66 protein-coding genes, 2 tRNA genes and 1 riboswitch (2 of these 69 cut by a window edge) are annotated in these 53,467 nt (G+C 56.0%); of the genes, 33 read left to right on the top strand and 35 right to left on the bottom strand.

All coding sequences use genetic code 11. The annotated features are described in order from the left end of the window. Positions 1-85, top strand: the 3' end of a protein-coding gene (locus ACR0CW_RS13705) for a fatty acid desaturase (protein WP_480788199.1). 950 nt of this gene lie to the left of the window's left edge; only the last 85 of its 1,035 coding nucleotides appear in the window; its start codon lies off the left edge, out of view; its stop codon occupies positions 83-85. 258 nt (positions 86-343) lie between these two features. On the opposite strand, the gene ACR0CW_RS13700 is transcribed toward ACR0CW_RS13705, so the two are convergent. Beyond that, entirely contained in the window at positions 344-1,684 is a 1,341-nt protein-coding gene (locus ACR0CW_RS13700; RefSeq protein ID WP_480788198.1) for a phytanoyl-CoA dioxygenase family protein, read from the bottom strand. 431 nt (positions 1,685-2,115) lie between these two features. Between ACR0CW_RS13700 and rplB the strand changes: the two genes are divergently transcribed. The 8 genes from rplB to ACR0CW_RS13660 all read left to right on the top strand — a co-directional run bounded on the left by rplB (position 2,116) and on the right by ACR0CW_RS13660 (position 6,079). Continuing rightward, positions 2,116-2,958: a 50S ribosomal protein L2 gene (rplB, locus tag ACR0CW_RS13695; RefSeq protein ID WP_008757664.1), complete on the top strand. Its 843-nt coding sequence runs from the start codon at positions 2,116-2,118 to the stop codon at positions 2,956-2,958. 3 nt (positions 2,959-2,961) lie between these two features. Next, positions 2,962-3,240 (top strand): 30S ribosomal protein S19, encoded by a 279-nt coding sequence (rpsS, locus tag ACR0CW_RS13690; RefSeq protein ID WP_005980699.1) that lies wholly within the window; start codon positions 2,962-2,964, stop codon positions 3,238-3,240. Positions 3,241-3,243: 3 nt separating this feature from the next. Then, complete coding sequence (rplV, locus tag ACR0CW_RS13685; protein WP_155148675.1) at positions 3,244-3,624, top strand: 50S ribosomal protein L22; 381 nt, start codon at positions 3,244-3,246, stop codon at positions 3,622-3,624. Beyond that, the gene (rpsC, locus tag ACR0CW_RS13680; RefSeq protein ID WP_039523351.1) at positions 3,624-4,334 is read left to right on the top strand and encodes a 30S ribosomal protein S3; all 711 of its coding nucleotides are present in this window, start codon (positions 3,624-3,626) and stop codon (positions 4,332-4,334) included. The genes rplV and rpsC overlap by 1 nt, the downstream gene beginning before the upstream one ends. Positions 4,335-4,346: 12 nt before the next feature. Beyond that, the gene (gene rplP / locus ACR0CW_RS13675) at positions 4,347-4,760 is read left to right on the top strand and encodes a 50S ribosomal protein L16 (RefSeq protein ID WP_058283513.1); all 414 of its coding nucleotides are present in this window, start codon (positions 4,347-4,349) and stop codon (positions 4,758-4,760) included. A gap of 208 nt (positions 4,761-4,968) precedes the next feature. Beyond that, on the top strand, positions 4,969-5,184 hold the full coding sequence (locus ACR0CW_RS13670; protein WP_480788197.1) for a hypothetical protein: 216 nt from the start codon (positions 4,969-4,971) through the stop codon (positions 5,182-5,184). A 9-nt stretch (positions 5,185-5,193) separates the two neighbouring features. Continuing rightward, complete coding sequence (locus ACR0CW_RS13665) at positions 5,194-5,415, top strand: NADPH-dependent FMN reductase family protein (protein WP_480788196.1); 222 nt, start codon at positions 5,194-5,196, stop codon at positions 5,413-5,415. A 43-nt stretch (positions 5,416-5,458) separates the two neighbouring features. Further along, positions 5,459-6,079: a 2OG-Fe(II) oxygenase family protein gene (locus ACR0CW_RS13660; protein WP_480742352.1), complete on the top strand. Its 621-nt coding sequence runs from the start codon at positions 5,459-5,461 to the stop codon at positions 6,077-6,079. 104 nt (positions 6,080-6,183) lie between these two features. Here the strand turns inward: ACR0CW_RS13660 and ACR0CW_RS13655 are convergent, their stop codons facing one another. Next, a complete protein-coding gene (locus ACR0CW_RS13655) occupies positions 6,184-7,017 on the bottom strand; it encodes a LytTR family DNA-binding domain-containing protein (protein ID WP_480788195.1) in 834 nt (277 codons plus the stop codon). Between the two features lie 354 nt (positions 7,018-7,371). Between ACR0CW_RS13655 and rpmC the strand changes: the two genes are divergently transcribed. From rpmC to ACR0CW_RS13590, 13 genes are all read left to right on the top strand, one after another. Then, entirely contained in the window at positions 7,372-7,578 is a 207-nt protein-coding gene (rpmC, locus tag ACR0CW_RS13650) for a 50S ribosomal protein L29 (RefSeq protein ID WP_010437082.1), read from the top strand. 4 nt (positions 7,579-7,582) lie between these two features. Continuing rightward, positions 7,583-7,813 carry a 30S ribosomal protein S17 gene (gene rpsQ, locus ACR0CW_RS13645; protein ID WP_068340771.1) on the top strand — a complete coding sequence of 77 codons (231 nt, stop codon included), beginning with the start codon at positions 7,583-7,585 and terminating at the stop codon, positions 7,811-7,813. A gap of 76 nt (positions 7,814-7,889) precedes the next feature. After that, on the top strand, positions 7,890-8,258 hold the full coding sequence (gene rplN / locus ACR0CW_RS13640) for a 50S ribosomal protein L14 (protein WP_155148681.1): 369 nt from the start codon (positions 7,890-7,892) through the stop codon (positions 8,256-8,258). 2 nt (positions 8,259-8,260) lie between these two features. Continuing rightward, positions 8,261-8,572: a 50S ribosomal protein L24 gene (rplX, locus tag ACR0CW_RS13635; protein ID WP_155148683.1), complete on the top strand. Its 312-nt coding sequence runs from the start codon at positions 8,261-8,263 to the stop codon at positions 8,570-8,572. After that, complete coding sequence (rplE, locus tag ACR0CW_RS13630) at positions 8,565-9,125, top strand: 50S ribosomal protein L5 (protein WP_155148685.1); 561 nt, start codon at positions 8,565-8,567, stop codon at positions 9,123-9,125. Before rplX ends, rplE begins: the two co-directional genes overlap by 8 nt. Before the next feature lie 19 nt (positions 9,126-9,144). Then, positions 9,145-9,450 carry a 30S ribosomal protein S14 gene (gene rpsN, locus ACR0CW_RS13625; RefSeq protein ID WP_068340744.1) on the top strand — a complete coding sequence of 102 codons (306 nt, stop codon included), beginning with the start codon at positions 9,145-9,147 and terminating at the stop codon, positions 9,448-9,450. A 13-nt stretch (positions 9,451-9,463) separates the two neighbouring features. Next, positions 9,464-9,856, top strand: coding sequence for a 30S ribosomal protein S8 (gene rpsH, locus ACR0CW_RS13620; protein WP_155148687.1), 393 nt, complete (start codon positions 9,464-9,466; stop codon positions 9,854-9,856). An 11-nt stretch (positions 9,857-9,867) separates the two neighbouring features. After that, entirely contained in the window at positions 9,868-10,401 is a 534-nt protein-coding gene (rplF, locus tag ACR0CW_RS13615) for a 50S ribosomal protein L6 (protein ID WP_155148689.1), read from the top strand. Between the two features lie 11 nt (positions 10,402-10,412). Then, positions 10,413-10,772 (top strand): 50S ribosomal protein L18, encoded by a 360-nt coding sequence (rplR, locus tag ACR0CW_RS13610; RefSeq protein ID WP_010437103.1) that lies wholly within the window; start codon positions 10,413-10,415, stop codon positions 10,770-10,772. A gap of 116 nt (positions 10,773-10,888) precedes the next feature. Next, the gene (rpsE, locus tag ACR0CW_RS13605) at positions 10,889-11,458 is read left to right on the top strand and encodes a 30S ribosomal protein S5 (RefSeq protein ID WP_155148691.1); all 570 of its coding nucleotides are present in this window, start codon (positions 10,889-10,891) and stop codon (positions 11,456-11,458) included. A gap of 12 nt (positions 11,459-11,470) precedes the next feature. After that, positions 11,471-11,659, top strand: a complete 189-nt coding sequence (gene rpmD / locus ACR0CW_RS13600) for a 50S ribosomal protein L30 (RefSeq protein WP_008757946.1) — start codon at positions 11,471-11,473, stop codon at positions 11,657-11,659. A gap of 323 nt (positions 11,660-11,982) precedes the next feature. Further along, positions 11,983-12,471, top strand: coding sequence for a CBS domain-containing protein (locus ACR0CW_RS13595; protein ID WP_170334366.1), 489 nt, complete (start codon positions 11,983-11,985; stop codon positions 12,469-12,471). A 24-nt stretch (positions 12,472-12,495) separates the two neighbouring features. Continuing rightward, positions 12,496-13,860 carry an ArsB/NhaD family transporter gene (locus tag ACR0CW_RS13590; RefSeq protein WP_155148694.1) on the top strand — a complete coding sequence of 455 codons (1,365 nt, stop codon included), beginning with the start codon at positions 12,496-12,498 and terminating at the stop codon, positions 13,858-13,860. Positions 13,861-14,035: 175 nt separating this feature from the next. On the opposite strand, the gene ACR0CW_RS13585 is transcribed toward ACR0CW_RS13590, so the two are convergent. The 4 genes from ACR0CW_RS13585 to ACR0CW_RS13570 all read right to left on the bottom strand — a co-directional run bounded on the left by ACR0CW_RS13585 (position 14,036) and on the right by ACR0CW_RS13570 (position 17,885). After that, complete coding sequence (locus tag ACR0CW_RS13585) at positions 14,036-14,728, bottom strand: thiamine ABC transporter ATP-binding protein (RefSeq protein ID WP_480788194.1); 693 nt, start codon at positions 14,726-14,728, stop codon at positions 14,036-14,038. Further along, positions 14,715-16,262 (bottom strand): thiamine/thiamine pyrophosphate ABC transporter permease ThiP, encoded by a 1,548-nt coding sequence (locus ACR0CW_RS13580; RefSeq protein WP_480788193.1) that lies wholly within the window; start codon positions 16,260-16,262, stop codon positions 14,715-14,717. The genes ACR0CW_RS13585 and ACR0CW_RS13580 overlap by 14 nt, the downstream gene beginning before the upstream one ends. Further along, positions 16,238-17,218, bottom strand: a complete 981-nt coding sequence (gene thiB / locus ACR0CW_RS13575) for a thiamine ABC transporter substrate binding subunit (protein WP_480788192.1) — start codon at positions 17,216-17,218, stop codon at positions 16,238-16,240. The genes ACR0CW_RS13580 and thiB overlap by 25 nt, the downstream gene beginning before the upstream one ends. Before the next feature lie 32 nt (positions 17,219-17,250). After that, positions 17,251-17,357, bottom strand: a riboswitch (TPP riboswitch). 150 nt (positions 17,358-17,507) lie between these two features. Then, on the bottom strand, positions 17,508-17,885 hold the full coding sequence (locus tag ACR0CW_RS13570) for a VOC family protein (protein ID WP_155148701.1): 378 nt from the start codon (positions 17,883-17,885) through the stop codon (positions 17,508-17,510). Between the two features lie 39 nt (positions 17,886-17,924). Here ACR0CW_RS13570 and ACR0CW_RS13565 point away from each other — a divergent pair, with 39 nt between their 5' ends. After that, the gene (locus ACR0CW_RS13565) at positions 17,925-18,509 is read left to right on the top strand and encodes a winged helix-turn-helix transcriptional regulator (protein WP_480788191.1); all 585 of its coding nucleotides are present in this window, start codon (positions 17,925-17,927) and stop codon (positions 18,507-18,509) included. Here the strand turns inward: ACR0CW_RS13565 and ACR0CW_RS13560 are convergent. The 16 genes from ACR0CW_RS13560 to ACR0CW_RS13485 all read right to left on the bottom strand — a co-directional run bounded on the left by ACR0CW_RS13560 (position 18,486) and on the right by ACR0CW_RS13485 (position 29,654). After that, on the bottom strand, positions 18,486-19,142 hold the full coding sequence (locus ACR0CW_RS13560) for a glutathione S-transferase (protein WP_480788190.1): 657 nt from the start codon (positions 19,140-19,142) through the stop codon (positions 18,486-18,488). The genes ACR0CW_RS13565 and ACR0CW_RS13560 overlap by 24 nt on opposite strands. A 78-nt stretch (positions 19,143-19,220) precedes the next feature. Further along, positions 19,221-19,685, bottom strand: a complete 465-nt coding sequence (gene queF, locus ACR0CW_RS13555; RefSeq protein ID WP_480788189.1) for a preQ(1) synthase — start codon at positions 19,683-19,685, stop codon at positions 19,221-19,223. A gap of 15 nt (positions 19,686-19,700) precedes the next feature. Continuing rightward, the gene (gene queE, locus ACR0CW_RS13550; protein ID WP_480742347.1) at positions 19,701-20,402 is read right to left on the bottom strand and encodes a 7-carboxy-7-deazaguanine synthase QueE; all 702 of its coding nucleotides are present in this window, start codon (positions 20,400-20,402) and stop codon (positions 19,701-19,703) included. Then, positions 20,399-20,752: a 6-carboxytetrahydropterin synthase QueD gene (gene queD, locus ACR0CW_RS13545; RefSeq protein WP_480742346.1), complete on the bottom strand. Its 354-nt coding sequence runs from the start codon at positions 20,750-20,752 to the stop codon at positions 20,399-20,401. Before queD ends, queE begins: the two co-directional genes overlap by 4 nt. After that, on the bottom strand, positions 20,752-21,450 hold the full coding sequence (gene queC / locus ACR0CW_RS13540) for a 7-cyano-7-deazaguanine synthase QueC (RefSeq protein ID WP_480742345.1): 699 nt from the start codon (positions 21,448-21,450) through the stop codon (positions 20,752-20,754). The genes queD and queC overlap by 1 nt, the downstream gene beginning before the upstream one ends. A gap of 202 nt (positions 21,451-21,652) precedes the next feature. Beyond that, a complete protein-coding gene (locus ACR0CW_RS13535) occupies positions 21,653-22,435 on the bottom strand; it encodes a heme ABC transporter ATP-binding protein (RefSeq protein ID WP_480788188.1) in 783 nt (260 codons plus the stop codon). Positions 22,436-22,437: 2 nt separating this feature from the next. Further along, the gene (locus ACR0CW_RS13530; protein ID WP_480788187.1) at positions 22,438-23,514 is read right to left on the bottom strand and encodes a FecCD family ABC transporter permease; all 1,077 of its coding nucleotides are present in this window, start codon (positions 23,512-23,514) and stop codon (positions 22,438-22,440) included. Then, the gene (locus tag ACR0CW_RS13525; protein WP_480788186.1) at positions 23,511-24,389 is read right to left on the bottom strand and encodes a heme/hemin ABC transporter substrate-binding protein; all 879 of its coding nucleotides are present in this window, start codon (positions 24,387-24,389) and stop codon (positions 23,511-23,513) included. The genes ACR0CW_RS13530 and ACR0CW_RS13525 overlap by 4 nt, the downstream gene beginning before the upstream one ends. Then, the gene (locus ACR0CW_RS13520; protein WP_480788207.1) at positions 24,386-25,444 is read right to left on the bottom strand and encodes a hemin-degrading factor; all 1,059 of its coding nucleotides are present in this window, start codon (positions 25,442-25,444) and stop codon (positions 24,386-24,388) included. The genes ACR0CW_RS13525 and ACR0CW_RS13520 overlap by 4 nt, the downstream gene beginning before the upstream one ends. A 219-nt stretch (positions 25,445-25,663) precedes the next feature. Continuing rightward, the gene (locus ACR0CW_RS13515) at positions 25,664-25,978 is read right to left on the bottom strand and encodes a DUF202 domain-containing protein (protein ID WP_480788185.1); all 315 of its coding nucleotides are present in this window, start codon (positions 25,976-25,978) and stop codon (positions 25,664-25,666) included. A gap of 63 nt (positions 25,979-26,041) precedes the next feature. Continuing rightward, positions 26,042-26,560, bottom strand: coding sequence for an N-acetyltransferase family protein (locus tag ACR0CW_RS13510; RefSeq protein ID WP_480788184.1), 519 nt, complete (start codon positions 26,558-26,560; stop codon positions 26,042-26,044). Next, positions 26,557-27,111 carry a helix-turn-helix transcriptional regulator gene (locus ACR0CW_RS13505; RefSeq protein WP_155148728.1) on the bottom strand — a complete coding sequence of 185 codons (555 nt, stop codon included), beginning with the start codon at positions 27,109-27,111 and terminating at the stop codon, positions 26,557-26,559. Before ACR0CW_RS13505 ends, ACR0CW_RS13510 begins: the two co-directional genes overlap by 4 nt. A 118-nt stretch (positions 27,112-27,229) precedes the next feature. Then, positions 27,230-28,246, bottom strand: coding sequence for a Fe(3+) ABC transporter substrate-binding protein (locus ACR0CW_RS13500; protein WP_155148730.1), 1,017 nt, complete (start codon positions 28,244-28,246; stop codon positions 27,230-27,232). 165 nt (positions 28,247-28,411) lie between these two features. Continuing rightward, entirely contained in the window at positions 28,412-29,113 is a 702-nt protein-coding gene (locus ACR0CW_RS13495; RefSeq protein ID WP_480788183.1) for a hypothetical protein, read from the bottom strand. A 249-nt stretch (positions 29,114-29,362) separates the two neighbouring features. Then, complete coding sequence (gene ykgO / locus ACR0CW_RS13490; protein WP_005648635.1) at positions 29,363-29,488, bottom strand: type B 50S ribosomal protein L36; 126 nt, start codon at positions 29,486-29,488, stop codon at positions 29,363-29,365. 91 nt (positions 29,489-29,579) lie between these two features. Continuing rightward, positions 29,580-29,654, bottom strand: a tRNA-Val gene (locus ACR0CW_RS13485). A gap of 148 nt (positions 29,655-29,802) precedes the next feature. Here ACR0CW_RS13485 and ACR0CW_RS13480 point away from each other — a divergent pair. Then, complete coding sequence (locus ACR0CW_RS13480; protein ID WP_480742337.1) at positions 29,803-30,663, top strand: N-formylglutamate amidohydrolase; 861 nt, start codon at positions 29,803-29,805, stop codon at positions 30,661-30,663. A 3-nt stretch (positions 30,664-30,666) separates the two neighbouring features. On the opposite strand, the gene ACR0CW_RS13475 is transcribed toward ACR0CW_RS13480, so the two are convergent. Both ACR0CW_RS13475 and pyrF read right to left on the bottom strand, forming a co-directional pair. Next, positions 30,667-31,920, bottom strand: coding sequence for a DNA polymerase IV (locus tag ACR0CW_RS13475; RefSeq protein ID WP_480742336.1), 1,254 nt, complete (start codon positions 31,918-31,920; stop codon positions 30,667-30,669). Positions 31,921-32,292: 372 nt separating this feature from the next. Further along, positions 32,293-32,997 carry an orotidine-5'-phosphate decarboxylase gene (gene pyrF, locus ACR0CW_RS13470; protein WP_480788182.1) on the bottom strand — a complete coding sequence of 235 codons (705 nt, stop codon included), beginning with the start codon at positions 32,995-32,997 and terminating at the stop codon, positions 32,293-32,295. A 140-nt stretch (positions 32,998-33,137) separates the two neighbouring features. Between pyrF and ACR0CW_RS13465 the strand changes: the two genes are divergently transcribed. The 4 genes from ACR0CW_RS13465 to ACR0CW_RS13450 all read left to right on the top strand — a co-directional run bounded on the left by ACR0CW_RS13465 (position 33,138) and on the right by ACR0CW_RS13450 (position 39,015). Then, entirely contained in the window at positions 33,138-33,464 is a 327-nt protein-coding gene (locus ACR0CW_RS13465; RefSeq protein ID WP_480742334.1) for a hypothetical protein, read from the top strand. Between the two features lie 128 nt (positions 33,465-33,592). After that, positions 33,593-36,211 carry an ATP-dependent chaperone ClpB gene (gene clpB / locus ACR0CW_RS13460; RefSeq protein ID WP_480742333.1) on the top strand — a complete coding sequence of 873 codons (2,619 nt, stop codon included), beginning with the start codon at positions 33,593-33,595 and terminating at the stop codon, positions 36,209-36,211. Between the two features lie 294 nt (positions 36,212-36,505). After that, positions 36,506-37,906 carry a DUF4856 domain-containing protein gene (locus tag ACR0CW_RS13455; RefSeq protein ID WP_480788181.1) on the top strand — a complete coding sequence of 467 codons (1,401 nt, stop codon included), beginning with the start codon at positions 36,506-36,508 and terminating at the stop codon, positions 37,904-37,906. 143 nt (positions 37,907-38,049) lie between these two features. Continuing rightward, entirely contained in the window at positions 38,050-39,015 is a 966-nt protein-coding gene (locus ACR0CW_RS13450) for a sterol desaturase family protein (RefSeq protein WP_480788180.1), read from the top strand. 122 nt (positions 39,016-39,137) lie between these two features. Here ACR0CW_RS13450 and ACR0CW_RS13445 read toward each other — a convergent pair. From ACR0CW_RS13445 to ACR0CW_RS13410, 8 genes are all read right to left on the bottom strand, one after another. Then, positions 39,138-39,214 (bottom strand) — tRNA-Met (locus ACR0CW_RS13445). A gap of 87 nt (positions 39,215-39,301) precedes the next feature. Next, positions 39,302-40,273 carry an alpha/beta fold hydrolase gene (locus ACR0CW_RS13440; RefSeq protein WP_480788179.1) on the bottom strand — a complete coding sequence of 324 codons (972 nt, stop codon included), beginning with the start codon at positions 40,271-40,273 and terminating at the stop codon, positions 39,302-39,304. A 1-nt stretch (position 40,274) separates the two neighbouring features. Further along, entirely contained in the window at positions 40,275-41,747 is a 1,473-nt protein-coding gene (locus tag ACR0CW_RS13435; protein ID WP_480788178.1) for a flavin-containing monooxygenase, read from the bottom strand. Positions 41,748-41,833: 86 nt separating this feature from the next. Then, positions 41,834-42,637 (bottom strand): PaaX family transcriptional regulator C-terminal domain-containing protein, encoded by an 804-nt coding sequence (locus ACR0CW_RS13430; RefSeq protein WP_480788177.1) that lies wholly within the window; start codon positions 42,635-42,637, stop codon positions 41,834-41,836. Between the two features lie 66 nt (positions 42,638-42,703). Beyond that, positions 42,704-44,734 (bottom strand): phenylacetic acid degradation bifunctional protein PaaZ, encoded by a 2,031-nt coding sequence (gene paaZ, locus ACR0CW_RS13425; RefSeq protein WP_480788176.1) that lies wholly within the window; start codon positions 44,732-44,734, stop codon positions 42,704-42,706. A gap of 87 nt (positions 44,735-44,821) precedes the next feature. Then, positions 44,822-46,174: a TRAP transporter large permease gene (locus ACR0CW_RS13420; protein ID WP_155148746.1), complete on the bottom strand. Its 1,353-nt coding sequence runs from the start codon at positions 46,172-46,174 to the stop codon at positions 44,822-44,824. Continuing rightward, entirely contained in the window at positions 46,171-46,677 is a 507-nt protein-coding gene (locus tag ACR0CW_RS13415) for a TRAP transporter small permease (protein WP_170334307.1), read from the bottom strand. The genes ACR0CW_RS13420 and ACR0CW_RS13415 overlap by 4 nt, the downstream gene beginning before the upstream one ends. A gap of 61 nt (positions 46,678-46,738) precedes the next feature. Next, positions 46,739-47,758, bottom strand: a complete 1,020-nt coding sequence (locus tag ACR0CW_RS13410; RefSeq protein ID WP_155148750.1) for a TRAP transporter substrate-binding protein — start codon at positions 47,756-47,758, stop codon at positions 46,739-46,741. Positions 47,759-47,925: 167 nt separating this feature from the next. Here ACR0CW_RS13410 and paaG point away from each other — a divergent pair, with 167 nt between their 5' ends. The 5 genes from paaG (at position 47,926) to ACR0CW_RS13385 (ending at position 51,365) form a co-directional block, all read left to right on the top strand. After that, a complete protein-coding gene (gene paaG, locus ACR0CW_RS13405) occupies positions 47,926-48,711 on the top strand; it encodes a 2-(1,2-epoxy-1,2-dihydrophenyl)acetyl-CoA isomerase PaaG (RefSeq protein ID WP_480788175.1) in 786 nt (261 codons plus the stop codon). A 1-nt stretch (position 48,712) separates the two neighbouring features. After that, on the top strand, positions 48,713-49,141 hold the full coding sequence (gene paaI / locus ACR0CW_RS13400; RefSeq protein WP_480788174.1) for a hydroxyphenylacetyl-CoA thioesterase PaaI: 429 nt from the start codon (positions 48,713-48,715) through the stop codon (positions 49,139-49,141). 15 nt (positions 49,142-49,156) lie between these two features. Next, positions 49,157-50,467: a phenylacetate--CoA ligase PaaK gene (gene paaK / locus ACR0CW_RS13395; protein ID WP_480788173.1), complete on the top strand. Its 1,311-nt coding sequence runs from the start codon at positions 49,157-49,159 to the stop codon at positions 50,465-50,467. 3 nt (positions 50,468-50,470) lie between these two features. Further along, positions 50,471-51,067: a TetR/AcrR family transcriptional regulator gene (locus ACR0CW_RS13390; RefSeq protein WP_155148766.1), complete on the top strand. Its 597-nt coding sequence runs from the start codon at positions 50,471-50,473 to the stop codon at positions 51,065-51,067. Between the two features lie 82 nt (positions 51,068-51,149). After that, complete coding sequence (locus ACR0CW_RS13385) at positions 51,150-51,365, top strand: hypothetical protein (RefSeq protein ID WP_155148768.1); 216 nt, start codon at positions 51,150-51,152, stop codon at positions 51,363-51,365. Positions 51,366-51,369: 4 nt separating this feature from the next. On the opposite strand, the gene ACR0CW_RS13380 is transcribed toward ACR0CW_RS13385, so the two are convergent. The 3 genes in view from ACR0CW_RS13380 to paaD are tightly spaced (at most 13 nt apart) and all read right to left on the bottom strand, a layout consistent with a single transcriptional unit that may run on beyond the window. After that, entirely contained in the window at positions 51,370-52,128 is a 759-nt protein-coding gene (locus ACR0CW_RS13380; protein ID WP_480788172.1) for a Phenylacetic acid catabolic protein, read from the bottom strand. A gap of 13 nt (positions 52,129-52,141) precedes the next feature. Then, positions 52,142-53,215 (bottom strand): 2Fe-2S iron-sulfur cluster-binding protein, encoded by a 1,074-nt coding sequence (locus ACR0CW_RS13375; protein ID WP_480788171.1) that lies wholly within the window; start codon positions 53,213-53,215, stop codon positions 52,142-52,144. Positions 53,216-53,225: 10 nt separating this feature from the next. Continuing rightward, positions 53,226-53,467, bottom strand: the 3' portion of a protein-coding gene (paaD, locus tag ACR0CW_RS13370; protein ID WP_155149166.1) for a 1,2-phenylacetyl-CoA epoxidase subunit PaaD. 220 nt of this gene lie beyond the right edge of the window; only the last 242 of its 462 coding nucleotides appear in the window; its start codon lies off the right edge, out of view; the stop codon is at positions 53,226-53,228.

Here is a 53,467-nt window from a genome sequence, read left to right as displayed (position 1 = left end):
CCTCGCCAACGCGCGGTTGCACCTGTGGGACGAAAAACACCGCCGCCTGTTGTCCTTCACTGAAGCCCGCTCGCTTTATGGGTGAGCAGTAAATTCCGCGATCAGTCTGGCCGTCGGAAAGACACCAAATATCTTATGTGTCCTTGGGAGTGGGTAACACCGTCGACGGGTTCGCCGATCCCTGATCGGAGCCGTATTTGAAGTGGGCTAAAGGCCCGCGCGAGAGCGAGGGCCTTTCCTTATATTCTCGAAAGGGTGATGCGGTATTGCAGAATTTGTAAAACCGAGTTCCGCCCTAAAAAGGCGATGAACGCAGGAGCACAACCCTTACCACGAGCACTGCCTAATGGTCTTCCAGGTGAAGTTCGGGTTCAGCGACAGTTCCTGGAATACCCAGTGAATCGTAATAAACGACGACATTCTCGGAGAAGCTATGTATCACAATTGCTCGCCGCTCTAGCTCTTGTGTTTTGCGAGGGCTACCAGCGTGGAGAAGATTCTCGTGCCAAAATAGAACGGTTCCTTTTTTTGGTCGATAGATTTCGGGCTGGTACCTGTCAGCGATTTCCGCCCACTTCCCCCCAACCTTTTTACTAAAATCGTCCCAGTCACCATCGGTGACTTTTTTACAATCCGTATCAGCCAAATAAACCCGGTCTTCACGGTGTGACCCGGGGTAGACAACCAATTCACCGCTGCCGGGTTGGATGTCCTGAAGGGCAATCCAGATTCCACACATATAGCCAGCGGGGAACGGAGTCAGGTGGATGGTATCCTGATGTGCGTCTTGCTGACTCCCAAACACGAAAGTGAGGGTCTGCGAAGGTCGCGCATCTCCTTCTAGGATGAGGCTTGCAATTTCCTGTAGCTTTTCGTGATGGAAAAGCCTGCGAACCCCGGCTTTCTTGAAATGCAGATGTTCAATCCTTTGGCTGGAGCCGTATTCGTATCCGTCAACCTTTTCGGCGATCGCCTCATCTATCTCCGCATTAATCTGATCGAGAAGATCAGGCTCGATAAGATCCTCGAAAATCACGAACCCGTTATCGACGAAGCCCTCTAGCTTTTTCTGATAGTTGGCGTCGATCTCACCTGCGTTATGCCATTCCTTGACAATCTCCTTGGCGTTCTCCTGATCGAACCAGCCTCGTTGAGAGGTTTCTTTGTAAGGATAGTATGAGCTGTCACACAAGCCGAAGAAGGCTACAGGCACATCGAATTTCTGCATTTCCGAGGTAACCGCGTCAATCAGATCATTTTGCTTTAGCGGGTTTGTAAAGCTGATTTGAGCAGAGCCGAGTTCATTCACTCCATCATAAACGCGAAACTCGAGTAAGTTCTCGCCGCGGTCAACCAGATGCATGTGTGCACCGGCCGTAATAACTTCATTCGCGTCGGCGATATCTGTTTCAGCAAGCAAATTTTCTTTGTTGTCGTAGATTGCGCACTGTTTGGCGCGCTCTCGGAATTCTTCAGCAATTCGAACGTTAAAAACAGCAATATTGCCTGCGTTTTTTAAGTCGTTGACAAGATCAACAAATAGAACTGGTGCATTTGCGTCGGCCTCGACAGCTGGTGCCGACTGCAAGTTCTGATTTACATGGTCCGTGGAGGGATTTTGAATGGCCCTATCGGCAGAAGAGTCATTGCTGCCACCCAGGAATTGAAACAATCGTCGTAGCACGTCAAGATCCTATATCTTATGGCTTTTCTGTGTGGATTACTCTCAGAATCCAACCATTGCGTCAAGGCGCTTGCCCGGACCTGGGATGTTGATTTCTACAGCGGAAAGAGCACTCAAATCATCGTTTGCTGTTGAACGCCGCGAACGAAAATCTGAATGACCCAGTCAATATGGCTGACTTTTTTGACTGGTGGCCTCTTGTTCTTTCCTTTCTTCTCTTTTTACGGCAAACAACGCAAGTCGCGCGCGAAGATGGACTTGACCGTGTTTCATGCATCCTCTAAACGAACGCATCTCTCGGCCTCGGATTCGTTCCGGGGCTTCTGATATTTGTAACCGGGGACCTTCGGGGCCCTATACCCTTGGCACCTACGGGGGCCTATCACATAGCAGGGAAACCCCCTGCACTTGCTAAACGGAAGACAGAAAGCATGGCACTCAAGTCGTACAAGCCGACGACGCCGGGCCAGCGCGGGCTGGTGCTGATCGACCGTTCGGAGCTTTGGAAAGGACGTCCGGTCAAGTCTCTCACTGAGGGTTTGACCAAATCGGGCGGCCGGAACAACACCGGACGGATCACTTCACGCCGCCGCGGCGGTGGCGCAAAGCGTCTCTACCGGATCGTTGACTTCAAACGGAATAAATTTGATGTCGCGGCAACCGTCGAGCGGATCGAATATGACCCGAACCGGACCGCATTCATCGCACTGGTAAAATACGAAGACGGCGAGCAGGCATATATCCTGGCTCCGCAGCGTCTGGCTGTTGGTGACAAAGTCGTGGCATCCGCCAAGGCTGACATCAAGCCGGGCAACGCAATGCCGTTCTCGGGCATGCCAATCGGTACCATCGTCCACAACATCGAGATGAAGCCTGGCAAAGGCGGTCAGATCGCACGTGCGGCCGGTACTTACGCTCAGTTCGTTGGTCGCGATGGCGGCTACGCTCAGATCCGTCTGAGCTCGGGCGAGCTTCGCATGGTCCGTCAGGAATGCATGGCCACCGTTGGTGCCGTGTCCAACCCCGACAACTCGAACCAAAACCTCGGTAAAGCCGGTCGTATGCGCCACAAGGGCGTTCGTCCGTCGGTTCGTGGTGTTGCAATGAACCCGATCGATCACCCGCACGGTGGTGGTGAAGGTCGTACCTCGGGTGGCCGTACGCCGGTTACACCGTGGGGTAAGGACACCAAGGGTAAGCGTACCCGCAACAAGAACAAAGCGTCCCAGAAGCTGATCATCCGCTCGCGGCACGCCAAGAAGAAGGGACGTTAATCTATGTCTCGCTCTGTTTGGAAGGGTCCTTTCGTCGATGCTTACGTGCTGAAAAAAGCCGAAGCAGCGCGCGAGTCGGGCCGCAACGAAGTCATCAAAATCTGGTCGCGTCGTTCCACCATTCTGCCCCAGTTCGTGGGTCTGACCTTTGGTGTGTACAACGGCCAGAAGCACATTCCCGTCAACGTCTCGGAAGACATGATTGGTCAGAAGTTCGGTGAATACTCACCGACCCGTACCTATTATGGCCACGCCGCAGACAAAAAAGCGAAGCGGAAGTAAGTCATGGGCAAGGAAAAGAACCCCCGCCGCGTGGCTGAAAACGAAGCAATGGCGAAAACTCGCATGCTTCGCACCAGCCCGCAGAAACTGAACCTGGTTGCGCAAATGATCCGCGGCAAGAAAGTTGAGAAGGCTCTGACCGACCTGACTTTCTCGAACAAGCGTGTCGCGCAGGACGTCAAGAAGTGCCTGCAGTCTGCAATCGCCAACGCCGAGAACAACCACAACCTGGACGTCGACGAACTGATCGTCGCCGAAGCATGGGTTGGCAAGAACCTGGTCATGAAGCGTGGTCGTCCGCGTGCGCGTGGTCGGTTCGGTGCAATCATGAAGCCGTTCTCGGAGATCACCATCAAGGTGCGTCAAGTTGAGGAGCAAGCCTAATGGGACATAAAGTCAATCCGATCGGCATGCGCCTTCAGGTCAACCGCACCTGGGACAGCCGCTGGTACGCAGACACCAAAGACTATGGTGACCTGCTGCTGGAAGACCTCAAAATCCGTGAGTTCATCCAGAAAGAGTGCAAGCAGGCCGGTGTTGCCCGTGTGATCATCGAACGTCCGCACAAGAAGTGCCGCGTTACGATCCACACTGCACGTCCGGGTGTCATCATCGGCAAGAAAGGTGCAGACATCGAGGTTCTGCGCAAAAAGCTTGCTCGCATGACCGACAGCGAACTGCACCTGAACATCGTCGAAGTGCGTAAGCCCGAGCTTGACGCGCAGCTGGTTGCCGAGTCCATCGCTCAGCAGCTGGAACGTCGTGTTTCGTTCCGTCGCGCGATGAAGCGCTCGGTTCAGAACGCCATGCGCATGGGCGCCCTGGGTATCCGGGTGAACGTCGCTGGTCGTCTGGGCGGTGCCGAAATCGCACGGACCGAGTGGTATCGCGAAGGCCGCGTGCCTCTGCACACCCTGCGTGCCGACATCGATTACGCACATGCCGAAGCGATGACTCCTTATGGGATCATCGGGATCAAGGTCTGGATCTTCAAAGGTGAGATCATGGAGCACGATCCGCAGGCACGTGACCGTAAAGCACAGGAACTCCAGGACGGCCCTGCACCTCGTGGTGCTGGTGGCGGTCGTCGCTAAGGAGGGAAAGATATGCTTCAACCAAAGCGTACTAAATTCCGCAAGATGCACAAAGGCCGGATCAAGGGTCTCGCCAAGGGCGGCTCTGATCTGAACTTTGGCACCTACGGCCTGAAAGCTCTTGAGCCTGAGCGTGTTACTGCACGCCAGATCGAAGCTGCACGTCGTGCCATGACGCGTCACATGAAGCGTCAGGGTCGTGTCTGGATCCGCATCTTCCCCGACACTCCGGTCACGGCTAAGCCGATCGAAGTTCGTATGGGTAAAGGTAAAGGTTCGGTCGACCGCTGGGCATGCAAAGTCAAGCCTGGCCGCGTGATGTTCGAGATCGACGGCGTCAATGACGATATCGCCCGCGAGGCCCTGCGCCTGGCTGCGATGAAGCTGCCGATCAAGACTCGCGTCGTGGTTCGCGAAGACTGGTAAGCGATCCGGGGGCAACCCCGTTCGCTAAAGATTAGCCCCCGTCGGGAAACCGGCGGGGGCTTTCTGATTTGAACTTGAAGAAACCCGGTTCGCGATTAATGTCTCGGGTACCGAGTCGAGCCGGGATTGCGGAACCGCCTAAAGGTGGCCGAAGCCATGTCCGACGTTTCGCAGGCAAAACGAAAATGCGCGAAGTCGGGGCTAACAAATGTATCTCCATTTTCTTCACGGCACGGAAACCGGCACTTCGGAGCTTCTGTGCGATGATTTGCAATCCGCTTTGTCAGGCGAGGTCGACAGCTTTGACGATATCGAGCCTGCAGATATGCGTTCGGATCGGCTCTATGTTCTGGTCCTGTCGACATTCGGGTCAGGCGAACTGCCATTCACGGCGCAGGGCTTCTTCGAAAAGCTCAAGAAATAGAGCCCGGATTTGAGCCACGTGCGGTTCTCGGTGTTTGGGTTGGGCGATACTACCTTTGACATGACCTTCAATCACGGATCTGAGCAGATGAAGAACCGGATGCTGGCCTGCAATGCCCAAATGGTAGGAGAGCGGTGCTTGTTCGACTCGTCGTCGAATGACAAAGCTGAGGAAGTCGCATTTGCCTGGTTGAAAGGTATTTTGGCAGGCCAAGAGATGCCTCAGGTCTAGGTCACCTCTCGAACTTGGTGGCGGGCTGGTTTATAGGCGTGTCATGCCACAGATTGAATCACTCTTCGTTACCCGTCTTTATCGCGCAGCCCTCTCTGAGTTCGATCCCAAAATCGACGCGGAGGAACTGGAAAGCTCATGCCTTGTCATCGCTGAAGATGATGAGGCAGGCCAGGGATGGTGTGAAGAGAACGGCTATCCCGGCTATACAAGCTACGCCTCACTGACCGATCTGCCCTGGCGGTTTCCAATCTTCGCCGATCTGGTCTCGGCGCTGGATCAGCATGTAGCGACCTTTGCCAAAGATCTGGAGTTCGATCTGGGCGAAGGTGAGTTAAAGCTCGAGGACCTGTGGATCAACATTTTGCCCGAGGGTGGGATGCATTCCAGCCATCTACACCCGCACAGCGTGATTTCGGGGACGACCTATGTTGCAATGCCCGAAGGTGCTAGCGCACTGAAGCTGGAAGATCCACGCTCGGGACGCATGATGGCCGCACCGACGCGCCTCAAGGATGGGCGACGAGACCTCCAGCCGTTCATCTATATGAAGCCCAAGGTTGGCGATGTTCTGCTTTGGGAAAGCTGGCTTCGCCACGAAGTGCCTATGAACATGGCGGAAGAGGAGCGGATAAGTGTGAGTTTCAACTATCGTTGGGACTAAGCAGTTTGCAGCCGCCAAAAGCAGGCGGCCGCCTTGTTCGTGTTGATTGACGGCCCGGGTCAGATTCAGTGATAAATTAGGCTCCGAACTTTTGGCAGAAAGCCCTAATGCGCCTTTCCCGCTGAACGAAACCATTCCCGCACCGCAGGCAAGCGGCCTCGTGAGACCGGAATGTCGTCACCGGATCGTGTTTTAACGACGTTTCCACGAAGTTCCTCCGCTTCTTGGGTGGAAACCCAGAACGAGCGGTGTGTTTGTACGCCGTGGCTTTCGTTGACCTGCATGACGAAGTCCTTCATGCGGGCGCGGTATTGTGATGTCTTCCCGTTCGTTCTGACGATAAGATAGTGCTCGGCGCTCTGCACAGTCAGTATACTGTCCAGCGGCAATGAACGGCCGTTGAGAATGACGAACTCCGGTTCATCCTCCGGCACGGTTTCCGCCAAGTCTTCGTCGTTGCGCTGCAGTGGAAGTAGCCAAAGCAGTCCCACTGTTTCTATTATGTGTCCGATCAACAGGTTGCGCAGATAGTCTGTCCAGACAAGTGGTTCACCCCGCTTAGGTACGAGGTCCCCAAAAACCATTGGGAAGCACGTTGCGAAAACGGACAGGCCAACAATAAGGGGGCCGGTTGCAACAATAAGTGGTAGTGGTATCTGCAGACTTCGCCGCCACAGTCTGTCCACAGCTGAGGCCCAATGCGGAATGATAATCAGATAGAGTAATACGGAGACGCCCCAGTAGAACAGCCGCGACGAGTATTCCGGAAGGGACGGAAACAGTGTCGGATTCGCAAGGGCGATAATGATCAGGCTAACAACAAGAAAAGCTTTAACTCTTCTGCCCCGAACAAGGTCACGTAATTCACGTTGCGTGAAACGCACCACCTGTCCGTTCGTTAACAATATCTGATATTCACGACTATCGGCTTCTTGCATGGGTCACTACGCGGTACTGATTTAATTGTTATTGAGTTCCCTACTGATGCAAGCTGGCAATTTCGACCATAGCTAATGCGAAAGGGGGGGTGCGGGAACGGACTCGCAGATAGTGACAAGTGAACTGAACCAAAACCCTCCGTCGAATTGCCGACGGGGGGAATTTTTCGCCAAGATTGGCAAAGATGAAAATCTAAGAACTTTCCCTTGCCACCCACCCCCTAAACCCTTATACGGCGGCATCCTGCGTTCCCCCGGCTGAGTCGGGGGATTCGTATGTCTATCATTCATCCACCAGGTCAAAGGTGACCCGTGTACGGGGCCTTCTGGTGTTTTGAGCAAAGGAAAAAGGCGATGAACGCCCAAGAACTGCGTGACAAGACCCCGGACCAGCTCCGCGAGGAACTGGCCAACCTGAAGAAAGAAAGCTTTAACCTGCGCTTTCAACAGGCAACCGGTCAGCTGGAAAACACAGCCGGCATTAAAGCGGCCCGCCGCAATGCTGCCCGTGTCAAAACCATTCTGAACGAAAAGGCCGCTGCTGCGGCATCCGAGGAGTAATCAGATGCCCAAGCGTATCCTGCAAGGCACCGTGACCAGCGACGCCAACGAACAGACCGTAACCGTATCCGTCGAGCGCCGCTTTACTCATCCGGTTCTGAAGAAAACCATCCGAAAGTCCAAGAAATACCGGGCTCACGATGAAAAGAACGCCTTCAAGGTCGGTGACACCGTACGCATCATCGAATGCGCGCCGAAATCGAAGACGAAACGTTGGGAAGTTCTGGAAGCGTAAGCCTCCGGGATTTTCCCATTTGTCGAAACCCTGGGGGATCTAACGAGACCAGCCCCCACAGGTCGGGAGAAACCACATGATCCAGATGCAGACCAATCTGGATGTCGCTGACAACTCCGGCGCACGCCGAGTTCAGTGCATCAAGGTCCTGGGTGGTTCCAAGCGTAAATACGCCTCCGTTGGCGACATCATTGTCGTCTCGGTGAAGGAAGCCATCCCGCGCGGCCGCGTGAAGAAAGGTGACGTCCGCAAGGCCGTCGTCGTACGCACCGCCAAAGAAGTCCGCCGCGCGGACGGTACCGCGATCCGCTTTGATCGCAACGCCGCCGTCATCCTGAACAACAACAACGAGCCGGTCGGTACCCGTATCTTTGGCCCGGTTGTTCGCGAACTGCGCAGCAAGAACTTCATGAAAATCATCTCGCTTGCTCCGGAGGTGCTGTAATCATGGCTGCTAAACTCCGCAAAGGCGACAAGGTCGTCGTGCTGGCCGGTAAGGACAAGGGCAAAGAGGGAACTATCTCCTCGGTTGACCCGAAAGCCGGTAAAGCTGTTGTAGACGGCATCAACATCGCCATCCGTCACACCCGCCAGACCCAGAACTCGCAAGGTGGTCGCCTGCCTCAGGCAAACCCGATCGAGCTGTCGAACCTGGCTCTGCTGGACAAGAACGGCAAAGCAACCCGCGTTGGTTTCCGCATGGAAGGTGACAAGAAGGTCCGCTTCGCCAAGACCACGGGAGACGTGATCGATGCTTGATTCCGCAAACTACACCCCGCGTCTGAAAGCTCAGTACGTTGAAACCATCCGTGCCGCTCTGAAAGAAGAGTTCGGCTACAAGAACGACATGCAGCTGCCCAAGCTGGAAAAAATCGTTCTGAACATCGGTTGTGGTGCTGAGGCCGTCAAAGACTCGAAGAAGGCGAAAGCTGCCGTCGAGGATCTGACCGCGATTGCTGGTCAAAAGGCAGTTTCAACCAAGGCGAAGAAGTCGATCGCGGGTTTCCGCGTCCGTGAAGACATGCCGCTGGGTGCGAAAGTAACCCTGCGCGGTGACCGGATGTACGAATTCCTGGATCGTCTGATCACCATCGCGATGCCGCGTATTCGTGACTTCCGCGGTGTGAAGCCTTCTTTTGATGGTCGTGGCAACTTTGCCATGGGCATGAAAGAGCACATCGTGTTCCCGGAAATCGACTTCGACAAGGTCGACGAGGTCTGGGGTCTGGATATCGTAATCACCACCACAGCGAAAACCGACGCTGAAGGTAAGGCACTGTTGAAAGCGTTCAACATGCCCTTCAACGCCTAAGCGCCGGGAGGATTGAGACATGGCTAAAAAAGCAATGATCGAACGCGAGAAGAAGCGCGAACGCCTGGTGGCCAAATATGCCGCAAAGCGTGCCGAGCTGAAAGAAATCGCGAATGACGAGAGCCGCCCGATGGAAGAGCGCTTCAAAGCGCGTCTGAAACTGGCGAAACTGCCGCGCAACAGCTCGGCTACCCGTCTGCACAACCGTTGTCAGCTGACCGGTCGTCCTCACGCTTACTACCGTAAGCTGAAGGTCAGCCGTATCGCGCTGCGCGAGCTGGGTTCTGCTGGTCAGATCCCCGGCATGGTGAAATCGAGCTGGTAAGGGAGACATAGATATGAATGATCCTATCGGCGATATGCTCACCCGTATCCGCAACGCGCAAATGCGCGGCAAGTCCACCGTTTCCACTCCGGCTTCCAAGCTGCGCGGTTGGGTTCTGGACGTGCTGGCGGACGAAGGTTACATCCGTGGCTACGAAAACACGACCGGTGAAAACGGTCATCCGGCCATCGAAATCAGCCTGAAGTACTACGAAGGCACCCCTGTTATTCGCGAACTGAAGCGGGTCTCGAAGCCCGGTCGTCGCGTATACATGGGCGTCAATGACATCCCGCAGGTCCGTCAGGGTCTGGGTGTGTCGATTGTCAGCACTCCGAAAGGTGTGATGTCGGACGCAAACGCTCGCTCCAACAATGTTGGTGGCGAAGTGCTCTGCACCGTCTTCTAAGGAGGTCTGCAATGTCTCGTATTGGTAAAAAACCGGTCGAGCTGCCCAGCGGCGTTACCGCCTCTGTGTCTGGCCAGACCATCGAAGTCAAAGGTCCGAAAGGCACCCGCAGCTTCACCGCCACCGACGACGTGACGCTGTCGGTTGAAGACAATGTGGTCAAGATCGACCCCCGTGGCATGTCCAAGCGTGCCCGCCAGCAGTGGGGCATGAGCCGCACCATGGTTGCCAACCTGGTAACCGGTGTAACTCAGGGCTTCAAAAAAGAGCTGGAGATCCAGGGTGTTGGTTACCGGGCTCAGATGCAGGGCAACACCCTGAAGCTGAACCTGGGTTACAGCCACGATGTTGATTTCACTGCTCCGGAAGGTGTCACCATCACCGCACCGAAGCAGACCGAAATCGTTGTGGAAGGTATCGACCAGCAGCTGGTGGGCGAAACCGCGGCCAAAATCCGCGAGTGGCGCCGTCCCGAGCCTTACAAAGGCAAGGGCATCCGCTACAAGGGCGAGTTCATCTTCCGCAAGGAAGGCAAGAAGAAGTAAGGACGCAGACAATGGCAAACAGCAAAAGAACCCTGTTTCTGAAGCGCCGCCTGCGCGTTCGGAACAAACTTCGCAAGGTCAACGCGGGTCGTCCGCGTCTGTCCGTACACCGTTCGAACAAGAACATCTCTGTTCAGCTGATCGACGACGTACGTGGCGTGACCCTGGCATCTGCCTCGACCCTGGAAAAAGACCTGGGTGTTGTTGGCAAGAACAACGTCGAAGCGGCCACAAAAGTGGGCGCGGCCATCGCCGAGCGTGCCAAGAAGGCAGGCGTCGAAGAGGCCTATTTCGATCGTGGTGGCTTCCTGTTCCACGGCAAGGTGAAGGCAGTTGCCGACGCCGCGCGTGAAGGTGGTCTGAAGATCTAAGACCTGCGGGCGGGTTTCGATCCGCCCCGATGATCCGGGGGCCTCGGCAACAGTCGGGGCTCACTTGGATTGAAGAAAACGGCGCCGAGAGCGCCACATGAGAAAAGGGATGCCAAATGGCAGAACGTGAAAACCGTCGGGGCCGTGGCCGCGACCGTGAAGAAGCACCGGAATTTGCAGATCGCCTGGTCGCAATCAACCGCGTGTCGAAAACCGTAAAAGGTGGTAAGCGCTTTGGCTTCGCCGCTCTGGTGGTTGTCGGCGATCAGAAAGGCCGCGTCGGCTTTGGCAAAGGTAAAGCGAAAGAAGTACCTGAAGCCATCCGCAAGGCGACTGAACAAGCCAAGCGTCAGATGATCCGCGTGCAACTGCGCGAAGGTCGTACCCTGCACCACGACATCGAGGGCCGTCACGGCGCTGGTAAAGTGGTTATGCGCACCGCACCTGAAGGTACTGGTATCATCGCCGGTGGTCCGATGCGTGCCGTGTTCGAAATGCTGGGCGTCAAGGACGTTGTGTCCAAGTCGCTGGGCTCGCAGAACCCGTACAACATGATCCGCGCTACCATCAACGGCCTGCAAAAAGAGCAGAGCCCGCGTTCGGTTGCCGCACGTCGTGGCAAAAAGGTTGCCGACATCCTGCCCAAGCGGGACGAAGCACCGGCTGCTGCTGAAGCAGAAGCGTAAGGAGAGCGAACCATGGCAAAAACCATCGTCGTCAAGCAGATCGGTTCTCCGATCCGTCGCCCCGCTGAACAGCGCGCAACCCTGATCGGTCTGGGCCTGAACAAGATGCACAAGACCCGTGAGCTGGAAGATACCCCTTCGGTTCGTGGCATGGTCAACAAGATCCCGCATCTGGTTGAGATCATCGAAGAGCGCGGCTAAGCCCGATATCTTCGAAGTTCATAGAAACGCCCTCGATCATTCGGGGGCGTTTTTTCGTGTCTACGGATCCTGGTTAGGCAGAGGCCGCAGATTGGAGAGAAACCTGCTGAATGTGTTGTGATTGTCGACCAAAGCAACAGAAAAACCGACACGCCGACAAACAATTTCGCAAAAAGGCTGGCCAATCCTGCGTGGCAGTGAAAAGACACCACCGTCAGAAAAAATTCGATTCGGCTTTGCTGGTTTGCCTCGCAAACGCGAAGTCAGATGAGGCCACCCAATTGGCAGATCGCCGGGCAGCCATACGAAGACAGAGGATACCCATGGGCCTGACCTGCTATGACGTAATGGTGCCGACTGAAGTTCAGCGAACCATCCATCCGGATGAAAGCATTGCCACCGCCTTTAATATTATCAGAGACAGCCGTGCGCGGTTTTTGCCGGTGGTAGAAGATGATGGCACATATGTCGGTGTATTCACAGCACCGACACTTCTAAAGCTGATCCTGCCCAAAGCAGCAACAATCGGTCTGAACGATGATGCGTCGCGGGTGCCAATCGAGTCTCTAAGCTTCATGAACCTCACACGGGATGACTTCGATCAGCAGCTGGAGCGGTTGAAGACAGAAAAGGTGCGCGACAACATGTCGAGACCGACCAACATCCCAGTGGCTGCACCGGACACGCCGGTGATGGAAGGCATTTTTCTGATCTACAAATTCAAGCGGCACGTGATCCTTGTCGAGCCTGAAACAAAGCGTTTTGTGGGCACGGTGAGTGCAAACTCACTTCTGGATCGCGCACTAAGCTAACCACCAACGAACCGGACAAAAATCTTGGCTGAGCATTCTACGTCACACGGAGAGGCTGCGTTCTCCGTTCCACAACTATTGGGCATTGATCCCCTTTGGGTCGCGACCGGTATCCTGATCCTGGTCTACGCCGTACTGATAACCGAAAAAGTGAACCGAGCCATTCTGGCAATGCTTGGCGCATCGCTGATGGTACTGTTCGGGATCATCAATCAGGAACAGGCGGTGGCCGGGGTCGACTCCAATACACTGGCCCTTCTGATTGGCATGATGGTCATTGTGGGTATCACCAGCAAATGCGGACTGTTTCAGTTCGTGGCGATCAAGGCCGCAAAGTCGGTCAAGGCCAATCCTACCGGTATTCTGATCATGTTGACGCTGATCACGGCCGTGTTTTCAGCATTGCTGGATAACGTGACAACCGTCTTGCTTATTGCCCCGATTACCTTGCTGATCACCGAAGCTTTGGAAACGCGCGTCTTCCCGTTTTTTATTGCTGAAATTCTGGCTTCGAATGTCGGGGGCACAGCAACCCTGATCGGTGACCCGCCGAATATTATCATCGGCTCCGCCGCAGGTCTCAGCTTCAATGAGTTTGTTGTGAATCTGGCACCGATTTCGGCGATCTGTCTGGTGGTCCTCACGGGAATTATCTACCTGATGAATCGCAAAGAGCTTGCCAGCATTCCGAAGTCTGCCAGCGAGCGGATTATGGGCTTCAATGAATCCGAAGCGATCACGGATGTAGGTCTGATGATCAAATCGCTGTCTGTTCTGGCGCTGGTGTTGCTCGGTTTCACGTTGGGGCATGGGTATGGTATTCAACCTGGTACCTCCGCATTGGCCGGTGCGGGCTTGTTGATGCTACTGGCCTATGGTCACCAGCACGGCGAAGAGCAGTCGGAATCCGTGCACCATATCTTTGGCGAAGTTGAATGGGTCACGATCTTCTTCTTCGGTGGTCTCTTTGTCATCGTTGCCGGTGTTGAGCATGTAGGTCTGCTGGCTTTCTTCGGTGAGAAGGTGCTGGAGTTGACACAGGGCGATATGATGTGGACCGCGTTCTTCATCTTCTGGGCCTCAGGTATCCTGTCGGCGATCCTCGACAACATTCCCTTCGTGGCGACCATGATTCCGCTGATCGAGTCCACAGCCGACACGTTTGGTGGAGAAGATGCGATTGAACCGCTGTGGTGGTCATTGGCGCTTGGGGCTTGTCTGGGTGGCAACGGTACCTTGCTGGGCGCGAGCGCGAACCTGACGGTCGCAGCTTTTGCCGAGAAAGCAAAGCAGCCCATCGGCTTTATCGCGTTCGCTAAAATTGCATTCCCGATCATGATCCTGACCCTGATGATCGCGAACGTATACATCTGGTTGCGCTACTTCTGACGCATTGCGTTAGATGCGAAACGGCCTTTCATTGTCAGGGGCATGTGAACCTTTGGTTTCATGCCCCTGACGGGCCTTATCTATCTCTACGTACTATGAGAGTGCACGATGCAGCACAGAATGCCCTGACAATGTGCAGGCCTAACATCTGGCAAATCGCCTTGTGCCGAAGCGACTATCCCAGGTAGTTGCGCAGGCTGGGTGGTGGGTTGTCGAGCAACTCTGTCGTTTCAACCGGCGAATGGGCCTGACCTTCGGCAACGAGTATTGTCTGATCGGTAATGCGGCGCGCGTCCTGCGGATCGTGACTGATCATCAACAGAGTTGTGCCAGTCCCCTCAATCAAATCAGCAACTAAATCCAGCATTTCGGCTTTCAAAGCAGGGCCAAGTGCAGCGAACGGTTCATCCAGCAATAGCACCTGACGTCGTTGAACGAGCACTCGGGCCAAAGCCACCCGACTTTGCTGCCCGCCAGATAGCTCAGCGGGTTTGCGAGTGCCCATTCCCGCCAGACTCACACGTGCCAGGGCGGTTTGGACCTCACCTTGTTCGTCAGGGCTTAGTCGTCCATTTGGGCGCACGCCCAAAGCGATATTCTGCTCAGCGGTCAAATGAGGGAACAGGTTGCCGTCCTGAAACAGCATGGCCAGGGGACGCTTGCCCGGTGGCAGGTCTGTTATCTCGGTACCCTGCCAGAATATTTGACCCTGAGTTAGGGAACGAAAACCGGCAATGGTTTCCAGCAATGTCGATTTACCTGCACCTGATGGGCCAATGATTGCAACGCTCGCCCCGGGTTCGATGCCAAGATCGGCGTGCAGGGTGAAATTACCATTTTCAATGACGCAATCACTAAGCTTCAGCATGCCAGCGTCCTCCGCGATCCAATATCCAGAACGCCGACATGGACAACAGCAGCAAAAGCAGCGCCCCTCCGGCGGCGGCTTGCATTTGATAAGCTCCCATCAGGCGGTAAATCTGTAAAGGCAGCGTTGCTATCTGGGCGTCTGCGAACAGTGCGATCACCCCGAGATCTCCCATCGAAAGGGCTGCGGCCAGCCCGGCTGCAAAACCGATCTGCGCGCGCATTCGAGGAAGCAGAATGCGGACAAAGAAGGTCATGTTGGTCATGTCGAGGGAAAGCGCCAGTCGGCCGTGTCGCGACACCACATCGCGCGCGGCCGGGACAAGAATGCGCAATGCGAAGGGCAGAGCCATAACTGCGTTGACCAGCGCCGTCACCGGAAGCGCAAGCGCTGTCGGGTTGGCCACAGGCCTGACAAGGATGAACAGTCCAGTACCAATCACCAGCGGTGATGCGGCCAGCCCGAGGATGCCGCTGAGCTCAACAATGCCATAGCGCCCGGTCGCGACAGCGGTGGCCATGGGCAGCGCCAGCAGCAGCAAGATTACAGTGCTCGCGGCCGCCACCATGACCGAGGTCAATGCGGCGCGGAACACCAAAGCTGGCGTTTCGAAGAGACCAGCAAATCCTGAAATCACAACAGATGCCAAAGGAAGCAGCAGGAACGCGGCCGCTGCAATGATCCATAAGGCATCGGCAATGGGCGCGCCGCCATCCCACCGGCGGATGGGGCGATCCAGCCCGGTGCCGAAGCCGTCTCCGCGAGAAAACCTTAGGGCGGCCAAAGCTGCAGCGGCAGTCAGGGCCAGTTGTAGCGCCGACAACAGTGCAGCACGGCCGAGGTCAAAGTCATAGGTAAAGGCCTGATAGATCGCGAGTTCGATTGTGGTCGCACGGGGCCCGCCACCCAGAGTCAGCGCAACAGCAAAACTGGTCAGGCAAATGGCGAAGATTACCGCAAGCACGCCCGGTAAAATCCGTCTTAGCATCGGCAACTCGATCAACCGGAACATGGCCATTCCGTTGCAGCCTAACTGAGCAGCGAGGCGAAATCGCTCGGCCGGAATTTCTTGCCATCCCTGCAGGATGAGGCGCGTGGCAAGGGGCAAATTGAAGAATACATGGGCCAATACCACACCATGCAGACCGTAGATGCGAATGGGTGCGAAGCCAAAATAGCCCAATATATCAGAGATCCAGCCGGCCCGACCAAAGACCTGCAGCAATCCGATTATCGCAACGATAACGGGAAGAATGAACGGCGCGCCAAGCAGCGCAATCAGCGCGCGACGCCCGGGAAACCGTCGCCGGGCGAGTGCTCGTGCAACCGGAACCGCCAATCCAATACTGAACAGAGCGGAAAGTATCGCTTGGGTAAGTGTAAAGCGCAGGGCAGCCCAGTCGGCCGGACCAAATCCACCGCCTGCTTCGGCACGCAGGGCGACTGCGGCCAGCGTGCCCAGTATCAGCGCGGCGACTAGGGCAGCCGCGCCGATACCCGGCAATGGGCTTACTGGCTGAGCGCGCTCAACCATTCTGCAAGTGCCTGATCCCGCACGTCGGCGGCTTCATCGGGTGAAAAGAGCAGAGCCTTTTCCGGAACGGTCAGGGTTTCAAACCCTTCGGGCAACCCAGCTGCCGGGGTCACTGCCGGGTACATCCAGTTGGTTGTAGGAATAATCTGCTGGAACGCATCCGAAACCATGAATTCCAGGAATTGATCCGCCAGTTCCGGCTGATCAGTCCCGGCGAGTTTCCCTGCCACTTCAACCTGCATGTAATTACCTTCGTCAAAGACAACCGCCGATTTCGAAGCGTCTTCTTCAGCGATCAGGTGATAGGCCGGAGAGGTGGTATAGCTGAGGACCATATCCGATTCACCTTCGAGGAACAGACCATAGGCCTCGGACCACCCTTTGGTGACTGTTACGATATTGTCTGCAAGACCAGCCCAGATTTCGGGTGCCTCGTCGCCATAGGCCGCCTTCACCCACAACAACAGACCAAGACCGGGTGTGGAAGAACGTGGATCCTGAATGATGATCTTTGTCTCGCTGTTCGCCAATTCACGGAAATTCGCTGGGGCCGAGTAATCAGCGTTGTGAACAAAGGCGAAATAGCCCCAGTCGTAGGGCGCAAAAACGTCGTCGGTCCATTCAATCGGCAGCGCGTAGTCAGCTGTAACGGAACTGGGTGCAAACAGACCGGTTTCCTTGGCCGCATTAATTAGACTGGTATCCAGTCCCAGCACCACGTCAGCTTCCGAGTTTTCGCCCTCAAGCCGGATACGTGACAGCAGGGCGGCGCCATCTTCAACGCCAACAAGATTCAGATCGCAATTGCAGACCGCTTCAAAAGCTTCTTCGACCTGCGGACCCGGCCCCCAGTCCGAGACAAAGCTGTCATAGGTGTACACGGTGAGCTGAGGTTTGTCGGCGGCAATAGCCGAAGTTGCACTCAGTAATCCCGCAGCAATCAGCAGATGTTTCATATCATCCTCCATTGCGGCGAGAGGGCAAGGATGGATGAAACCGTCACCTTTCCCTCCGCCGGTTCTAGCCGGTTCAGGTTCAACGGGTTCGCCTGATAGGCATCTCAGCGCGGCATGCCACGCACCCCGAGGTGAAGCTGTGATTAGGAGGATGGAGACCCGATTACAACTATAATCGCGTCACCCAGGGTGCACGAACCGAAAGGTAGCGCTCACAAATTGCTCATATCTGACATTAATTGCAGATCGTTGCCGCAACTTCGGCAACGATCCTTGAGTCTACAATTCCTCAGGACCCGCCCGTCAAATCTTGGGCAAGCATGAAGGCATTGCCATCGGGGTCATAGAATGTTGCCGTCTTGACCATGCCTTCGACTACATCTGTTGGGCCGTCAAACTGAACATCAGCCTGTTCTAGCTTTTGCCTTGCGCTGTCTAGGTCGGCGATGCCGAATACAGGGACGCAGTTTCCGGGCGCGGGTTTGGTGTGCTCACCAAGCCCAAGGGTTACGCCCTTGGTCAGGGTTTCTAGCTCTGACCAACCTGCCTCATCTGCATGATAAAGCGTTTTGAAGCCAAGCATGCTCTCGTACCAATCGGCGCTGGCGTGACGATCCTTAACCGACAGCGCAATTGTTATGGTTTCTTCCAGGGAAATGAGCGGCATCATCTTTCCTTTTAAGGTAAAATATAGTAACTATACTTTATGTACATTGATGCACTTGTCAACATCACTTCGCGGGCGTGGGCCCTGCCCATTCTTTCCAATCTTCACGAAGGTGTCCCTGGGCGGCAGGCGCCATTGTTGGCTGCAACCGGCGCGGGCCGTACGTCATTCTCTCAGAGTGTAGATCATCTCATCCAAATTGGATTGCTTGAGCGAAACCCGGGCTACGGCCATCCGTTGCGACCGGAATTTCGACTGACACAGCGTGGTGCAGTGGCAGCCCGGTTCGCCAATCAGATCCTGTCTGCGACCAGCGAAGATAATCAGGATCTGCTTCGGCGCTCATGGACGTTGCCGGTTCTGGCAACCCTTCACGAACTGAGCCACTTTAACGAGATCAGGCGAAACCTGCTGACGATCACTGATCGCGCCCTCTCACAGTCCTTGCGGATGATGGAAGAGCGGGACTGGGTGCAACGCGACATCGATGATGGCGCACGGCCACCCCGTGCGACTTACCATCCGATAAATACCGGTGAAACAATCACAGCAATCACAGGTCCGGTGATTGTGTTCAAAACCGGTTCGCAGTTGCGGCAGTTAAAGGTCGGAGACAGCGTCTGAGGTTCCGAACCAGATCGGCACATCACCTTCTGACCAAGGGGCGTATTTGTGCATGATTTGCCCAAAGGTGTCGCTTGCCAGAAACTGGTCCAGCCATCTGATCAGGTTGGGCCAAGGCTGAGCGTCAAACCACACACGGTCAATATTTGCGAACTGGCGCACGAATGGCAGCATTGCCAGATCTGCAATCGTTGGTCGATCTCCGAACAGCCACGCCTGCCCATCCAGTTTTTGGTCAAAGTCGGTCAGATAGGTGGCAGCTTTTTGTCGCTCAACCTCTTCGTCCAGATCGGGATATCGCGTGGCGTATTTGGTGTGATCCAGCGCATCCTTGAACGGGCCGTCATTTGTTGAGATCAGCTCCCAACCTTCCTTTGGCATATCGAGCAACTGTTGGGGGTCGCTCTCTTCCAAAGCCCAGATCATAATGTCCAGACTCTCATCCAGAACCTGATCATTGGTTCGAAGTGCGGGCACTGTCCCAGACGCTGAAGTATCAAGAAAAGCCTGTGGTTTGTCCCGCAGCAGGATCTCACGCAGCTCGACCTTTACACCCGCGCTGACCAGCGCGAGGCGCGCCCTCATCGCATAAGGACACCGACGAAACGTCCAGAAAACAGGGTGCTGAGCCATATCGCGATCTATCCGGCTTTCTGTGTCATAGTCAAATATGCGGGCGCAGCGCTCGATTGCCCCGCCCGCATCATCAGCTCAGCCGCGCCCGCGATACGGTGGCACTCCCTGATCGGGAATCCAGACGCCTTCGGGCATCGCACCGGTTTGCCAGAACACATCAATCGGTATGCCCCCGCGCGGATACCAATATCCGCCGATACGCAGCCAGCGGGGTTCAAGGAACTCTGTCAGACGCCGCGCGATCGAGATTGTGCAATCCTCGTGAAATGCACCGTGGTTCCGGAAAGAACCAAGGAACAGTTTCAGTGACTTGCTTTCGACCAGCCACTCACCCGGTACGTAGTCGATCACCAGATGTGCAAAGTCGGGTTGTCCCGTCATCGGGCAGAGCGAGGTAAATTCGGGTGCCGTAAAGCGAACGTTGTAGTCCACGTCCGCCTGCGGGTTCTGGACACGCTCCAGCTCGGCCTCTTCGGGGCTGGCAGGCATCTGTGTTGAGCCGCCCAACTGGGTGAGATTGCTGTAGATGCTGTCACTCATGTGTTTCTCCTTTGCTCAGACGCCGCGCTTGTTACCCCAGACAAGTACATGCAGCTGGGGAAGAATACGGGGTCTGAACCATCGTGCGTTAAGGGTTGTGTCGATCAGCCATTCCAATCGTCCTGTCGTTTCACCCAGGTCGATGGGTTCCGTGGGATCGCTGTTCGGATTTCCGGGCTGAAGATAGAGCGGCAGATCCGGATAACGATCTGCAACTTCGCGCGCCCAATCAAAATCAGCACCATCGAAGATCACAATCTTCAGGACGGTATGGGTTGGGCGTGCAGCCAAGCAGGCGTCAAACTGACCCCAATCCATCATTTCCCCGCTGCTTGGCGGTTTGGGGCTCAGGATCAGCATGTTGAGATCTGAGAACCACGGCTTGGCGATCGAGCCCTGGGTTTCGCAGGCAAATCCGTATCCATGTTCCTTGCCCAGTGCAATGAGCGGGGCGAAATCCTGAATGGCCGGATTGCCGCCTGACAGCGAAACGGTCAATGGTTGCCCGCCGGACAGGCGTTGGACCTCGGCCCAGACCGTCTCGGCCTTCATCGGGGTCCAGTCATGACGATAGTCGCTATCGACTGCATGGGGGCTGTCGCACCACGAACAACGAAAATCACATCCGCCGGACCTGACAAAGACCGTCGGTTCGCCGATCAGTGCGCCTTCGCCCTGTACAGTGGGGCCGAAGATCTCGGATATCCTCAAGCTCATGGCCGATACTCCGCCCAGGTCTTAGGTGTTTCAGATACCTTGACGGCCGCCGTTTCTGGCCAGCGGGCTGAACACCATTCATAGAAGTGACGCGCCAGGTTCTCGGCGGTTGAGATTTCGTTCATCACATCGTTCAGATGTCGGTGATCAAAGCTGTCGTCGATATAGGTCTTGAGGGGCTTCAGTTCCTGATAGTCCCGAACAAAACCGTCCTGATTCAATTCGGCTGCGGCCAGTTCGACCACCACGATATAGTTATGCCCATGCAGCCGTGCGCATTGATGTGTTTCGGGCAGGTGGCCCAGCTGATGTGAGGCAGAGAAGTGAAACTCTTTGGTGATCCGGAACATCAGTCTTGCTTTCCTGCAACCGCCGCGCGCCAGAAATCGGGGTCTTCATAAAGGGTCGGGTCAGCTACACCGGCAAGATCGAATGCTTCGCGCCGCTCCACACAGGTGCCGCAACGACCACAGTGGCTTTCTCCGCCCTTGTAGCAGGACCACGTCTGATCAAATGGTGTGTTAACCCGTGCACCTTCGGCAACGATGTCAGCCTTGGAACGATGCACGAAGGGGACGTACAACGAGACATCTGCGTAGCCATCAAGAGCCGTGCGTTGCATCGCATCGAACGCATCCGTGAATGCAGGACGGCAATCGGGATAGATGAAGTGATCCCCGCCATGCACCGCAGCTGCAACGGCGTCGTCACCCGCAGCGGCGGCGACACCATATGCGATGGTCAGCATGATCGCATTGCGGTTCGGCACCACTGTGACTTTCATCGTGTCTTCGGCGTAATGGCCGTCTGGTACGTCCAGGTCATCCGTCAGCGCAGAACCAGTTAGCGATGCCCCGACGGATCGCAGATCAATCACGTGATGGGGTACGTTCAGACGCTCGGAACAGGCGGCGGCAAAGGCCAGTTCTTTGTTGTGCCGCTGGCCATAGTCAAATGACACAAGACGCGACAATTGTCCGTCATTCGCCAGAACGTGAGCAAGCGAAACGGAATCGAGTCCGCCGGAGCAGACCAATGTAGTCTTCATGATTTTCAGTCCTTGTTTTGATACCCGGGTAGGCTGCGACCGGTGGCCGGGACGCATAGGAGCAAACCGCGCAGAATGCAATGCACTTTGCGTTGAGCCGTGGGGGCAGTTTTGGCTGCTATCCGCGATAAACAGGATTTTGATATCAGGACGTGTAGGGTCGCGGTCCTGAATGCAGGTGATCGCGATCAAACTAGGTCTGTCAGGTGTTCTGGTACATGGCCTGTGGCAGTACGAAGGGCACCTGAGTCGGGGGTGTTTTGTTCATCTGCAAATTGATGCCGTAAACATCCCGCATCATGTCGTCGTTCAAAACCTCCGATGGTGCACCCGATCCCCAAACGCGGCCTTGCGAAAGCACATAGATAGTGTCCGCGAACAGTGCGGTCAGATTGAGGTCATGCATGACCACCACCACACCGCCGCCTCGCGATGCAAAATCTCGGGCGATATCGAGGACCGTGAACTGATGGGCGATGTCCAGGCTGGCGACGGGTTCATCCAGCAGCAGCCACTTGGTCTCGGAACTGTCCGGAGTTTCCCAAACCTGCGTGAGAACGCGGGCCAGTTGCACACGCTGCTGCTCGCCCCCCGACAGCTCCTGATAGGATCGGTTTTCAAACCCGGCTAGGTCGACATGCTTCAGCGTTTGAATCGGCAAGTGTTCATCTGCACCGGCCAACCCGCGCGCTAGCCCAAGCCGAACGATCTCGAGCACGGTGAAGGGAAAGGCAACGGATGAGGCTTGTGGAAGGACACCCCGCATCGGGGATAGTTCCCATGGCTGCAGGGATGAGATGTCAGACCCGTTGAGCGTTATCGTTCCCGCGCCCGTAATTTCGCCCGACAGCGTCTTGAGCAAGGTGGACTTACCTGATCCGTTGGGACCAATAATCGCCGTAACCTTTCCCGGTTCTGCCTTGAAGTCGATGCCATGCAGAATTTCCTTTCTGCCCAGTGTCACGCGGATGTTTGTCGCTTCCATTTCTACATCCCCATCGTTCCGTGGCGCCGCAGCAGAATCCACAGGAATACAGGTGTTCCGAGTATTGCAGTGACGATACCAATAGGCAGTTCAGCCGGTGCAACGATGACGCGGCTGATCATGTCCGCGCAAAGCAGCAAGCTGGCGCCCAGCAGCGCTGAATTCATCAGCAATCTGTGGTGATCGGGACCTGTTCCCAGCCGCAGAAGGTGCGGTACGACGATCCCGATAAACCCAATGCCACCCGAAACTGCGACGGCTGCTCCGGTTGCAGCTGCCACAGCCAGGATCGCCAGATTCTTGCTGCGTTGTACAGGTATTCCGATGTGATGCGCGACAGCTTCGCCCATCGCCATTCCGTTCAGAGCACGTGCAAGAAACTGGGTGCTGATCACCGCTATCAGAATGATTGGCGCCACGGTCACCACTTTGATCCATGTAGCACCGGCAAGCGAGCCCATGCCCCAAAAGGTCAGATCACGCAGTTGCTGATCATCGGCCATATAGACCAAAACACCCGATACCGCGCCCGACAATGCTCCCAGGGCGATACCGGCCAGCAACATCGTCGCGACCGAAGTCTGCCCGCGCCGGGTCGAAACACGATAGAGGATAAGGACCGATGCCCATCCACCAAGGAACGCGGCAACGGCCACAAGACCATTGCCAACCACGCTCAATATGGCGGCGGGCAGATAGCTTCCCAGGATGATCGCTGAGATCGCACCAAGCCCCGCTCCGGCGCTGACACCGACAATTCCCGGGTCGGCCAGCGGGTTGCGGAACAGGCCTTGCATGACCACGCCTGACACCGCTAGGGCGGCTCCGACCAGCATGCCCATCGCCAATCTGGGCAGTCTGATATCCCACAAGACGATCCGGTTCAGGTCGGAAACTTCACGGCCTGAAATCAGGTCAGAGATGGTCGCGCGGAGCGAAGCTTCGGATGCTCCGATCGAAAGGCTGATGGCACTGACCAGACACAGCAGCAAAAACAACGCAAACGTTACGCGTCGTGCGGTTGCGCGGCGGTCCTTTGGTGGTTTGATCAGTTCATCATGCTCAAGTGCAATGCTCATAGGCCCTGCTTGTTTTGAAGCGCTTTAGAAAGGTCGCTGATCGCATTTGCCGTGCGTGGTCCGAACCCCAGTATGTAAAGACCCTGCATCCGTATCAGCCTCTTGTTCTGGCCAGCTGGTGTCAGCGCAATTGATGGTATCTGAAAAAGCTCTTCATCCGGTGTCGCGTGACCGCCTTGGCGATCCATCATCAGGATCACATCCGGAGCTGCGGTTGCCATCGCTTCGGGCGAAATGGGTTTGTATCCCGAAAAACTGGCGGCCGCGTTTACGCCGCCGGCGAGTGAGATGATGCTGTCGGCCTGAGTGCCTGATCCGCCGACCATTATCCGGCCATCCTGAATGGACAAGATGAACAGGACCCGTGCCCGGTCAGAACCTGTTGCTTCGATGGCGGCAGAGTGGGCCGCATCTATTTCGGCACCAACCTGTTCAGCCAGCGCGTTTGCCGCCTCTTCTTCGCCCAGCGCCGCGCCGATTGCGCGAATTTTCTCGACGACACCGTCGCGGCTGAATTCATGTGGCACTTCGACGTATTCGACACCGGCCTCCCTGAGAACCGCAATTGCCTCGGGTGGTCCTGATCCTTCGACGGAGACGATCATGTCGGGTGCTACAGACAGAACGCCTTCGGGTGTCAGTGCGCGCATGTAGCCGACATCGGGCAATTCCGACGCTTCCTGCGGATAACTGGAGGTACGGTCCCTTCCGACCAGCCTGTCTTGTTGGCCCAGAGCATAAATGATTTCGGTGACCGAGCCGCCAATCGAGACGATCTTGTTGGCTTCTGTTTCCTCGGCCATTGCCTGATGTGTGCCAAAGGTGAGACCGACCAAAAGGGTAGTACGGCTCAGGAATCTGCTGGTCATACTCATTGCGCGGGCTCCGCTACTGCCAGTGATTGCAATCCAGCGACAAGTTCGTCCCAGGCGGGGCGATGGTCGTTTTCCCCGGAACGACGGCCGAATACCTGCAGGATCAGACCGCCATCGGAATCGAATGCTTCGACAGATACGGCAGGGCCGCGTTGGGTGGGCTTGGTAACAGCCCAGACCTCGGCGATGCGATCAGATCTTAGATGGAGGTTGAACCGTGGATCGAGCACGTTGAACCATGGCCCCATCTGCTTCAGGGTATGTATTGGCCCGCCATGAATCTCGATGCACCCGCGATTGCCAACGAAGACCATGACTTCCAGGGCCTGATCCCGGACCTGCTCGAACATGGTCGTAACGCTGCCTGGCTCCAGAGCGCGGGCCAAAGGCTCCCCGGCGATGCGGTAAGCGCCCAGCCTGTTCATCTTCAGTTTTGAAGTCAGCCGCAGAAACTGATGGGTGTCGGTCATCTTTGCCCATTCGGTTCGCAGCGCATCAACCTTGTCCAGATTGGCCTTGGGTGCTTCGGTCGGCTGGCGTTGCGACACGTCCAGCACCTGCGACTGATCTTCGGATTTCAGTTCTGAAACCAGGGTATGCCAATGATCCAGGTTCGAGCCGTCGCGCAGATAAATTTTGTGCACCGCGTCACCAGCAGCATCAAAGATCTGAAGCGATCTTTGTGTCCCCTTGTCGGTTGCGCGCTCAACCGCGAAGGCGTGAACCCAATGGCTGGGGAACATGCGCAGATCGATATCTTCGGTCAGCACCATCGAAGCATGGGCACCGGAGTGATAGTTGTCGTACTGGCCCACCTTCTCAATCACGCAATGCGGATTTCGGGTCAAAGCCATCACCTCACCCAGCCCGTTCAGGCGTGAAAAGATATCATCAAGGCTGGCCATAATTCTCGTGACGTTCTGCCCAACGAAGGCGGCGACCAGCTGCGCTTCGGCGATTCCAAGAGACTCGGCAAGATCGCGGTCACGTCGACCCGGGTTATCTGCATGCGCAGCACGAATTTGTTCGGGTGCCATAAGCGCCTGTTCCGTCATGGGCTTTCCCATCTCTGAGTGGTTTTCTGGAGGCGCTGGCTTGGCGACTGGGAGATCAGTGGCCCGCTGGCAAGGGTCGCATGCACGACCAAAATTATGTTGACTGTTTTAGTAAGTTTAACTTGTGGGTACAAGTCGTCATTCCACGTAAGTGGTCATCATCAAATCTGAACGTTCAAACAGGATAATTTGCGAGCAGCGCAGACTAGTGCAGCCCTCTTATTCAACGCCGGAATCGCGCTTTTCGGCCTCTATGAGGCGCTTGGTGCGCAAATAGTCCCAACCTCCGATGATCAGGATCAGGCCTGAGATTGGAATGGCAATCAGTCCAAGGTTTCCCTGCATCGATTGCGCGTCGAAAAAATGCATCAGGCCAAAACCCGCGATCGCAAGACCCAGCGCAGTTTTTACATAGGCCAAAAAGGTGCGTCTGTTGGCCAGCTCGGTGCGCACCACGGCCAGCACCATACTGTCCGCTTCACGCCTTTGTTTGACCTCTGCTGCAGTATCGGGTTGGGATCCGGAATTACTCATACGGAAGATTTGAGTGAAAATCTCTGACGGAGGCAAGTGTTTTTGAGCACACCCCTGACCGAGCTAGTTCAGATCTTTGTACATGTAAGTTGTTGGCTCCAACCTGTCTTCAAATGGGTTGCGGCAGTAGTTCGGAATCTCACCTGCGATCCGAAAGCCAAGGCTCTGATAAAAGATGCGCGATGGATCGGAGCTACGCGTATCCAGCACAAGCATAGACCGCCCAAGCTCTTTTGCGCGTTCTTCAAGTACATTCATCAGTGCCCGGCCGTAGCCTCGACGGCGCGCCTCGGGGTGGACAAGCAACTTTGCTACATCTGCACGATGTGGCTGGTTCGGCATGCTAGCCGGGATGAGTTGCACAGTGCCCATGACGCGCCCCTCATCATAGATTGCAAACAGATCAAGCGTGCCAGATGTTAGATCGGGGCGAACCCGCTCTTGCCAATACCTGCCAGCGTCCTCCTTCGAGAAAGGTAGAATAAAACCGATACTTGCCCCGGTCTGAACACAGGCATGCAAAATATCGCTCAGATCATTCAGAGCCGTGTCAAAGTAGTCAGTATTCAGGCGTGTAATCATATCAGCACCAGGATGTACCGTGCGCCACGTCCAGCGTTGGTTTCGAACCGGGTAGGGCCTGACAGATGATAGCGCAGGCAGTCGCCACCGCTCAGCATGTGTGACGTGCCATCGACTGTCAGTGTAAGCACTCCGTCCAGTACGATAAGGTGGTGTTCCTGCCCGGGTTTGGGGGGCGCATCATATGAGATGGTTGTTTCGGGGGGCAGGTGACACTCCAACACTTCGCCGCTTAACCCCGCTGCGGGTGGAGAAACTGATCGACGCGTGAAGCCGGTTTCAGGATCCCGCCATTCGATCTGCCTTTCAAACGGAACTTTGGGATCAAAGCTGTCTTCGACCATCATGAGCAATCGGGACATCGGCAGGCCGTAGGCTGCACATAAACGGCCAAGGCTTTCGGCGGTGGGGCTGACGTCACCCTTCTCCATGCGGGACAGTGTGGCGCGGCTGATACCGCTGTGTTCGGTCAGTTGGTCCAGAGACCAGCCACGGCTCTGACGCAGTTCGCTCAGACGGTTGGCGAGGCGATTTGAAAGGTCATCAAGCATCGTTCATTTTAGAGAATCATTTCCAGATATGAAAATAGTATCTGAAAAACATGGTGTGGCAATAGAAAAAGGGTGCAGGAGAACCTGCACCCTTCCACTGCTCGGGTTTGTGTCTGGATTACTTCCAGCCTACCTCGTTAAATATCTTCTGCGCTTCGGGAAGGTTCGTGGCAACCTCTGATAGGTTCACCTCATCCGCTTTGAAGTCGCCCAGCGTCTTTACTGTTTCCGCCAGTTCTACACCTTCGACCGCCGGAAATTCGTCATTGCCTGCCGAGAAATACTGTTGCGCCTGATCACTGGCCAGATACTCAAGGAACAGGATCGCGTTTTCCTTATTCGGCGCGTTGGTTGCAACACCAGCACCTGATAGGTTCATATGTGCGCCATAGCTGTCCTGGTTGGGGAAAACCCAGCCGATCTTCTCACGCTCCGAAGACAGACCTTTGACATCTTTGCGGATCGAGCGGACAAAATAATAGGTGTTCGATACCGCGATATCGCACTCACCCGATACTAGGCCGCGCAGCTGGTCGGTGTCGCCGCCCTGCGGCTCGCGCGCCATGTTGTCGACGATGGCTTCGGCCCATGTTTTAGCCGCGTCAGCACCCTCGTGGGTAATGATCGAGGCCAGCAGAGTCTGGTTGTAAACGTTGGCAGAGGACCGGATGCAGATCTTGCCCTTGTATTCGGGCTTAGCCAGATCAGCATAGGTCGCGGGCGGGTTGGTCACGTTGTCTTTGTTATAAAAGATGATCCGGCCACGCTGTGAAAAGCCGAACCATTCATTGTCGGCATCCTGCAGGTTGGCAGGAATACGTTCTTCCAGAACTTCACTGTCGATCGCCTGCAGCAGGCCGGCATTTTTAGCCCGTGCCAAGCGCGAAGTGTCTACGGTTAGCATCACGTCTGCCGGAGAGTTCGCGCCCTCGGCTTCCATCCGCGCGATCAACTCGTCGGCCTTGCCTTCGATACGGTTGATCTGGATGCCTGTGGCTTCTTCAAAATCGGAATACAGACGCTCGTCCGTGTCGTAGTGGCGCGACGAATACAGGTTCAACTCGCCATCGGCGATGGCCGATGTGGCGATCAGTGTCGTCAGAGCGGCAGCAATACAGGTAGTGGATTTCAGCATGGTATATCCCAACATTGTAACTCGTGACGGGGTGTATCCCGAGTAATTTGCTCAATTATACAAATCGGCCAAAAAAGCAAGAAAGACCAGTCAGAATAGATGGCCAAATCGTCGCGACCTGACGAATGGTGCTACCGTTCAGATCCCGACAGGAACTCTTTAAGGCTAGTGAGTGCAGTCCTTCAGCCCATCAAGATTTCTTTGAATAGGTTGAGTCGGTCCAAAGAACGGTTCAAGAAAGGCCAGTCGATTTGGCGCCAGTGTCTCCAAATCGCTGCGCAACTGGTCGGGCAGGCGTTCTGGATGCTGGAAATACGCGAAAGCAAAAAGCGCGGTTTCTGCCAAATCCTCGCGTTCTGGAAACGAAGCGCCATAAGTCGTCACGAAACCCTTGTCCGCTGCCTGCGCCTTTCGCCACTCTGCGCTGTGTGCGATAGGGACATCCATGGTTGCGTGCACGGACTCATGAAAGACCGTCTCTTCCAGATCATGGGTTGAAATACGCTTATCCATATTCCTATCGTAAACTACGAAAAAGCGCCCGCGATCTTCAGCAAATGCGGTTTCGTCGCCTTTGTGAACAACCACATGGTCAAGCCTTTCGCGCATGAACCATGGTAGATGGCCAAGCGGCCCGGTTAGTTTCTGGGCAGCAAGGGTTGCCGCGAAAGTGTTGCGAAAGTCCGGATGGACCCACAGCTGGATTGCGGTCCCATCCAGAAACCAGGCTTCGAAAATATGGACATCGTCAACGAGTAACCCGTCCTTGCGTTTGTCCGGCATCTCTCTGGAGTCAGTGCCAAAGTAATGAAGGCAATAGAATGCACTTTCATCCTCAGATGAGATGAACTCGATATCATTGGACACGACTGAGTTGGAAAAAAGCGGATCAGTTGCTCCGGCAGTGGGGAGCAATAAACAAAGCGAAAAAGCAAGGTGTTTCAAGCAGAGGTTTCCTCAATGCGGATCGGTTTAAAAAAGGCTTTTGGCGATTTTGTGCGGCCCAACATCAGTTACAAGCAAATGCTTGTGCAGCCAGGGCGGAGTTGTCATGTCAGCACGCAGAAAAAAACCGCGCTCGAAGGCGCGGCTCTTTTAAATCGATATGTGCAGTTCTTAGCCCTGGCGAGCTTTGAACTTGCGCTGCGTCTTGTTGATAACGTAGACGCGGCCTTTGCGACGCACAACGCGGCAATCACGGTGCCGGTTCTTGAGCGAGCGGAGCGAGTTCTTGACCTTCATGGGTCTGTCTCCATTTTGCGGCGCCTTCATCAAAAGACGTGGCCAGCGCCTGGGTTAGCGGGTGCCCCGGAAATCCGGAACAGTGAAACGATGGTGGGCGGTACAAGGATCGAACTTGTGACCCCTTCGATGTCAACGAAGTGCTCTACCGCTGAGCTAACCGCCCACGAAACCTTTGCGTGACCTGCCCCATAACGAAATGGGGCGCGGAACCCCGCGCCGGTAGCGGGGTCTATAAAAGGAGTCGTTGGGGGGATCAAGGGGTTTGGAAGAACTATTTTCCGGTCTATGTTCGGAAGGAACAAGGAGAACCCATGAAGAACTCAGCCTACGGATTGGAAATGCCCGCCAAGCGCACCTCATGCGTGGTGTTTTCCTCACCTCATAGTGGCCGGGACTACCCCGCAGCGCTGATGAAGCGAACGGTTTTGAACCGAAACGTGATTCGGTCCTCTGAGGATGCATTCGTTGATCAGCTGTTCGATGCGGCGGCTGAGTTTGGCGCCCCATTTCTGAAAGCAGCGATGCCACGCGCCTATCTCGATCTGAACCGCAGTGCAGAAGAGCTGGATCCGGCGCTGATTCAAGGGGCCCGCCGTCAGGGGCATAATCCCCGTGTCGCCTCGGGACTTGGTGTGATTCCCCGTGTCGTCGCAAACGGGCGCGCGATCTATCGCGGTAAGCTGACCATGGATGAGGCTCGGTTGCGGATCGACAATTATTGGCGCCCTTATCATGCGAGACTGAAGTCATTGCTGGCCGAATCGCACGAAGAATTCGGGCAAGCCATCCTGGTCGACTGTCATTCCATGCCGCATGAAGCGGTCGCGATCTCGGGCAATGCGCGCGGCAATAAGCCGGACATTGTGTTGGGGGATCGGTTCGGGGCTTCGGCATCAGGTGTTATTGTCGATCAGATTGAAGCGGCTTTTGCCTCAGCAGGACTGAATGTGGCGCGGAATGCGCCCTTTGCGGGGGCCTACGTCACTCAGACATATGGCCGGCCGGGACGCCAACAGCACGCCATCCAGATCGAGATTGATCGGTCGTTGTATATGGATGAGGAAACGATCGAGCCGAATGCGAACTTTGAAGAGTTCAGAGAGATTTTGCGCGATGTCGTTGCCGAAATCGCTTGTATCGGCGCTCAACCGGTTCGGCTTGCTGCAGAATAGTGTTTAACGCAGCGAACGTCCTTTTACGATAGCTTCGGTTCCGAACCTTTGCCGAATCTCATCCGTTGCGCGTTCGGCCTTTGACCGCTGCGCAGCACCCGGATCCAACAGGTCACCGGATATGTCTGCCTGATCAGCAGGGCAAAGATCGGAAATACCACATCCCAGCAGCCGATAGGGCCCCTGATCTCCAACCTGATCAAATAAGCCCCGCGCCGTGCGATAAATCCGATCAGCGATCTGGGTGGGATCGCGTAGTGAAACCCTTCGTGTCAGGATCTTGTGATTGGCCTTTTTAAGTTTGAGTGTCACGACGCGACCGGCCAGGCCTTTTGCTTTAGCCCGATCTGCCACTTTTTCGGACATGCGCCACAGGTGCCCGTCCAGAATATCGAGGCTGGCGGTATCTTCGAAAAAAGTAGTCTCATTGCTGATGGATTTCATGGGTTCATGGGCAGACACCCGGCGTTTGTCCTGTCCGCGCGCCAGATGCCAAAGCCGATAACCCATCGATCCAAAGCGTGCGGTCAGAGCCTCCTGATCCCATCGAAGCAGATCTGAAAATGTTCGAATTCCCGCCCGGTCCAGCGATTCCTGCGCCGCTGGCCCGATCCCCCAGATCAGCCTTACGGGTTTGTCGTTCAGAAACGATGCCGTCTCGGCCTTGCCGATCACTGAAAATCCACGTGGCTTATCGAGATCAGAGGCAACCTTGGCCAGAAACTTGTTGTGGCTCAGCCCGATCGAACCGGTCAGCCCCAATTCATCCTTCATTCGTTTGACCAGCCGGGCCAGCATCACTGCAGGTGGCGCGCCATGCAGGCGCTCGGTTCCGGATAGGTCCATGAAAGCCTCATCAAGCGACAACGGCTCTACGTCCGGTGTCAGTTCATCCATCATCGCGCGGATCTGGCGCGAGACACCCGCATAGATCGACATCCGGGGTTTGATGACGACGGCATCTGGACACAACTGCAACGCCTTGAACATCGGCATGGCCGATCTCACCCCACGAATACGGGCAACATAGCAGGCGGTTGAAACCACGCCGCGCTTGCCGCCTCCTATGATCACCGGTTTATCCGCCAGTTCGGGATTGTCGCGCTTTTCAACCGAGGCATAGAAAGCATCGCAATCCATATGTGCGATGGTCAGGTCAAAGAGTTCTGGATGTGTTTTGACACGCGGGCTGCCGCAGGACGTACAACGACGTTCTTCGGCCATCAGGGTCAAACAATCTCGGCAAAGACCGGGCATCCTATTCCTTCTGCGCAATGCGGGCGTGGTAGGGAAGCAAGATATCCGAGGGTATATCACCAACACCGGCAGATCAAAGATGCGCCGTGTACTTTGCCGATGATCGATGCCCTAACAAGAAGACCCCCCGCGTTTGCGGGGGGAGGTAACGGACCTCAGGAAGATACGGTCCGTTGGGGAGTGTTCCGAGTACAGAATCGCTCAAATTCGCCAATTTCGATAGTTCGAAGCCGATCTTGCTAAAACTCGCCTTTTTCATGTGTGTTTTCGGGCACAGAGACGATTTGGCGCGGCACGCCTAAAAACTGACGTAAGGTCAACTGGTTGAGGGCGCTTTTACAGCCAAATTTGAGGCTGAGTCTGCGAACTCAATTAGTGATGTGTCAGTGAATTTAACTCGTTCAGAACCGCTTCTGCTGCCGCTTTTGGGTCCTGTGCTTGATAAATTGGACGACCGACAACGATATGATCGGCCCCGTCGCCAATCGCGCTTGCGGGGGTAGCAACGCGTTTCTGATCTCCCAAAGCCGCTCCGGCAGGGCGTACGCCGGGTGTCACGATCAGACGGCCTTCCGATTGGGGCAGGGCGCGGATCAGGGCTGCTTCCTGCGGGCTTGCAATGACGCCGTCCGCTCCGGCTTCGAAGGCCTTGGCGGCACGCTCAACTACAAGCTCCTGCACGTCGCCCGCTTTCAACAGGCTGGAATCCAGGTCATCCCGGTTCAGCGAAGTCAGGATTGTCACGGCCAGAATCTTGAGGTCTTTGCCCGAAGCGCCTTCTTTCGCGGCGCGTACAACATGCGGGTCGCCATGGACTGTCAGAAAATCCAAGTCGAACTGGGCCAGACCCCGTACCGCGTTTTCTACAGTGTTGCCGATGTCGAACAGCTTCATGTCCAGAAAGATGCGTTTTCCGTGGTCCTGCTTCAGTTCATTGGCCAGTGCCAACCCACCGCCGGTCAACATGCCTAGTCCGATCTTGTAGAAAGAGACGCTGTCGCCCAGCCGCTCGGCCATGGCCAGCCCCTGCAGGGCGTTCGGAACATCGAGGGCAACGATCAGACGGTCATCGGACATGGGGCAGGCTCCTTTTTGACAAACGTCTGCGTCCTAGCGGGTTCCGGCCGTTCTGTCCATGCATCCGTGATCTATGTCACGTCGTGGATGGCGACATGTGCTATGGTCCCCGCAAAATGAATTTGATGGAGGGACAGAAGTTGAAGAAGTTGGCTTTACTTGGAATTGCCATTGCCCTGGCTGCTTGTGAAGAGAACACGGCATACCCGGTGCCGGATGTGATCGTAGATCCGGCACCGCCACCAACCAATGACAACCTGAATCTGGTTCGTGGTTACAGATCAGCGGATGATTGGTGTCAGGTGACGGGTGAAACAGCCTTTACCGTCAATTTCCTGGATCATACGGCAGACCTGGTTTCCTGTCCAACGGGCAGCAATGCGGCTCAGTCATTGGTGGATATGTATGATGCCCGGCAAGTGGCAGAAACCGGAGGCTATACCGTCTACACAATACCTCGCAAGTAATCCCGGTTTCTGTGGTCTAGCCTCTTGAAGCAGCAAAGATATTTCCCAAATTGAATGCGAGGCCCAGACCGAAGCGTGCCGCCAAGCGGGCGCAGCGAAATTAGGGCGCTTAGAAAAAGGAGAATGCTATGGACTTGAACAAGTTCACCGAGCGGGCACGGGGTTTCGTGCAGGCGGCGCAGACCATTGCGCTGCGCGAGGGGCACCAGAGGCTGGAGCCCACACATATATTGAAAGCATTGATGGATGACGATCAGGGGCTGGCCAGCAACCTGATCACCCGCGCGGGCGGTGCGCCGATCCGCGTGGTCGAGGCGTTGGACGCCGCAATGGCCAAGATTCCCAAGGTCAGTGGCGATGCAAGCCAGATCTACATGGACGGACAGACGGCCAAGGTTCTGGACGAAGCCGAAAAGATCGCCACCAAAGCTGGCGATAGCTTTGTGCCCGTCGAGCGGGTGCTGATGGCGCTGTGTATGGTGAAATCCAAGGCCAAAGAGGCGTTGGAAGCCGGTGCCGTATCCGCACAGAAACTGAACGAAGCGATCAATGACATCCGTAAGGGCCGCACCGCTGACACCGCATCGGCGGAAGAGGGTTATGACGCGCTCAAGAAATACGCGCGTGACCTGACTGAGGCTGCGGCTGAGGGCAAGATCGACCCGATCATCGGGCGCGATGAAGAAATCCGACGCTCGATGCAGGTTCTGTCGCGCCGCACCAAGAACAACCCGGTTCTGATTGGTGAGCCGGGCGTCGGTAAAACCGCGATTGCCGAGGGCATGGCCCTGCGCATCGTTAACGGTGACGTGCCAGAATCGCTGAAGGACAAGAAACTGCTCGCACTCGACATGGGCGCGCTGATCGCTGGTGCGAAGTACCGCGGTGAATTTGAAGAACGCCTCAAGGCCGTTCTGACCGAGGTCACTGAGGCCGCCGGTGAGATCATCCTGTTCATCGACGAGATGCACACGCTGGTTGGTGCCGGTAAATCCGACGGCGCAATGGATGCGGCGAACCTGATCAAGCCTGCGCTTGCCCGGGGTGAGTTGCATTGTATCGGTGCGACCACATTGGATGAGTACCGCAAATACGTCGAAAAAGACGCGGCCCTTGCGCGCCGGTTCCAGCCTGTGATGGTCACCGAGCCGACGGTCGAGGACACGATCAGCATCCTGCGCGGCATCAAGGAAAAATACGAGTTGCACCACGGCGTGCGCATCTCGGACTCGGCGTTGGTCTCGGCGGCGACACTGTCGCATCGCTATATCACCGACCGCTTCCTGCCCGACAAAGCCATCGATTTGGTCGATGAGGCGGCGTCGCGGTTGCGGATGGAAGTGGATTCCAAGCCCGAGGAACTCGATCAGCTGGATCGCCAGATCCTGCAGATGCAAATCGAGGAAGAGGCGCTGAAGCTTGAGGACGACGCGGCATCCAAGGATCGCCTGGAAACCTTGCAAAAGGATCTGGCTGATCTGCAGGAGAAATCCGCCGAGATGACCGCCCAATGGCAGGCCGAGCGCGACAAGCTCGCCGGTGCGCGTGATTTGAAGGAGCAGCTCGACAAGGCGCGTGCTGATCTGGAGATCGCCAAGCGCGAAGGTAACCTCGCCAAAGCGGGTGAGCTGTCCTATGGCGTCATCCCCGAGCTTGAGAAAAAGCTGACCGAGGCCGAGAACGCCGAAAGCAACGCCATGATGGCCGAGGAAACGGTGCGCCCGGAACAGATAGCTTCGGTGGTCGAACGCTGGACCGGTATCCCGACCTCGAAAATGCTGGAAGGCGAGCGTGAGAAACTGCTGCGGATGGAAGATGATCTGCATTCCCGCGTGATTGGTCAGGATGCGGCGGTGACCGCTGTCGCTAACGCCGTACGCCGTGCGCGTGCAGGTCTGAATGACGAGGGTCGGCCGTTGGGCTCGTTCCTGTTCCTCGGCCCGACCGGCGTGGGTAAGACCGAACTGACAAAGGCCGTGGCGAACTTCCTGTTCGACGACGACAACGCGATGGTGCGCATCGACATGTCCGAGTTCATGGAGAAACACGCCGTCGCCCGTCTGATCGGCGCCCCTCCGGGCTATGTCGGTTATGATGAGGGCGGTGTGCTGACCGAAGCCGTGCGGCGCCGACCCTATCAGGTCGTGCTGTTCGATGAGGTCGAAAAGGCGCACCCGGATGTCTTCAACGTGCTGTTGCAGGTTCTGGACGATGGCGTTTTGACCGATGGTCAGGGTCGTACCGTGGACTTCAAGCAGACGTTGATCATCCTGACGTCGAACCTTGGGTCTCAGGCGCTGAGCCAGTTGCCAGAAGGTGCGGATAGTGCACAGGCGAAACGTGACGTTATGGACGCGGTCCGGGCGCATTTCCGGCCCGAGTTCCTGAACCGTCTGGATGAGACCATCATCTTTGACCGCCTCAAGCGGGCCGATATGGATGGCATCGTCGATATCCAGATGGCGCGCCTGCAGAAACGTCTGGCCGCCCGTAAGATCGAGCTGGTTTTGGACGATGGTGCCAAGGAGTGGCTGGCGAACGAAGGCTATGATCCGGTCTTTGGTGCGCGTCCGCTCAAACGCGTGATCCAGCGCGCCTTGCAGAACCCATTGGCCGAAGCGTTGCTGGCTGGTGAGATTAAAGACGGCGAGACCGTTCCGGTAACCGCAGGTACAGACGGCCTGATCATCGGCGACCGTTTGGGTACATCTGAACGTCCACGGCCCGATGATGCTGTGGTGCACTGATTTGTATTGCTAAATCGGTAAGGCCCGCCATTTGGCGGGCCTTTTTATTTGCTCCGTGATTTCCCTGAAAGTTCATCGAGCGCCTCCCGGGAGCTGAGGTAGCGAGGTGGGAGACTTGCTCAGCGATACCTCTCATTAGGGGGAAGCTGTTAATGCACAAGCTTTGAGGTTCATTGGCGCTAACATGATGGTGTTTGCGCTCAATAGGGCTTGACATCTCGGGGCTTAAGCTGACTAAAAAGATCAGATTAAATTTTCCGACTCCTTTTGTCGGACAATAACCGAGGGACCCCTATGCTCAAATCAAAACTCAAACTCACTTCTGCGATCATCGCAGCTACGCTCGTCGGCGGCGCGGCGCTGGCTCAGGAATCATACGGTCCCTTCCCGGTCACCGTTAAAGGCTATGAAGGCGACAAGACTGACTCGGTATCCTACTCCGGCCAGATCGCGCGCCATGTGCTGCATGACAGCCTGAAGAAAGCAGCCGGCAAGGGCGATGGCGGCAACAACGCGGTCGAAGTCGAAGCTCTGATGCTGTCTTACTTCAACGGTTCTGAAGAAGACCTGGTCATCATCGCGCCTGCCTCCAAAGACGGTTTCCCGGTCAAGCAATCGACTGTGAATGAAATTTCCAAAGGCAAAAACATCTCGGGCAAGTTCTACAAAGGCGCTATGACGGCATGGCCCGGCAATCAGGCTGGTGTCGACGTTGCACTGCAGATGATCAAAATGGCAGCAGCCTCTAACCAGGGTTATGATCCGGTGAACGGCATGGACTGGGGTCAGCTGATCTCGAAGTTCACTTTGGGTGCGATGGCTTACAATCAGGCCGTCGACAACTATCTCGACGAGAAGCTGGAAGCCGACAACAAACCGAATGACAAGCCTTACAAAGAAGGCGCTCATTACACCGGTAAAGAGCATTCGTGGGACGAAGCGTTCGGTTACTTCGGTGCCGCAGCCCACTCGGCAAGCCTGTCGCCTGAGCAGAACTATGGCGTGTCCAAGCAAAAAGACATGGCTGCTGCTGACGCAAACGGTGACGGTGTCATCGACCTGAAAACTGAGATGGTCTTTGGCCCGGCATACTACGCCGCGGGCGCAGACAAGGGTGGCACCCAGTCGACCCAGTACATGAACACCATCTTCAACGCGTTCCGTGATGGCCGTGCGCTGATCGCATCTGCAAATGGCGAAGCTCTGACCGATGGACAGCGTGCCGAGCTGAAAAACTACGCCGACATCATCGAGACGAACTGGGAAAAAACGCTGGCAGAAGCGACCTTCAAGTATGCTGGTTCGGTCTACAAGGACATCGACAAGATCAAGTCGGGTGAAGACACCGACAAGGCGCTGCGCAACTATGCCAAGCATTGGGGCGAGCTCAAAGGGTTCTCGATGGCTCTGCAGTCGGGCAAAAACAACCTGGGTGCCACTGCTATCGATCTGAACTGGTTGATCGGTTTCGGTCCGGCGATGCCTGACGGCAAGATGGTGTCCGACATCGATGCCGATGGCAACTTTGTCCGCGGCCGCGAAATGACGCTGGATGACTATCAGGTCAACATGCTGAAAGTTCAGAAACTGCTGATCGACACGTTCGGTATCGAATCGCGTGCGAATGACGCGACTGCGGATCTGGCAGCACTGGCTGAAAAGCTGGGCGAGAACGCCTCGGCAGAAAACGACTAAGGGTCTTTTGACCCTGATCCGGCAGTGCAGTAAATGGTGCTGCCGGATTTTTGGCCGAAAGGCATCCCTTGGATTTACTCGAGCAAATAAGCTCTGTCCTTGCAGATTTTTCCAATCCCAAGAAACGTGTTTTTTTGGGGTATTTGATTTTGACCGTTCTGATTGCTCTGGTCTGGCTGGTTGCGGTACGCAGATCTTCTTTCAAGCTGGCGCTGCATCAGATATTCGATCGCAAAATCCTTTTTTCGCCATCAGCAAAGGCTGACTACAAGATTTTCGTGATCAATCGGGTGTTCACAATGTTCATTTCGCCGCTGCTTTTATCGCAGTTGGCGATTGCGACCGCCCTGTACTATGCGCTGCATGATATTGCATTCCTGCAAAGGGGCGTGTTCTCGGATGCTCCGACGGGCGTAATCGTCGCGTTGTTCACGGCGACTATCTTTATCGTCGATGACTTCACCAAATATCTGGTTCATCGCTGGATGCATCATTGGCCGCTGTTGTGGGCCATCCACAAAACCCATCACTCGGCTGAAACGATGACGCCGATCACGGTGTATCGAACGCACCCGTTGGAGGGCATTCTCTATAGTCTCCGTGGTGCCGTTGCACAGGGGACGACAATGGCGGTTTTCCTGTTCCTGTTTGGTAGCGCGGTAGACCTTTATACGGTGCTTGGCGTGAACGTCATGTCCTTTGTCTTCCACATGACAGGTTCGAACCTGCGGCATTCTCATATCTCGATCCGCTACTGGCACTGGCTGGAGCACATCCTCATCTCGCCGGCGCAGCATCAGGTGCATCACTCGATCGCGCGCGAGCATCATGACAAGAACTTTGGCGTGGCCTTTGCGGTCTGGGATTGGCTGTTCGGATCTCTGCATTTGTCCGAGCAGGACAGCCGCCTCAAGTTCGGTCTGCAACCTTCCGAGGCTCATGCGTCGCGCATTTCGGATATCTATTTCCGCCCCTTCGTGGACATGGCACAGGTGGTGCGCCGCAGAGTGAGCAAGCTTCGAAACAGGATCGAAGGCCGATTTTCTTCGCGAACGCCGAAAGCTGCAGAAACGACTGGTGTCAGAGACAGATCGGTCGAGAATATCTGAGCTCTGGCAGATCAGCAGAAACAGTCAGAATTCCCTGCGCAACAAATACTATCGATCTGTTGATAGGCACTCCACATAGCGGCGGTTCATACTATGCGGTGTCGTTACAATTTAGGGAAATTTGGTAGCGGAGGAGGGACTTGAACCCCCGACACGCGGATTATGATTCCGCTGCTCTAACCAACTGAGCTACTCCGCCACGGTGAGAGGCGATTTAAGGGAGAGGCTTGGGGGGGTCAAGAGGGAAACACCAAGTTTGTTCCGGATTCTTTCAAGTTTTGAATCGTCACCGATTTCCTGCCTTAGGTTTCTCAGTCTGCGTGGCATCCAGAACGTTTCGTATGAAAGTCGCGCATTCGTTCGGCGCGGTAATCAGGATCATGTGGCCTCGATTTTCTAGCTGTTCGTAAGAAAGTCCGAATTGCTGCATCGGTACGCCATGTTGGGCGGGAGACAGGATTGGATCGTCGGAACCGTAAAGGATACCGCCCGGTACCCGCAGATCTTTGTAGCCTTGATTTACCCCGTCGATACTTGCCTCGATGCCGATCACATCCTGCGATCCGGTGATGAATGCAGACGGACGCAACCCCAGTGCGCCACCTGCCCGATCCAGAAAATCCGATGGGGCGGCTTCAGGCGCAAAAGCCTCGTGGATGACATGGGGTGCCGTCTTTTTTGCCAATGGCACAGCAATGGTGTTGCCAATCAGATTGCGCAGCCATTCGGTGCGGATCTCAAGCGGTTTGAAAATCGCCGGAGGCCCAGGCATCCGATGCGTCAGCGGAGCCAGCAATGCCAGCGCCTTGATATCATCGGGGTAGGCCTGCGCCATCGCCAGCGATACGGCACCACCAAGCGAATGACCTACGAGGACCACATCGCTGATGCCTTTTTTCTGCATGAACTCATGTATCATGCGCGCCTGCTCGGTCAGGGTGCCAAGGCTTGCATCGTCGCGGGTTGAATAACCGCAGCCAGGTCGATCGACCGCTATGACATGATAGTCCTGCGCGAGCTGGTCCATCAGGGCATAAGTGAAATGCTGCAACTGCCCCGTCAGCCCGTGAATCATCAGGATTGCCTGTTTTCCGGGTTCACCCTTTTCGACATAATGAATGCTACCGCCATTGACGGGTACGATTTGCCCCATCTGCGGCACGGTTGCGATGCCTTGCCGGGTCAATCTGCGGGTCCACAGGTTTGCTCCGATCAGGAACACTCCGATAAGCAGGGCGATTGTCAGCAATACTGTCATCTCAGCTATCTCCGGACTGTGGGTTCACCGCATGATATTGCTCAAGACCAGAGCGCGCCATGCGTTTCTGAAACTCGGCTACGGTGCCTGGCCACAGCGTTGTGTTGCGCCCGTTGGCATCCTGATACCATGAGGTGCAACCGCCCGCCTGCCAGACACTGTCGGTATGTCGGTCCTGCATCTCTTTTGTAAACTCAGCCTGTTTATGCCCATCGGGCACGATAGTGCGGATGCCGTTCTTTTGCATCTCGTCCAGAACCCGACCGATATGGCTCACCTGCGCTTCGATCATCAGAACGACGGAATTGTGCCCCAGTCCAGTATGCGGGCCGAGCAGAATGAAGAGATTGGGAAAGCCCGCGATGGCGGTGCCCAGATTGGCCTGCATGCCATCTGCCCATGCATCGCGAAGGGTCAGCTCGTCCTCACCTGTGATGTTCAGCCTCTGAACTGCATCTGTCACGTGAAAGCCTGTGCCCCAGATCAGAACATCCGCGTGAAACTGGCTGCCATCCGCTGCAGTGATCTGATTTCCTTCGACTGAGGCAACCCCGTGTGGGATCACTTCGACATTGTCGCGCGCAAGGGCAGGGTACCAGTCATTCGAACTGAGGATACGTTTGCAGCCAATCCGGTAATCCGGGGTGAGTATCTTTTGTTTCGACGCATCAGGAATGGCGTTTTCCAGCGCGTGTCGCCACATCTTCATGGCAAAATCAACCGCTCCTTTTTCACCCCGGAACACGCGATGCCTAAATTCGAACAGCGTGTAGATCAGCTTGCGACGAATACGCGGCAGCAGTGGGAGACGTCTGTAAAGGCGTCGAACCCAGGGCGCGATCGGGCCATCAGGTCGGGGCAGGACATAAGGGGCGGTGCGCTGAAAGATGGTGACCTGTTTGGCAACCTTTGCGATTTCCGGAACGAATTGAACCGCCGAGGCGCCCGTGCCAACGACGGCGACACGCTTGCCATCCAGCGCAACGGCGTGATCCCATTCGGCGGAATGGAAGCACGGTCCGGGAAAGCTGTCCGCGCCGGGAATGTTCGGAATGCTGGGTATGTGCAGGGCGCCGATGGCCGAGACCAGAAAACGGGCTTTCCACCGATGTCCGTCACATGTCTCTACCTGCCATGCACTACCATCCCATCTGGCGGATTTCAGTTCGGTGTGAAAGCGGCACAGGTCATACAACCCTTCTTCCTTGGCTACACGCTGCAGATAGGACAGGATCTCGGCACCTCCGGCATAGGCACGGCTCCAGTCTGGATTGAGATGCGTCGCCATGGAGTAGAGATGTGAAGGCACATCGCAAGCTACCCCGGGATAGGTGTTCTCACGCCATGTTCCACCGATATCACCGGCCTTTTCCAGGATGGTGATATCGGTGAGCCCGCGTTTGCTGGCCTCGATTGCCATGATGAGCCCAGAAAATCCGGCGCCGACGATCAGCATATCGGTTTCGTGTTGCATGCAAGGACGCCCCTCCCAAGACGTTCAGCCCGGATACAGAGAAAGGATAGGAGCATAGATCGGCACGTGAATAGTCTGCCGTGACGTCACCCGGATTGGTTGAGTTCATCCAGATCGGGTCGGGGGAGAGTGTCGAGCAGGCGGAACACCTCGGCTCGGCAAGCGGGGCCGCGCCAGTCTGCGGGGTAAAAGGTCTGGGGTAAATCAGGCTGCCGCAACACTACGCGCCGCCAACGGTGAACGATTAGGGTACGCAGAGTCGCAATTTCAGATGGCGAAGGCTTCCAGCCAGCTGGACGGCTTTGCGACACGCGTCGCAGCGCTTCATGAAGGGTGCGGCAGGCTTCGCGCATCTCGGGCGTACACAGCCGGTCCTGCACCCATTTGGGTGTATCCTGCGCTGAAACTTCCAGAGCCAGCAGATCGTCATGATCATCGGGCGGTGTACCCGCGCCCAAGGCCACATTCCGGCCAATCGGGGTATAGTCGCGGCTGAGCATCACGTCTTCCAATGCCCGCGTTCCTGTCCCTTCTTCGGCGATGAGCAAGTGCCAGCGCTCAGCCGGGATGTGATCGCGCGCATAAATGCGTGGTGTCACCATCGCAGATTGTGACCGCCCGTATTCGGTAAGGTAGTGTCGCGATACGCGGCCAATGCGATCGCTTTCAATCCAGCCATCTTTGCGCAACCTGTGCACAGCCACGCGGATTGCTTCGGGCTTGATCCCCATCGGCTCGATTATTCGGGTCAGTGCCCCGCCTGATATCTGTGCTGCAGGTTTCTGAGCCAGATCGCCGAACAACGATACGATGATGGACCAAACCCGCTGGTTTTGCGGGTCCGCCAATTCAGATACTGCGGTATCGAACCACCTTTGCTCACTGGTCATGCAACCAGTTTAAAGCGTTCGGGCGAATAAGAAAAACACATTCGCCCGCGCTGAGTTTTGAATGGCTCAATAGGCATTCATGGTCAGCAATTCATACTCTGCCACCATCTCATCATCCTGATTGGTCAGGGTCACGTGCCAGCGAACTTCGCCATACTCGTCAGTACGCTGGGTCTTTTGTTTGACCGTCAGCCGCACCTTGATGCTGTCTCCGGCGACAACCGGCTTCATAAAGCGCAGGCCGTCAAGTCCGGTATTCGCGAGAACCGGGCCTTCGTTCGGCTCAACAAACAATCCCGCTGCAAAGCTCAGCAGCAGATAGCCATGCGCAACCCGACCGGGAAAGAACGGGTTTCGTGCGGCGGCGTCGTCATCCATGTGGGCATAGAACGTATCGCCGGTGAAATGAGCAAAATGCTCGATGTCATCCAGTGTGATCGTGCGCGAGGCTGTGTTCAGCGTTTCCCCAATGCTCAATTCGCCGAATTTGCGGGTGAACGGGTGTGCCGGGCCTTGGATCTCGGGCGCACCGGGAACCCACTTTTTGCCAAGCGATGACAGCATCCGTGGCGAACCCTGAATGGCCGTGCGCTGCATATAGTGTTGAACACCGCGCACACCGCCCATTTCTTCGCCACCACCCGCGCGGCCGGGGCCACCATGCACCATATGTGGCAGGGGGGAACCATGGCCGGTCGATTCCTTCATCGAGTCTCGGTCGTTGATATAGATGCGCCCGTTGTACGCCGCTGTTCCAATGACAACGTTTTGTGCCACTTCGGTGTCATGTGTGATCAATGAGGTCACCAGCGATCCTTGCCCACGATTGGCGATCGCAATGGCATGATCCAGATCCCGATATCCCATGATTGTCGAAACGGGCCCGAAGGCCTCGGTGTCGTGGACGCGCTGGGCGTTGTCGGGGTCGGCACAGTGGAACAGCATTGGCGGGACAAAGGCACCGTTCTTGGTATCCGCTCCATCGACGTCAAAAGCAGTGGGGTCACCAAAAACACGCTCGGCCTCCTGACCGATGATATCGGCTTTGGCCAGCACATCCGCCTTTTGTCCGCTCGAGACCAGCGCACCCATGCGTGTTGTCTCCAATCGGGGGTCGCCAATGGTAGTTTTGGCAAGTCGCGCAGACAAAGCTTCGATCACCGCTTCCACCTGCGTATCCGGAGCGATGATGCGGCGGATGGCCGTACATTTCTGCCCGGCCTTGGTGGTCATCTCACGAGAGACTTCTTTGACGAACAGATCGAATTCGGGTGTACCCGGCACAGCATCTGGCCCAAGAATCGAAGCGTTCAGACTGTCCTGTTCGGCCACAAAACGAACCGAGTTGTTCAGGATCACCGGGTTCTGACGCAGTTTTAAGGCTGTGTCTGCCGAACCGGTAAAGCTGACCACATCCTGACAGGTCAGATGATCCAGCATGTCACCTATCCCGCCTGACACCAGTTGCAGCGCGCCTGCAGGCAGTATGCCGCTGTCCAGCATGATCCGAACGGCCAGTTCGGTTACATAGCAGCTGTTGGTGGCTGGTTTCACGATGGCAGGGACACCCGCCAGCAAGGTCGGGGCAAGCTTTTCCAGCATACCCCAAACCGGAAAGTTGAATGCGTTGATATGGATCGCGACACCGTGCAGCGGTGTGCAGATATGTTGCCCAAGAAACGTTCCGTTTCGCGACAGTTGCTCGAGATCGCCATCCAGATAGACATGACCATCCGGCATCTCGCGTCGTCCCTTTGAGGCGAAGACAAACATCGTGCCGATGCCACCATCAATATCGATCAGATGATCGTTTTGCGTCGCACCCGTGTTAAAGCTCAGATCGTAAAGCGCCTGTTTATGACCTGACAGAGTTTGCGCCAGGGCCTTGAGCATCTTGGCGCGCTGATGAAACGTCATTTGGCGCAGTGCAGGGCCGCCGGTATTACGTGCGAATTCCAGCATTGCCTGCACGTCGAGTGCTGAATTGCCAGCGGTTGCAAAGGGTTCGCCGGTGATGGCCGAAGCGATCGTACGTGCGCCGTTTCCGGGCGCGACCCACTGACCGGCGGCAAAACTGGAAATCTGTTGCAGAGACATTGGATGCTCCTGTTCCTTTCATGCCACCAAAGGCGGCATGTCTCATGAATTAGGATTTGTGGGACGGTCGCCGGGACCGCCCCGGTCTTAGTGACCCAGCGCACCCATCTGTTGGGGCAGGTATAGTACCACAATCGGGACCAGTACGATCAACGCCAGGCGAAAGATATCGGCTACCCAGAACGGGGTGACACCCCGAAAAATCGTGCCGGTGGATACATCTCCGACCACGCCTTTCAGAATGAACACGTTCAGGCCAACCGGCGGTGTGATCAGCGAGATTTCGGTAACGACGACGACGACGATGCCGAACCAGATCGGATCATAGCCCAGTGACGTAACCAGCGGGAAAAAGATCGGGACGGTCAGCAGAAGCATGGACAGTGATTCAAACACGCAGCCAAGAATGATGTAGATGCCAAGGATCATCAGGATCACGACGAAGGGCGAAACATCATAGGCCGTAACAAGTGCGATCAGCGCTTCGGGCAGTCCTGCGAGGTTGATGAAGTTCGAAAAGATCTGTGCGCCAATCAATACGGCAAACAGTGCCGCTGCGGTAAAGCAGGTTTCCTTGAGAACTTCGAATGTTGAACCCACGGTCAGGCCACCGCGGAACAGGGCGATCAGGAATGCACCTGCAGCGCCCATACCTGCAGCCTCAGTCGGTGAAAACGTCAGGTTCAGGGGCTCGAAATCAAACACGCCATACAGACCTCCGATCACCAGGAAGAACAGCAACAACACGGCCCAGACCGAACCCAGCGCGCGCAGGCGCTCAGCCCAGCTGGCACGTTCTCCTGCTGGACCTGCTTCGGGATTGCGCCAGACGGTCCAGCGCACGGCAAAGAGGTAAAACAGGATGCCCAGGATGCCCGGGATGATCCCGGCCATGAACAGTTTACCGATCGATGTTTCGGTCAGCAGGCCATAGATCACCAGAATGACCGATGGCGGGATCAGAATGCCCAGCGTGCCACCGGCAGCGATGGAAGCGGTCGACAATTCATCCGTATAGCCATAGCGGCGCATTTCCGGCATGGCTACTTTGGACATTGTCGCCGCGGTTGCCAGAGAAGAGCCGCAGATGGCTGAGAATCCACCACAGGCTGCAACTGTAGCCATGGCAATTCCGCCGCGCATATGACCCAGAAAGGCGTTCGATACTGCATAAAGCTCGCGGGCCATCCCACCTTTGTTTACGAACAGTCCCATCAGGATGAACAAGGGAACGACCGATAAGCCGTAATCCTGTGCGGTGTCAGTGATCTGGCGACCGACCATCGACATGGCAGCTTTGAGGCCACGTTCATCAAAGATCGAGCCTCCGCGCTCGTAAGCAAAGCCAAGGGTGCCAACCAGCCCCATGGCAAAGACGATGGGCAGGCGCAGCAGCACCAGAACCAGAACAAGTGTAAATCCAATAAGTGCTGCGGTCATTGAGTGGGTTCCGTCAAAGCTTTGGGGGCGAACAGGTGCAGAAGACCGGTGATGATCATGACGATCGCTGTAATGGCTACCGAAACGGTGATGAACCATCCGATCAGGTAGGTTGGGATCGACAGGTATTCGGTGACATCGCCGTAGTCGCGCGCGCGTTCCGCCAGAATCCAGACCCGCTGTACAGGCCAGAACAGCATCACACCACTTGCCAGATAAATGATGGCATCACGTATGCGACTCAGGCGCAGGCGGTTGAAAATTCCATCAGTCAGGTCGACTGCGATATGTCCGTTGTTGACCGAAATGATTGGCAAAACTGAAAAGACCAGAATGGCCATCAGGATGCGTGTCAGTTCTGTCGCGGCTTCAATCGGGTTGTTGAAAACCGATCGGAAAATGACGTCGCAGAATGTCATTACCATCAGGATGAAAAGGGCAATGCTCGCTACGATGACCGGCAAAACACTGGCACGTCGCACAAGCTGGATGAGAGAGGTCATCTAGCAGCTCCGAAGGGGGAAGGTTTGGGGCGGCGGTGGTGCGCCGCCCCTGACTTGAAGATCAGTTGGAAGACATTTCCGACTTGATCATGTCATAGGCAGATTGTGCATCCACACCGGCCTCATTGACCTCGGCGATAACCTTGGCGCGCACATCCTCGGCAATGGCCGAGAACTTCTCGAGGTCAGATTCGCTTGCCGCGTTGATCGAGTTGCCTTCGGTGCCCTCAGTGGCTTCGCGGCCGGTTGCGTCGATCTCATCCCAGATTTTGCCGATTTCGCGGCTCAGAGGCTCACCAAAGACGTTTTCGTCCAGCGCCTTTTGCAGATCTTCGGGCAGATCGGCGAATGTGTCTTCGTTCATGATGAAGGCGAACGAACCACGGTACAGGCCACCCGGCATCTCATAAACGTTGGGGGCCACTTCGGTCAGCTTGAAACCCTTGCGGGATTCGAAGGGCATCACGACGCCATCTGCCGCCTTGGACGCCAGTGTTTCATAGACTTTGGGGGCCGGAACCTGAATGCCGGTTGCTCCCAGTGCTGAACCAACATCGCCACCGACGCCACCCGGGATACGTACCTTCAGGCCCGAGATTTCATCCAGATTGGTGACCTGGTTGCTGGAATGCAGCTGCGCAGGGCCATGGGTGTGCAGAGCAATAACCTTTACCCCGCGGTGTTCATCCGCCTGCTTGAGATACTCGTCATAGGCACGCCAATAGGCGACCGATGCATCTTCGGCAGAACCTTCATAGCCCGGCAGTTCGATCAGTTTCGTCGTGACGAAGCGGCCCGGCTGATAGCCGTGGAAAATGATCGAAGCGTCAGCGGCGCCATCCATGATCAGATCCATCTGCGCCGGAGGCGGTGCGATACCCAGCTTCAGCTCGGCAGTAACCTGACCGTCTGTGGCTTCTTCAACCATCTCGACGAATTTGGGCCACATCTTGGCATTGATCCCGTGGGTCGGTGGTGCCCAGCTGGAAATTGTCAGGGTGTAGTCTGCGGCAAACGCAACACTGCCTGTCACCGCGATAGCGGCTGAGGCCAAAAGCGATTTGATCCCGATAAACTTCATGACTGGTTCTCCTCCTCCAAAACATGAGTCTTAATTGCGGTAATGGTCCTTTTTGTAACCATCAACAGGCTGACGGCCCGGATTCGATGGTAAGTCCGAGAAATTTATTGACCAACCGTTCGGTTAATGCAAGAAGTTTATCGAAACAATTGCAAAGCGAGCGGGTCATGAGTGATACGATTCTTGCGCAAAACCACGGAAAATGGGTGGAAATAACGCTGAACCGGCCTGACCGGCTGAACAGTTTCACCGATGAAATGCACTATGCGTTGCGCGCAACCCTCGAGGAGGCCCGTGATAACGGTGCCCGGGCGATCCTGCTGACAGGTGCAGGGCGCGGCTTCTGCGCGGGCCAGGATTTGGGGGACCGTGATCCTTCAAAAATGGATGGACCACCCGATCTCGGGTACACTGTGCGTACGTTTTATGCACCACTTGTGCGGCTTATCAGGTCGCTTGATCTCCCGGTCGTCTGCGCCGTGAACGGTGTCGCCGCAGGGGCAGGGGCAAATGTCGCGCTGGCATGTGACATCGTGTTGGCCGCCGAGTCGGCCAAGTTCATTCAATCCTTTGCCAAGGTCGGTTTGATCCCGGATACGGGTGGCAGCTGGCATCTGCCGCGCCTGTTGGGTGAGGCGCGCGCAAAGGGACTGGCCCTGACCGCTCAGCCTTTGCCGGCAAAACAAGCCGAAGAGTGGGGGCTAATCTGGAAAGCCATTCCGGATGACCAATTGATGGAAGAGGCACGCGCGCTTGCCGAACAGTTTGCCAACGGGCCGACACTGGGGTTGGGCATGACCAAACAGTCAATCCAGGCAGCGGCGGTCAACACACTAAGCGATCAGCTGGAAGTCGAAGCAGACGCGATGAAGACATGCGGCGAAAGCGCGGATTATGCCGAAGGCGTATCGGCGTTTCTGGAAAAGCGCGCACCTCAGTTTCAGGGTAAATAATATGACGCCAAAGCAACGCGCAGAGCAGGCCGCGGCCGCCATGTGGAATCAGGATAATGCCTCGAAATGGGCAGGGATGGATCTGATCGGTGTCGATGAGGGGGAAGCGATTCTTGCCCTCACGGTTCAACAACATCACTGCAACGGCCATGGCATATGTCATGGCGGCGTGACCTTCATGCTGGCAGACAGTGCATTTGCCTTTGCCTGCAACAGCCGAAATCAATCGACCGTTGCCCAGCACACCATGATCAGTTTTATCGCACCCGGACAGCTGGGTGATCGCCTGACTGCCCGTGCCGCCGAGCAAAACCTCACGGGGCGCAGCGGTATCTACGATGTCACAGTAACAAATCAGGATGACCAGAAGATTGCGGAATTCCGGGGCTTCTCCCGCGCAATCAATGGCACCCTGTTCCAAGAGAATTGAGGCGAGGAGGACGCCATGAAGGACCTGACCCCGAACAAAGCGGACCTGGATCCAATCGAAATCGCCTCGATTGACGAAATCCGCAATCTGCAGCTGGATCGCCTGAAGTGGTCGCTGCGCCACGCCTATGACAATGTGGCAATGTACCGGCAGCGCTTTGATGAGGCGGGTGTGCACCCGGACGATCTGCAGAGCCTGAGCGATTTGTCGAAGTTCCCGTTCACATACAAGAACGATCTTCGCGACAACTATCCCTTTGGCCTGTTCGCTGTCCCGCGTGAGCAGATTACCCGTCTGCACGCCTCATCCGGAACGACTGGAAAACCCACAGTTGTGGGATACACCAAGACAGATATCGACAATTGGGCTGATCTGGTTGCCCGTTCTCTGCGTGCCAGCGGATTGCGCAAAGGGGATGTGGTCCATAACGCCTACGGCTACGGTCTGTTTACCGGCGGTCTGGGTGCGCATTATGGGATCGAACGTCTTGGCGCTACGGTCGTTCCTATGAGTGGTGGTCAGACCGAAAAACAGGTCAACCTGATCACTGATTTCAAGCCAGACGGGATCATGGTGACACCGTCTTACATGCTCAACATCCTCGAGCAATATCACAAGGTCGGGATGGATCCGCGCGAAAGCTCTCTTGCCGTCGGCGTTTTTGGGGCCGAACCCTGGACCGACGCGATGCGCAAAGAGGTTGAACAGGCGTTTGATATGCATGCGGTCGATATCTATGGCTTGTCCGAGATCATGGGGCCTGGCGTCGCCAATGAATGCGTTGAGACCAAGGATGGACCGGTGATCTGGGAAGATCACTTCCTGCCGGAAATCATTGATCCGCAGACCGGTGAGGTTCTGCCTGATGGGGAAATGGGTGAACTGGTCTTTACTACGTTGACCAAAGAGGGTCTGCCGATGATCCGCTATCGCACCCGCGATCTGACGCGGTTGTTGCCCGGAACAGCACGATCAATGCGTCGGATGGAAAAGATCACGGGGCGTTCGGACGACATGATCATCCTGCGTGGCGTCAATGTTTTCCCCAGCCAGATCGAGGAACAGGTCATGGCGACAGGTGGCGTTGCCCCGCACTATCAGATCGAGCTGTTCAAATCAGGTCGCATGGACGCAATGCGCGTCTTTGTCGAGGCGTTGCCTGATGCAACTGACGAATTGAGCAAAACGGCGGCCGCACGCATGTTGACCAAGCGGATCAAGGACGTTGTTGGCGTTTCCACCGAGATTGTTGTAGGCGAGCCCGGTGATGTCGAGCGTAGTCAGGGCAAGGCCAAGCGCGTTGTCGATAACCGAGACAAGGAGTGAAGCTTGGCCCGTACGATAGCAAAAGATCATGAACAAAAGCGCACGCAGATTCTCAAGTCTGCGGCGCGTGTATTCGCGCGCGAAGGGTTTGACCGCGCATCCATGACGCAGCTTGCGCGCGAATGCGGTATCTCGAAGGCTAACATCTATCACTACTATGACAGCAAGGACGCGATCCTTTTCGATATTCTCGAAACGTACCTGCGCGAACTGAGGGATCTGATCTGCGGCCTGGAGGTCGACGGGTTGAGCGCTTCTGACAAGCTGCACAAGGTCGTTGCTGAAATTCTGCTGGCCTATCAGGGCGTGGATGATGAACACAGGGTTCAGACCAGCGGTATGTCGGCGCTGCCAGCCGAGCAACAGAACCTGCTGCGTGGCTATCAGCGAGACATGGTGAATTTCCTCAGCGGCATCATTGCCGATATAGCGCCTGAGGTTTTCCGTGATGACAGGGCCAAGTTGCGTTCAGCAACGATGTCAGTCTTTGGCATGCTGAACTGGTACTATATGTGGAACTCAGGTGCGGACGCTGAGGCGCGTCGGGATTATGCGGCACAGGTCAGCAATCTCACATTGACGGGCGTCAAAGGGCTTTAGTATCCAACTGCAGATCAGAGTTGGCATAGAATTGATTTGGCCTCTTAGCGATCGTCTGTTTCACTGACGTCGGAGGATCGCCATGCAAAAACCAGAGAGCTTCGAGAAATTCTATTTCGCCAAAGTGGGCATGGGCGAGGCCTGTGGCTGTGCCGAACGGATTATCGACGTCTATGAGTTCAACCGACAGGCGGGGGCCGCCAAGTCGTCCGGCTTTGCGCTTGGGAAACCAAAGCGCAGATCATGGAAATCGGTGGCCCGAAAATATGGCCTGATCGGTCGTCCTCGAAGGACCTGACAGCTCAGGGCGCACGCAGTCCCAGTTTTTCCAGCAGACCGGCTGCCTCGGCTTCCCAGCGGGTTTTCAGCTCTGCCCCGGTCGCGCGTCGCAACCCCATTTTGCGCAGATGTTCGTTTTTCTCAGCACTGCCTGACCCAAAGCTGGCGGCGACGCGAGGCCACCAGTAATTGACCGCCGCCTGCATCTGTTCGGTGTTGCCCTGTTCGGACAGCTTCTGTGCCCCTTCAAAAGCCAGCTCGCCGTGGTGAGCCTCAATTGGCGTAATGGCGCGAAAGGCTTCGGCCAGTGGCTGATATGAAATCATCGAAAACTCGGCCAGTTGAATTGCCACGGCCCGGCTCATCAGCAGATTCATCATGACTGCGTCGATCCAGCCTTCTATCGGGTAGTTGAAGACCGCAAGGCGCATGTCATGCTCGGATCGTGTCGCACCTATATCGGCCTCACGTTCCAGACGCTCAGTCCACGGATGGTGGCTCGCATAGCGTTCAGTGTCTGCGCCAAACTCACCCATGATATTCAGGACGCGATCAGCACTGTCGCTTTTTTCCAGAACGATCTTTGCCGCGGCAATACGTTCCTTGATGCCGGGCCCCTGATTTATGATGTCGGCAAACCCGGCGGCACCTGCAAGCTCGCTGTCGACAAAAGTTGCCATCAGTTTCATGAGTTCGGCCCGATAGCGCGGGGGAACATTGGTGGGGTTGGTCAGAACGCCGCCAGCTTCCAGATAGCTTTCGATCGTCATGTCTTCGGCCATCGCTCTTCTCCCTTTACTGATCGTAGTCGATAACAACGGTGTCGGTCAGCGGATAGGCCTGGCAGCTCAGCACATAGCCCTTTTCAACTTCGTAATCTTCCAGCGCGTGGTTGGCGACCATTTCGACTTCACCCTCGATCACCCGGCAACGGCAGGTCGAGCATACGCCGGCCTTGCAGGCGTAAGGCGCATCCATCGCGTTTTCGAGCGCGCCGTCTAGAATGGACTGGTCCTTGGGAATGGTGATTGTTTGCGTCCCGCCGTCCAGCGTGATTGATGCCTTGGTCTGGTTGGCCTGCGAGGCAACATCTGCTGCATGTGCCTTGCGCTTCACCCGGCCCGGCTGGGCGCTGGCAAACAGTTCGAACTTGATCTGACTGTCATCAAGACCATGTTCCCGCAGCGCTGATGCAATGCCCAGCATCATTGGCTCAGGGCCGCAGATAAAGGCGGTGTCAGTGTTTTCGACATCAATCCAGTGCTTGAACAATTCCGCGCATTTCTCCTGCGTCACCAGACCTGTGAACAGGTCAATGTCCTGCGCGTCCGATTCCAGAATGTGGATCACGTTCAGGCGGCCCATGTAGAGGTTTTTCAGGTCCTCAAGCTCTTCCCGGAACATGATCGTGTTCACGCCCTTGTTGGCATAGACCAGCGTAAAGCGAGAGTTGGGTTCGCGGGCCAAAGTGGTCTTCAGGATCGACAACACCGGCGTGATGCCGGACCCGCCCGCGAAGCCCAGATATTGCTTTTCGGCATTCGCATCCAGCGGGGTAAAGAAACCGCCCATCGGGGGCATGGCCTGCAAAACATCGCCAACCCTCAGGTCCGTGTTGGCCCAGGTCGAGAATGCCCCGCCATCTACGCGTTTGATCCCGACCTGCAGGGCTGCGTCATCCTTGCCTGCACAGATCGAATAGGACCGGCGCAATTCTTCACCATCGAAATCGCGACGAAAGGTCAGGTACTGGCCTTGCGTGAAATCGAACTCATCCACTGCACCGTTTGCGGGTTTCAGTGTCACCACCACCGCGTCACGGATGGTTTTATGGATATCGGTGACTTCCAGATCGTGAAAGCGCGCCATCAGGTCCTCCCTAGATGCACTTGAAATAGTCAAAGGGTTCCAGGCAATCGGTGCAGCGCCAATGCGCCTTGCACGGGGTCGAGCCGAATTGGCTGACTCTTTCGACGGCCTTGCTGCCGCAATTCGGGCAGCGCTCTGGTCCGCCCGCAGGTTGCGGAGGGGCGATCCCATATTCTTCGAGCTTTGTGCGGCCCTTGTCGCTCAGCCAGTCCGTGGTCCAGGCCGGAGAGATGCTGGTTTCGACACGGATAT

The sequence above is a fragment of the Ruegeria sp. CH6 genome (genome assembly GCF_056537005.1).
Note: the sequence above shows the minus strand (reverse complement) of the source record. Positions and strands in the feature narration are given on the sequence as shown.

Excerpts from the sequence above, each read along its gene's own strand:
- rplV (WP_155148675.1), top strand. The coding sequence starts at position 3,244 with ATGGGCAAGGAAAAGAACCCCCGCCGCGTGGCTGAAAACGAAGCAATG.
- paaG (WP_480788175.1), top strand. The coding sequence starts at position 47,926 with ATGAGTGATACGATTCTTGCGCAAAACCACGGAAAATGGGTGGAAATA.
- rplP (WP_058283513.1), top strand. The coding sequence starts at position 4,347 with ATGCTTCAACCAAAGCGTACTAAATTCCGCAAGATGCACAAAGGCCGG.
- rplN (WP_155148681.1), top strand. The coding sequence starts at position 7,890 with ATGATCCAGATGCAGACCAATCTGGATGTCGCTGACAACTCCGGCGCA.
- paaZ (WP_480788176.1), bottom strand. The coding sequence starts at position 44,734 with ATGTCTCTGCAACAGATTTCCAGTTTTGCCGCCGGTCAGTGGGTCGCG.
- rplR (WP_010437103.1), top strand. The coding sequence starts at position 10,413 with ATGGCAAACAGCAAAAGAACCCTGTTTCTGAAGCGCCGCCTGCGCGTT.
- ACR0CW_RS13415 (WP_170334307.1), bottom strand. The coding sequence starts at position 46,677 with ATGACCTCTCTCATCCAGCTTGTGCGACGTGCCAGTGTTTTGCCGGTC.
- ACR0CW_RS13455 (WP_480788181.1), top strand. The coding sequence starts at position 36,506 with ATGCTCAAATCAAAACTCAAACTCACTTCTGCGATCATCGCAGCTACG.
- rpmD (WP_008757946.1), top strand. The coding sequence starts at position 11,471 with ATGGCAAAAACCATCGTCGTCAAGCAGATCGGTTCTCCGATCCGTCGC.
- ACR0CW_RS13525 (WP_480788186.1), bottom strand. The coding sequence starts at position 24,389 with ATGAGTATGACCAGCAGATTCCTGAGCCGTACTACCCTTTTGGTCGGT.
- rpsC (WP_039523351.1), top strand. The coding sequence starts at position 3,624 with ATGGGACATAAAGTCAATCCGATCGGCATGCGCCTTCAGGTCAACCGC.
- ACR0CW_RS13410 (WP_155148750.1), bottom strand. The coding sequence starts at position 47,758 with ATGAAGTTTATCGGGATCAAATCGCTTTTGGCCTCAGCCGCTATCGCG.
- ACR0CW_RS13385 (WP_155148768.1), top strand. The coding sequence starts at position 51,150 with ATGCAAAAACCAGAGAGCTTCGAGAAATTCTATTTCGCCAAAGTGGGC.
- rpsQ (WP_068340771.1), top strand. The coding sequence starts at position 7,583 with ATGCCCAAGCGTATCCTGCAAGGCACCGTGACCAGCGACGCCAACGAA.
- queC (WP_480742345.1), bottom strand. The coding sequence starts at position 21,450 with ATGAAGACTACATTGGTCTGCTCCGGCGGACTCGATTCCGTTTCGCTT.
- ACR0CW_RS13475 (WP_480742336.1), bottom strand. The coding sequence starts at position 31,920 with ATGCCCGGTCTTTGCCGAGATTGTTTGACCCTGATGGCCGAAGAACGT.
- rpmC (WP_010437082.1), top strand. The coding sequence starts at position 7,372 with ATGAACGCCCAAGAACTGCGTGACAAGACCCCGGACCAGCTCCGCGAG.
- rplX (WP_155148683.1), top strand. The coding sequence starts at position 8,261 with ATGGCTGCTAAACTCCGCAAAGGCGACAAGGTCGTCGTGCTGGCCGGT.
- ACR0CW_RS13430 (WP_480788177.1), bottom strand. The coding sequence starts at position 42,637 with ATGACCAGTGAGCAAAGGTGGTTCGATACCGCAGTATCTGAATTGGCG.
- ACR0CW_RS13420 (WP_155148746.1), bottom strand. The coding sequence starts at position 46,174 with ATGACCGCAGCACTTATTGGATTTACACTTGTTCTGGTTCTGGTGCTG.
- ACR0CW_RS13530 (WP_480788187.1), bottom strand. The coding sequence starts at position 23,514 with ATGAGCATTGCACTTGAGCATGATGAACTGATCAAACCACCAAAGGAC.
- ACR0CW_RS13435 (WP_480788178.1), bottom strand. The coding sequence starts at position 41,747 with ATGCAACACGAAACCGATATGCTGATCGTCGGCGCCGGATTTTCTGGG.
- queF (WP_480788189.1), bottom strand. The coding sequence starts at position 19,685 with ATGAGTGACAGCATCTACAGCAATCTCACCCAGTTGGGCGGCTCAACA.
- rplE (WP_155148685.1), top strand. The coding sequence starts at position 8,565 with ATGCTTGATTCCGCAAACTACACCCCGCGTCTGAAAGCTCAGTACGTT.
- ACR0CW_RS13520 (WP_480788207.1), bottom strand. The coding sequence starts at position 25,444 with ATGACGGAACAGGCGCTTATGGCACCCGAACAAATTCGTGCTGCGCAT.
- ykgO (WP_005648635.1), bottom strand. The coding sequence starts at position 29,488 with ATGAAGGTCAAGAACTCGCTCCGCTCGCTCAAGAACCGGCACCGTGAT.
- ACR0CW_RS13595 (WP_170334366.1), top strand. The coding sequence starts at position 11,983 with ATGGGCCTGACCTGCTATGACGTAATGGTGCCGACTGAAGTTCAGCGA.
- rplF (WP_155148689.1), top strand. The coding sequence starts at position 9,868 with ATGTCTCGTATTGGTAAAAAACCGGTCGAGCTGCCCAGCGGCGTTACC.
- ACR0CW_RS13480 (WP_480742337.1), top strand. The coding sequence starts at position 29,803 with ATGAAGAACTCAGCCTACGGATTGGAAATGCCCGCCAAGCGCACCTCA.
- ACR0CW_RS13660 (WP_480742352.1), top strand. The coding sequence starts at position 5,459 with ATGCCACAGATTGAATCACTCTTCGTTACCCGTCTTTATCGCGCAGCC.
- rplB (WP_008757664.1), top strand. The coding sequence starts at position 2,116 with ATGGCACTCAAGTCGTACAAGCCGACGACGCCGGGCCAGCGCGGGCTG.
- ACR0CW_RS13515 (WP_480788185.1), bottom strand. The coding sequence starts at position 25,978 with ATGAGTAATTCCGGATCCCAACCCGATACTGCAGCAGAGGTCAAACAA.
- paaI (WP_480788174.1), top strand. The coding sequence starts at position 48,713 with ATGACGCCAAAGCAACGCGCAGAGCAGGCCGCGGCCGCCATGTGGAAT.
- paaK (WP_480788173.1), top strand. The coding sequence starts at position 49,157 with ATGAAGGACCTGACCCCGAACAAAGCGGACCTGGATCCAATCGAAATC.
- ACR0CW_RS13570 (WP_155148701.1), bottom strand. The coding sequence starts at position 17,885 with ATGCCGCTCATTTCCCTGGAAGAAACCATAACAATTGCGCTGTCGGTT.
- ACR0CW_RS13505 (WP_155148728.1), bottom strand. The coding sequence starts at position 27,111 with ATGCTTGATGACCTTTCAAATCGCCTCGCCAACCGTCTGAGCGAACTG.
- ACR0CW_RS13440 (WP_480788179.1), bottom strand. The coding sequence starts at position 40,273 with ATGACAGTATTGCTGACAATCGCCCTGCTTATCGGAGTGTTCCTGATC.
- rpsH (WP_155148687.1), top strand. The coding sequence starts at position 9,464 with ATGAATGATCCTATCGGCGATATGCTCACCCGTATCCGCAACGCGCAA.
- ACR0CW_RS13585 (WP_480788194.1), bottom strand. The coding sequence starts at position 14,728 with ATGCTGAAGCTTAGTGATTGCGTCATTGAAAATGGTAATTTCACCCTG.
- ACR0CW_RS13500 (WP_155148730.1), bottom strand. The coding sequence starts at position 28,246 with ATGCTGAAATCCACTACCTGTATTGCTGCCGCTCTGACGACACTGATC.
- queD (WP_480742346.1), bottom strand. The coding sequence starts at position 20,752 with ATGTTCCGGATCACCAAAGAGTTTCACTTCTCTGCCTCACATCAGCTG.
- queE (WP_480742347.1), bottom strand. The coding sequence starts at position 20,402 with ATGAGCTTGAGGATATCCGAGATCTTCGGCCCCACTGTACAGGGCGAA.
- ACR0CW_RS13670 (WP_480788197.1), top strand. The coding sequence starts at position 4,969 with ATGTATCTCCATTTTCTTCACGGCACGGAAACCGGCACTTCGGAGCTT.
- ACR0CW_RS13565 (WP_480788191.1), top strand. The coding sequence starts at position 17,925 with ATGTACATTGATGCACTTGTCAACATCACTTCGCGGGCGTGGGCCCTG.
- ACR0CW_RS13380 (WP_480788172.1), bottom strand. The coding sequence starts at position 52,128 with ATGGCCGAAGACATGACGATCGAAAGCTATCTGGAAGCTGGCGGCGTT.
- ACR0CW_RS13580 (WP_480788193.1), bottom strand. The coding sequence starts at position 16,262 with ATGGTTGAGCGCGCTCAGCCAGTAAGCCCATTGCCGGGTATCGGCGCG.
- clpB (WP_480742333.1), top strand. The coding sequence starts at position 33,593 with ATGGACTTGAACAAGTTCACCGAGCGGGCACGGGGTTTCGTGCAGGCG.
- ACR0CW_RS13535 (WP_480788188.1), bottom strand. The coding sequence starts at position 22,435 with ATGGAAGCGACAAACATCCGCGTGACACTGGGCAGAAAGGAAATTCTG.
- rpsN (WP_068340744.1), top strand. The coding sequence starts at position 9,145 with ATGGCTAAAAAAGCAATGATCGAACGCGAGAAGAAGCGCGAACGCCTG.
- rpsE (WP_155148691.1), top strand. The coding sequence starts at position 10,889 with ATGGCAGAACGTGAAAACCGTCGGGGCCGTGGCCGCGACCGTGAAGAA.
- rpsS (WP_005980699.1), top strand. The coding sequence starts at position 2,962 with ATGTCTCGCTCTGTTTGGAAGGGTCCTTTCGTCGATGCTTACGTGCTG.
- ACR0CW_RS13375 (WP_480788171.1), bottom strand. The coding sequence starts at position 53,215 with ATGGCGCGCTTTCACGATCTGGAAGTCACCGATATCCATAAAACCATC.
- ACR0CW_RS13560 (WP_480788190.1), bottom strand. The coding sequence starts at position 19,142 with ATGGCTCAGCACCCTGTTTTCTGGACGTTTCGTCGGTGTCCTTATGCG.
- pyrF (WP_480788182.1), bottom strand. The coding sequence starts at position 32,997 with ATGTCCGATGACCGTCTGATCGTTGCCCTCGATGTTCCGAACGCCCTG.
- ACR0CW_RS13510 (WP_480788184.1), bottom strand. The coding sequence starts at position 26,560 with ATGATTACACGCCTGAATACTGACTACTTTGACACGGCTCTGAATGAT.
- ACR0CW_RS13655 (WP_480788195.1), bottom strand. The coding sequence starts at position 7,017 with ATGCAAGAAGCCGATAGTCGTGAATATCAGATATTGTTAACGAACGGA.
- thiB (WP_480788192.1), bottom strand. The coding sequence starts at position 17,218 with ATGAAACATCTGCTGATTGCTGCGGGATTACTGAGTGCAACTTCGGCT.